We start from the raw sequence: 42,209 nt of genomic DNA, 5'->3' as shown, positions 1-42,209 counted from the left end.
GCTTAACTGACTGGCATTACCCATTCAGGGTGCTTTTTTATTGTAGTAAAAATTAGCCCGCAGCAGCGTCAACTACTGGAATCTTACCAATTTTTGCTTGCCAGATTTTAGGTGCAGTCGCGTGAATAGAAGTACCATTCACATCAACCGCTACAGATACCGGCATATCTTTTACCACAAACTTGTAAATTGCTTCCATACCCAGGTCAGCAAAAGCAACCACTTCAGCTTCCCGTATGGCTTTAGATACTAGGTAAGCAGCACCACCGACAGCCATCAGGTAAGTTGCCTGGTTGTCTTTAATGGCTTCAACGGCAGCAGGACCACGGTCCGCTTTACCGATCATGCCGAACATGCCAGTTGCTTCAAGAACTTGACGCGTAAATTTATCCATACGCGTAGCCGTTGTTGGGCCAGCAGGGCCTACAACTTCGTCGCCGACTGGATCAACAGGGCCAACGTAGTAGATAAACTTGCCTTTCAAGTCAACAGGAAGTTCTTCACCATTGTTCAGCATGTCGACCATACGTTTATGCGCAGCGTCACGGCCAGTGTAAATTGTACCGTTAAGAAGAAGTGTATCGCCTGGTTTCCAGCTATTCATTTCTTCTTGGGTAATCGTGTCGAGGTCAACACGTTTAGAAGATGAAGAATCCCAAGTCACAGCAGGGTAGTCTTCAAGTTTAGGTGCTTGAATGTGTGCAACACCCGTACCATCAAGGGTGAAGTGTGCATGACGAGTCGCAGCACAGTTCGGGATCATACCGACTGGTTTGCCCGCAGCATGACATGGGTAATCTTTGATCTTAATGTCTAGAACAGTGGTTAAACCGCCAAGACCTTGTGCACCAATACCCAAAGCATTTACTTTTTCGAAGATTTCGATACGAAGCTCTTCCATTTTGCTTTGTGGACCACGACGAAGCAATTCGTCCATGTTGATCTCTTCCATCAATGCTTCTTTGGCAAGCATCATGGCTTTTTCAGCAGTACCACCAATACCGATCCCCAGCATACCTGGTGGACACCAGCCTGCACCCATGGTCGGAACAGTTTTCAGTACCCAATCCACGATTGAATCAGACGGGTTTAACATCGCCAGTTTAGATTTGTTTTCTGAACCGCCACCTTTGGCTGCCACAGTGATATCTACTTTATTACCAGGCACAAGCTTGTGGTAAATCACGGCAGGGGTGTTGTCCTTGGTGTTCTTACGACCAAATGCAGGATCTGCCAGAACTGATGCACGAAGCACGTTCGAGTTTTCTAAATAACCCTGACGTACACCTTCATTGATTGCATCATCCAGGCTCATGGTTAAATCGAATTTAACGTCCATGCCCACTTCAACAAATACGTTGACGATACCGGTATCTTGACAGATTGGGCGGTGGCCTTCTGCACACATGCGTGAGTTAATTAAGATTTGTGCGATCGCATCTTTAGCAGCTTTGTTCTCTTCACGATCATACGCACGGCTCATCGCTTGGATAAAGTCTTGTGGGTGATAGTAAGAAATGAACTGAAGCGCATCTTTAACTGATGTGATCAAGTCATCTTGCTTGATAATAGTTGTCATACAAATATCTCTTGAGCGGGCTGATAGCTAGCGGGCTAAATTATAAGACAAAAGAATCGGGTTGTGGGCATTTTGGGCGAGCATTGGCCGAAAGTTTATAGTTTAAGCAATCGGATTAGGGGCTTTAGCTATTCAATGGGTCAAATATGACAGCAAGTTGTCATATTCGGTGTCATATTTCAGATAAAAAATATGCATAATTTTGATGATTTTTTTTAAGTGATTGAATTTAATTATTTATTTAAAAATTAACAAAAAATCAGATTGTCATATAACTGTCATAAAACTTTTACATAATGCAGCTATTGAAACGGGAGATCCTAACAATGGTTACAGGTATTTTGATGGCGGCTGGTTTTTGTGTATATATCGCTGCAACTTGGATGTATGGCCAGAAAGAAGAGCAAGCCTAAGCTTATCTTCTTTCTCCTATTTTAAAACCTCAAAGAATTAAGCTATCTTCAAATCTTCAAATCTTCAAATCTTCAAATCTTCAAATCTTCAAATCTTCAAATCTTCAAATCTTCAGATCCAGTTCATCAAACTATAAAAACATTTGAAAACTCAAATTTAAAAAGTATCTTTCCTATAGCTTACTCAAGCCATGTTGACCATTTACATTTTTAACCCAGAAAAACTCAAAGCCTGAAAACCCTTACACATGCGGCATTTTTTATTGCTTAGACTGTTTCTCTCAACTTCTAGAAACAGGCAAGTAGAATGAACAATTTTAATGCAAGTGATATTAAAGAACATGCTTCAGTCATTGCTTCATGTGGTACTCAAGTCGGGAAAGTAGACCATTTAGAAGGTCAGGATTCAATTAAATTAACAAGAAGTGATGATGAAAATAATGAGCATCATCTGATTCCCTTGAGTTGGGTAAGCGAAATCAAAGACGATAGTGTGGTGCTCAATAAAACGGCGGAAGACGTGCATAAAGAGTGGACCACCTTATAAAAAATTAAAGTCAGTGGACTGAAAAGCAGGGCTGCCTCAGCTCAATTTTTTATGTCACAGACTTTATGGGTAATCGTTGAAAATGCCAGTTCGAAAGACTGGCATTTTTATTGTGTATTAAAACGAGATAATGATCGCGTGCTGAATTTATTGAAGCTATGAGTGTTTTTTTATAAAAAAACCACCTGATTTTTCAATCAGATGGTTTGGAAAACTTAAATTCAAGAAGTATTAAGCTTCTTGCTGCTCGGCCTGAATCGCGGTTAAGGCAATGGTAAACACGATGTCATCGACCAAGGCACCACGCGACAGGTCATTGACCGGCTTATTCAAGCCTTGCAGCATTGGTCCAACACTGACTACATTGGCAGCACGTTGTACCGCTTTATAGGTCGTGTTACCGGTATTCAGATCCGGGAAGATAAATACATTGGCACGTCCAGCCACTTGTGAATCAGGTGCCTTTTGGCGCCCCACGCTTTCCACCGATGCTGCATCATATTGTAATGGCCCATCAATCAACAGGTCAGGACGACGTTCTTTGGCAATGCGTGTAGCTTCCGCGACTTTTTCCACATCAGCGCCAGTACCCGAAGTTCCTGTCGAATAGGAAATCATGGCAATGCGTGGATCTATACCAAAGGCTTTGGCAGAATCGGCGGACTGGATTGCAATTTCGGCCAGCTGTTCTGCATCAGGGTCCGGATTGATCGCACAGTCACCATACACATAGACTTCATCTGGCAACAGCATAAAGAATACGGAAGATACCAGTGAGTAATCCGGAGCAGTCTTAATCAGCTGGAAAGCAGGACGTACCGTATTCGCCGTGGTATGCACTGCACCCGACACCAAACCGTCAACCTGATCCAGCGCCAGCATCATGGTGCCAAGTACTACTGTATCTTGCAGTTGTTCACGGGCCTGTAGTTCGTTGAGCTTGCCTTTACGCAGCTCCACCATCTTGTCGATGTAGTTTTCACGCACCAGATCCGGATCAAGAATTTCCAGATCTTCAGGCAATTCAATACCGCGAGCTTTGGCTACTTCTAGCACAGCTTCAGGTTTGGCCAACAAAATACATTGGGCAATTCCACGGGACTGACAGATCGCTGCCGCCTGTACAGTGCGCGGTTCATCACCCTCTGGCAGTACAATACGTTTTTTCGCAGCAATCGATTTCTGTACCAGTTCATGACGGAAAGCGGAAGGTGACAGACGTGGCTTATAAGAACCATTCAACATTTGATTCAGCCATTCCGGATTGATATGGCTTGAAACAAAACGTGTCACCTGATCTGCACGTTCAGTATCATCCACTGGAATTTCATTGCTGAGATTTGCCAGTTTTTGTGCGGTTTCAAACGTGCTGAGTGGCGTGTGTAGGATTGGTAAACCTTGCTTGATGGCAGTCTGACAAAACTCTAATACATGATCATTTGGCTGTTGATGTTCAGTCAGTACCAGACCGGCCAAAGGAATCCCGTTACTACTGGCCAGACTACTTGCCAGTAATACATCAATTCGGTCGGAGGCACTAATAATTAATTCGCCAGCCACGAATTTATGCAATTCATGTTCAATATTGGCTGAAATCAGGCTACTGTGTTGCACACGGCGCTGTTTGGCTTCGCCTTCGTTGATCCAGTAGGCAGAAATATGGGCTGCCAGATCAGACATACGCGGCACACTTAAGGTTTTACTGAAAGGCACCAAGCCAATCACTGGCAATTTTTCAGAGCCAATATGCGGATGCGTCTGCCGAATGGCGGTGATAAATTCTGCGGTTTCAGCTTTAAGGCGTAAATCCGGATTCAGCGTGACAGGAATCTGCGCAGATTCTTCAGGTAGACCCTTGGTGCGCATCAACATGATACCTGCCAGACGGGTAGAGCTGGCGCCACCAAAATTACGCAGCTGATGTTCAACTTTATCTGCGGTTTGGCTTGGCTGCTGAATATTGGCATTGCTGACGACAATAACTTTGGCATCCAGTGCTTGTGCCAGTGAAGCATTCAAATCATCGGCAAAACTGTCCTGAGTATTTGGCAACAAACCTTCGACAATAATCAGGTCATGCTGTTTGGCAATTTGACGATGCAAACGTACCGCTTCTTCAAGCAATTCATCTTGTTCACCCAGATTGATCTGCTGCAAGACTTTGCTATAACGGATGGGTTCCACCGTTTCACTTTGAGAAATATGACGATACAAAGCCGTGGTGCGGTCTTCGATTTCATTCAATTCCTGAGCAAAAGGTTTCAGGAAACCAGCTTTTACCCCTTGGCATTCCAGTGCATAAATCAGGCCCAAACATGCAGAAGTTAAGCCTACGCCTTCCCCAGTGGGAACCAATAAAATTGTTTTCATAAGTTATGTCAGTCGCAGAATAATAAAAATCAGTTAAAAAGTGGCTAAGCCTGCTTATGCAGGCGTTACCTCAGCTTTAGACTTTTTTGCAGTATTTCGCTCCACTTCAAGCTCAACCACACTTTGAACTTCCTGAGCAATACGGCCTTCTTCATCTGTTGGCACTACCCAGATTTGTGGGCCTGTACCTGAATCGATCCGGCCTTCGGTACCGCGTTTCAACTCATTATTGGCATTTTTATCCAGATTAAAGCCGAAGTGTGGCAGGTAAGTCATGGTTTTTTCGCGGATATACGCTGAATTTTCGCCAATGCCGCCAGTGAAGAACAGACCATCAAGACGTGGCAGACCACAGCTTAGAGCGGCCAAGGACTTGGCTAAACGGTAGCAGAATACTTCAATCGCAAGGCTGGCATCTTCATTGCCTTGTTCTGATGCTTCAATCAGGGTACGCATGTCATTGGACAGATCAGACAAGCCCAAAAGACCACTTTGGCTATTCAGCATCTTGTCAATTTTATAAATGTCCCAACCCAGGTTTTTCGCCAGAAAGCTATGCAGGCTTGGATCAACATCACCACTGCGTGTGCCCATAACAATGCCTTCAAGCGGGGTTAAGCCCATTGAAGTATCTACACTTTGCCCATTCCAAACGGCACAGGTCGAGCTACCATTGCCTAAATGCGCTGTTAACCAGCCACCTTGTTTAAAACTGCCTGCCAGTTCAGAACCACGCTCTGAAACATAAGCATGACTGGTGCCGTGGAAACCATAGCGGCGCACACCATGTGATGTGTACAGAAATTTTGGCAGGGCATAGCGATATGCATGTGCTGGCATAGTTTGGTGGAAGGCGGTGTCAAATACCGCAATCTGTGGTAATTCCGGGAATAAACGTTTGGTGGCTTCGATGCCAATCAGATGAGCCGGATTGTGTAATGGCGCAAGCGGCGTTGCTTCACGAATTTTTTCAATAATCTCGTCATTGATCAGTTCAGCCTTGGTCAGGCTGCCACCATGTACCACACGGTGACCGATGGCATCTGGACGGTAGTTGGCCAGACGTTCCAGACCGACTTCGAGTGCTTTTTTGTGGTCAGCAAATGGAATGTGGATATCGACCGGCTCATTGCCAACCGTCACGCCTTTAATGCGAGCATTCTCTGTGCCTAAGTTCTCAGCTAAACCATGAATACGGAAATTCTGCTCCTCAAGAAGTAATGCAAACTTGATTGAAGAAGAGCCACAATTAATAACTAATACTGATTTAGACACGATTGATTACCCAATTTTTAATTAAAATTCTCGTCCATTTGCTTGACCCAATTGCGGACAATGAAGCAGCAATCCAGATCAATGAATATGTTTTAACATTTGTTTTTTTTCTGTCCTAGATAGACTTTAGCAGATTAGACTTAAGCATTATCGACCGATTTAACAATAATAACTAAAATTTATCAGTTCATAGTTTTCATTTATAAATAAAATGATGCTGAAAATATAATCAATAAAATGCTAAATCCTGCTTAAAGTTTATTTTGCAACAGATTGGTTTTTAGTTTAGCCTCTGAAAAGGCAAATATTGTTTCTAAATACAATTCTATAAAGAGATTTATCAATAAAATGACCCGAAGGTTCTGATCTATCTATTTCAGTGTGAATTTATCTGCCCATTTAAAACCGCCTCATAAATGAGGCGGTTTTAAATGAGCGATCTGAATACTTATTGGCGAATCTGACCATCACCAAAGACAATCCATTTCTGGGAAGTCAGGCCTTCAAGACCGACTGGGCCACGAGCATGGATTTTATCGGTCGAAATCCCGATTTCTGCGCCTAAGCCATATTCAAAACCATCTGCAAAACGAGTAGAGGCATTGATCATGACCGAACTTGAATCTACACCCGCCAGAAACTCGCGAGCCAGACTGTAGTTTTCTGTAATGATGGAATCGGTATGATGCGAGCCATATTGGTTGATGTGCTCAATGGCTTCTTCTATGCCAGAGACCACTTTGATCGCCAGAATTGGACCCAGATACTCGGTATACCAGTCTTCTTCAGTGGCCGTAATAACTGCATCTCCAAGAATACGCTGGGTTTCCCGGCAACCACGCAGTTCGACTTGTTTCTCTTGGTAAAGCTCTGCGATGCGTGGCAAGAATTCTTCAGCGACTTTTTCATCGACCAACAGGGTTTCCATAGCATTACATACGCCATAGCGATGGGTTTTGGCATTGAGCGCAATCGGCAATGCTTTCAACAAGTCCGCTTGGGCTTCCACATAGACATGACAATTGCCATCTAAATGTTTAATGACCGGTACGCGTGCTTCCTCGGTAATCCGTTCGATCAGGCTCTTGCCGCCACGAGGCACAATCACATCCACATATTCAGTCATGGTAATCAACTGGCCCACTGCAGCGCGGTCAGTCGTATTCACGACCTGTACGGCAGCCTCAGGCAGGCCTGCGACTTTCAGACCATGCTGAATCGAAGTTGCAATTGCCTGATTCGATTCCAGCGCTTCTGAGCCGCCCCGTAAAATAATGGCATTGCCTGATTTGAGTGCCAGTGATGCCGCTTCCAGCGTGACGTTAGGACGTGATTCGTAGATCATGCCGACCACACCCAAAGGCACACGCATCTTGCCCAGTTGAATCCCGGATGGGCGATAAGCCATATCACTAATTTCACCAATCGGATCTTTCAGGCCAATGACATCTTTTAAGCCCTGTAACATACCTTTAAAGCGTGCGGGGTTGAGTTCTAAGCGATCAAGCAGGGCTGGGTCCAGATTGTTGTTATGCGCCTTGGTCATATCTTTCTGGTTAGCAGCCAAAATAGCAGTTTGGCTATTTTCCAAAGCCGTATAAATAGCGGATAGTGCATTGTTTTTGGTTTGGGTGGACGCGCGAGCCAAAATGCGAGACGCCTGGCGTGCCTGCTGTCCTACCGTTTGCATATATTGTTCAATAAACTCTTGCATAGCGGTTTGATCACTTAGAAATTTCATTTCGATATTAACAGCCTGCTGCTGCACAATGAAGCCCATCTGTTAAAAATCATCCGTTTTCGCTGACTTCTAAACATTTTGAAATTGTTTTCTGTTTAAAAGCAGATAAGTGGTCACTGAAGCGGTTGCTTGTGAAAAGCAGCTCTGTATAGAATGAAACACGCGACATTGATGTCATTTATAATTATTAAAGAGCAGGATGCGTGTTCAGGCACACCGGAATGCGCCTGAAATATAAGATCTGTTAATCATGACTTGCACAATAAAAATAAGGCAAGGACGGAGGAAAAGGAATATGAATTCCATTATCCACATGGACGCCCATGTATTGGAACAACATAGCCACGATGGTTTTTTTGATCTTTATGATAAGCACAGTTTTAAGCAGCCGCCACGCACCACCTGGATGGATGGCTGGAAAATAGAATATATGGCGATCGCCCGTCCAGATACCTTACATTTAAGACCCATGGTGATCATTGGGGGCGCTTTCCAGAATTTTAATTCCTACAAATACTGTGTAGAACAGCTTTTTGATGCAGGTCCCATCATTTTGATAGATCTGCCGTCCATGGGGGCCAACCAGCAGATTAGTAATGTCGACACAGGTCTTTCTGCAGGAATACTGGAGCTTGAAGACCTTGCGGCGATGCTAGGGCGCTGGCTGGAGCAGATGCAGCTACCGCAAGTGGCAATTTTAGGCATGTCCTTAGGATCAGTGGTAGCTTCCTGTCTGGCAGATCAGCGTCCTGAACTGGTCGAGCGGATGATCCTGATGGGGGTGATGCAGAAAACCCGTAAAAGCTGGCGGATGCTGCTGGAAGAATCCCTACACCTGATGAAAGAACAGCGTATGGATGAATTTGGTCAGGCCGTGATTTTGTATCTGGTGAATCATGCACGTTTGACAGAAACCCGGATGTCACCGACTGCAAAGCGTTTGTTCTTCAAGCAGATGTCAGAATTCACTGCGACTGAACAGGATCGTTATGATATCAATTGCAACCGTTTATTGCGTCTGACCAATGTGCCGATTCCGCAGTGCAAAGTGCTGGTGGCATGTGGGCAATATGACAGTTTTACCTTGCCACATGAAAATGCGAATTTTGCCCTGCAATGCCCGGATATGCAGTACGTGCAAATTGCAGGCGCCGATCATGTACCACAGCTGCAACGTCGTAAAGAAACCATGCATCTGTTTGCAACTTTCTTGCGTGATGAGGCTGTTGATCAACTGGATGGCATTATTCCATTCACTCGCGAACAGATACAGCAGCTTGAACGTCGCGGTGAAGAGCGGATTCAGGTGCAAGACTCACAGCGCTTCCTCAGTCATCGTCATTCTGATCTCATTTTAAAAGCAGAGATCGTGGACATGAATTTCTTTGGGGTATTACTAGAGCTAGATGTAGAATGGGCAGTATGTGCGGCAACTTATCCTCGTGACTTGGCCTTGCATCTGGAAGATGAAGCAGGGGAATTTCAGATTGAATGCCTAATCTTTGAACAGGATGATACCCAGCTGCGTGCTTTATTTAAACATGGCAGTTTTGAAGTCGCAGAACGCTTATTGCACTTCATACAAATGCAAAAAATGCTGTCACAAGCTGAAGTATTTGATGCGGCAATTTAAAAAAACATCATCATAAAAAACAGCGTACTTAAACGCTGTTTTTTTTCACTGCATGAATCATCCACACCAGATCACCTAAATGTTCATCTTGTTCTGGTGTCGGGTTTGGCTGACGAGGCTCGGCAAAATAACGTTGGGGTTGTTGTACCTCAATCTGGTCAAATCCTGCATCTTGAAAAAAGTGTTGCAGTTCTTGGGAAGATTTAAAATGAAAGGTAAACGCACTGCGAGACATGAATTTAAGCAGACGGCTACTGCTCCAGATAAAACTTGCCAATTTATTTTTGACCGGTTCAGGATAAATATCACTGAGATAATGGATTTCGCTAAATTGCTGTCCATATTCCGTGACGCCTTTTAATAAGGTAAACAGCATGTGCTGAGCAAAATAATTAATCAGTCCTTCACTAATGACGACCAAGGGTTGGTTGCGGTCAAACATTTGAAAAATACAGTCCAACTCTTTACTAAAAATATCGGCAGTCAGGACTTCGGGTGCATGCTGATCAATTTGCTGTAAAGCCTGGGTCTTGATCTTGGCCATATCGGGCAGATCCAGTTCACGATAATTAATCTCGGAAAATTTCTGTCTAAAATTCCAACTGCGTGGAGATAGTCCGCAGGCAATTTCAAGAACCTGAAGTTGTGGGTGTTGCTCAATTAGTTGACACAGATGCTCATCAATCATCTGATGGCGCTGCTTAAGTGTCGTACGCATGCTACCGCCAACATGGCGTTCCGCCCAGGATTCAAGTGGATGCAACAGTTTGGCCAGAAACTTGCCTTTGGATGTAGCAAAGGCTGGATGTGAGATCCCCATTTGATACCAGATATAGCCGGTATAGTGCGCCGTAAAAGAAATATGGCGATGTTGCGAAAGTGAGTCTGTCATATAGTTCTGACCTTATTGTTATTTTTAAGTTGATTAAATAAAAGTGTAAACTTTTCATTACTATAATAAAAAAGGAACACCTTGTCGTGCCCCTTTTTCATATTGATTGGATTTAAAAAGTTTTAGCTGGACTGCTGTTTAAATGCCAGTATTTCATCACGAATCTCGCGCCATTCTTGACCCAGATCCAGTTCGTCACCAATCTGAATGTTCGGGATGTTGCCGCGCATACGTTCCAGGCGTTGCTGGTTCGGGAGGGGCAAATCAACAATCCCTTCCAGTGCAATACATTGTGCTGTACGATCATTGCAGACTAGCCCCATATCACAACCCGCTTTGAGTGCGGCCTGAATTCGGGCATCGGCACCGCCTGCGACACATGCGGCCTGCATGCTTAAATCATCTGAGAACAGGACACCGTCAAAACCAAGTTCCTGACGTAAAACTTTCTGAATCCAGAATTCAGAGAATCCGGCTGGATTGGGATCGACCTGACTATAGATGACATGAGCCGGCATCAGCGCATCCAGTTGTGGTTGCAGTTGGATAAATGTTTGCATATCTTTTTGCTGGATTTCTGCATAGGAGCGCGTATCAATTGCTGCAGCAACATGTGAATCCGCTTTGACCGAGCCATGACCGGGGAAATGTTTACCAGTTGAAGCCATACCGGCACGTTTCATACCTTTTAGAAATGCACTGGCGAGTGGAATAATGTCCTGAATATTTTGGGCAAAGCTACGATCACCGATCACATCACTGATGTCATTCAAGTCCAATACCGGTGCAAAGCTGAAATCAATGCCAACAGCGAGAACTTCAGTTGCCATCAGCCAGCCGCATTTTTCAGCCAGTTCAAGGGCACGCTGTGGATCGCTCGTATAAAGTTCGCCAAATTTCCCCATGGCAGGCAGCAAGGTAAAGCCTTGTCTTAAACGCTGGACACGACCGCCTTCCTGATCGACTGCAATTAAAATATCAGGACGCACCTGACGCATATGATCGGTCAAAGCACGGACTTGGGCCGGAGATTCGATATTGCGACCAAATAAAATCACTCCACCGACTTGCGGCGCACTTAATAGTTCAATATCTTCTTGAGTGAGGGTTGTGCCTGCGATGTCGAGCATCAATGCGCCAATCATATGCGGAATCCGTTTTAGAGTTTTTCGGAGAAAACAATACCTGAATTCTGCAATGATTTGCTACACTTTGTCAGCACAGAATATGATAAAACTACACGACATAAACATATTAAGTTGTTTAAGATGCTGAATACGTTAAATTCTGGTCGAAAAGCAACACGGTCAAATTGGTCTCTAGGCCAAGGAAGTACGAATTATTTATGAAATTTCAAACTATAGCTTGCGCAGTTGCGATTGCGACAGGTGGATTCTTTTTTACCCATGTAGTGAATGATGCGATTGCGGCCAATAGTAATGAAGTGGTCAGTAAAGCAATTCAGCCATCTCAAGAGCAGGCGCTGGTGTCACGTCAGCTGGCAACCCTGGTTGACCGTCAGCATTATTTAAATATGCGTCTGGATGCCCAGACTTCGCAGCGTATTTTTGATTTCTATATTGATAGTCTTGATCCGGAACACAGTCTGTTTCTGGCTCCAGAAGTTGAAAACTATAAGAAACGCTATGGTGCCAATTTTGGTGCCAATCTGAAAGCCGGCAATTTGTCTGGCCCTTATGAAATGCATGCGCAATATCAACAGCGATTGCAGCAGTTCTACACCTATATGTTGAATGAACTGAAAAAACCGCAAAATCTGAATCAGCCGAATGTTTATATCGAAACGGATCGTGAAAAAGCGCCGTTCTTTAAAACTGAGGCTGAACAGCGCGCGCATTGGTCGAAAATGCTGGTGTCTCAGCTGATCAATTTGACCATCAGTAAAGAAGAGGAATTGGCCAAGCAGAAAGCCCTGAAAGCCAATCCGGAACTGGCGAATGGACAAGACCTGACGGGTCCTGAAGATCTGACGCCTGCGCAAACCTTAACCAAGCGTTATACCCGTCAGCTGGAACGTCTCAGCCGCATCAAGAGCGATGATGTGCTCGACAAGACACTGAACGCGATGATGCTGACTTATGATCCGCACAGTAATTACTTCCCGCCTGTGGATGCGATGGAGCTGAATCGTCAGACCACTTTACAGCTGGAAGGCGTCGGCGTATCGATTCGTCCGGAGCGTGGCAATGAAGATTATACCAAGATTGAAACCATCGTTGAAGGTGGTCCGGCCAGCAAATCCGGTCAAGTTAAATCAGGTGATCGTATCATTGGTGTAGCCCAAGACGGCGAGCAAATGGTAGATGTCATTGGCTGGCCAAGTAATGAAATTGTCGGTCTGATTCGTGGTAAACGTGGCACGAAAGTCACTCTACGCTTGCTCGGTGCGGGTGCTGCCATGGGGCAGGCACGTAATGTGACTATTACCCGTGACGTGATTCAGGAAGAAGATGCTGGTGTACGTACACGTGTAGTCGACATTCAACGTGACGGTAAAAAATATCAATATGGTGTGATCGAAATTCCGTCGTTCTACCTGAACTATCGCGCACGCCGTGCCGGTACCGATTATCGTTCGGTGTCTGAAGATACCAACAAAGCCTTGAAAGAGCTGGCAGCGAAGAATGTTGCCGGAATTATTGTCGATTTGCGGAATAACCCGGGCGGTTCACTGGAAGAAGTGGCACGTATGTTGGGGCAGGTAATCAAGTCTGGTCCAGTGGTACAGATCCGTGATGGCAATGGCAATGTCAGCGTCTTTGAGGATGATGATGGTGGTGCACAAACTTATGCGGGTCCATTGGCAGTGATGGTGAATCTGGCCTCTGCATCGGCCAGTGAAATTTACTCTGCTGCGATTCAGGATTATGAACGCGGGATTGTGATTGGTAGTACCACCACCGGTAAAGGTACAGCACAGGTGCAACTGGATAGTTTGGCGCATGGTCAGGCGACGCTGACGCAGCGTAAATTCTATCGTGTGACCGGTGGTAGTACCCAGAATAAAGGGGTTGTTCCGGACATTAAACTGGTCGATATTTATAACGAAGAGTTTGGTGAGCGTAAGGCTAAAAATGCCTTGCAGTGGGATACTATTCCAACGGCACCATTTAAACGTGAAGGGGCTGTACAGAAATACGTTCCTGAATTAGCTAAACTTTCTCAGCAACGGGTCACACTGGATTCTCAGTTCAAGTATTTAGAACAGCGTAAAGCCGTGATGAAGAAAGCCGAAGAAGAGAAACGTCAGGTACTGGACTTGCAACAGCGTAAAGCTGAGTTGATTGCCATGGAGCAAAAAACGCTGGATGCAGAAAACACGCGCCGTGCTGCAACAGGTCTGAAACCTTATCCAAACTGGGAAAGTTATCAGGCTTCACTGGATGCCTTGATTGAAACACGTGCCAAGATGAAGGCCAAAGAACGTCCGGCTCTGCCTGAAGAAGAAGCGTTTGTGATTGAAGCGGCAAATGTGTTACTGGACTATGCCAAATTACAGAAAAAATCCTAAGATTTAACTTTATTTATCATTCATTAAAATAGCCTGTTTCGACAGGCTATTTTTTTATTTTGCAAATCTGCACAAAAGACCAAATAAAATTTTGCTATGAAGTGCCATCTGTCTAAATAAAAAGAAAAAAATTGTGATGGTGATCGAATAAATGAGCTAAAAAAATGAAGCTAAATATTTGCTTAAATTTGAAACACTTCTAATATATAAGTCATATTTTATTTTTCTGTTGAGTCTTATTTTTGGGGCAATTCTCAACCTTGAATGAAAGAAATATAAATTCTAAATTTTAGTTAAGACTGATGCTGTTGCAGATCAATTGGCTTGCATGGATGGTCAGTCTTGAGATTTTACTGAGTTCAAATTTGACCGGGTGAAAATGGAAATATCAGTGCAGAGCATAATAAAAATGATCACCGATGGGGAACATTTTATATGATTGATATTCAGCATGATATTGGTTTGGTCATCAGCTCCGTTCTTTCTGCATTGGTCGCTTGCTATCTCATCGCACGGATTAAAAAATTTACTTCAGGCACTTCGCAGTCAAACTTTAAAACCTTCAGTTTAATGCTAACCGCCATGCTATTGGGCCTATTGATCTGGTTGATCCATTTTATTGGGCTGACAGCAGGTTTTGTGCTGAATAAATATGAGATGAATTTGGGCTTGATGCTTCTGTCTGTTCTGGTGATATGTATTACCTCTATGTTTACCCTCTGGTTAAGTACCAGAAGTACTTGGTCATTTTTCCGGGCAGTTCTCGTAGCAGGTGTGATCGCACTCGGCATCTTTGGCATGCACTCTATTAGCATGATGGCATTCAATTTTACTTCCGCCCATGTGCAACAGTCACCGGAATTGGTTCAGGCTCATGATCAGCTGTTTCTGGCCATGGTACTGATGAGTGGATTGCTGCTAGTAACGTTGATTTGTATCGTCGTGTCCGAACTGCGTGTAGGATTACGCAACCGTCAGCTTGCATGGGCCAATCAACAAATTGAAAATCAGACCATTCAGGATAATCTGACCAAATTACCTAACCGTTTGTATCTGGCTGAATATGCAAATCTGCTGTTTTCAGGTCAGTCCGAACAGCAGCATGAAATAGCCTTTTTATACATTGATCTGGACCGTTTTAAGGCGGTCAATGATGTGTTTGGTCATCTGGTCGGCGATCAGTTGCTGATTCAATTGACCACGCGGATTCATCTGTTATTAGGTCATCATTCCAAGCTGCTCAGAATCGGCGGAGATGAATTTCTGCTGGTGCTGGAAAATACCTCAGTCGCCAAAGCTGCAAAAATGTCAGAACAGATTCTTGAACTGATTCAGGAAAGTTTCCTGATTGAGGGCAAGAGTATTCATATCTCGGGCAGTATTGGCATTGCCATGTATCCGGAACACGGCAAGAATTTACAGGATCTGCTGGTCAATGCCGATGCTGCCATGCTGAGTTCAAAATATCAGGGACGCAATACCTATTCAGTCTTTAATTATTCTACCGACCAGGATGAAAGCAAAAGCCAGAGTACTCTGATTAATGATCTGTACAAAGCGGTGGAAGAACAACAGTTTGTATTGTTCTATCAGCCCAAGTTTCGGACCAAGGATCGTAGCTTGTGTGGGGTAGAGGCATTAATTCGCTGGAATCATCCCCAGTTTGGTTTGCTCGGCCCGAATCTGTTTATCAATGCGGCTGAAAAAACTGGATTGATTATTCAAATGGGCTATTGGGCATTGGAACTGGCTTGTCAGCAGATTCAAAAATGGCAACGGACACATACTGAATTTTTCCCTATCGCGGTCAATTTGTCTGCGGTACAATTTGAACATAAGCATCTGTTTAGTACTTTAGAAAAGTTATTTGCACAATATAAAATCAGTCCTCAGCATTTAATGATCGAGATTACTGAATCGACTGCCATGCATCATATTGATGTGAGTATGCGCAGCTTTAAGCGCTTAAGACAAATGGGCATCCGTCTAGCCATTGATGATTTTGGTACAGGGCATTCCAGTTTTCTCTATTTAAAGAATTTCGCCGTAGATGAGTTAAAAATTGACCGGGAATTTATCAAAAATCTGGCAGTCGGCTCCAAAGAAGAAATGATTCTGGAAAGCATTATTCAGCTGGCCATAAAACTGGGCTTGGTGGTGACCGCCGAAGGTGTTGAAACAGAAGCGCAAGCAGAAATTTTAACCCGGCTCGGTTGTGAACAGTTACAAGGCTTTTTGCTGGGCTTGCCGGGAGATGAACAACGACTAGAAAACTTACAATTCCATGAATAGCGCTCTAATTCATTGAGCGTCAGGATAGATAGACAACATGGCTCACGGAACTCCACCCTGAAACTCTGCTACAATATCGCCAATTTTTTTCATATTGATCGAATTTGATCTCGAATGCTGTGCATTGAGCAGTAGGTGTATTTCATGAGCTTTAAGCAAGAACTGGCGGCACAAGTCGCCCAGCGACGTACGTTCGCTATTATTTCCCACCCCGATGCCGGTAAAACTACCATGACAGAAAAATTGCTGTTATGGGGTCAGGCCATTCAGGTGGCCGGGATGGTAAAAAGCCGTAAATCTGACCGGGCCGCAACATCGGACTGGATGGAAATGGAAAAAGAGCGTGGTATTTCGATTACCACCTCAGTGATGCAATTTCCTTTTAAAGACAAGATGATTAATCTTCTGGACACTCCGGGACATGAAGACTTCTCGGAAGATACCTACCGTACCCTAACCGCGGTAGACTCGGCGCTGATGGTGATTGACGGGGCAAAAGGTGTCGAAGACCGAACCATTAAACTGATGGAAGTGTGTCGGATGCGCGATACCCCGATCATTTCATTCGTCAATAAAATGGACCGTGAAATCCGTGAGCCGCTTGAGCTTCTGGATGAAATCGAAAACGTTCTGAAAATTAAATGTGTCCCGATCACCTGGCCACTCGGTACAGGCCGTGATTTTGCCGGTGTATTTAATTTAATCGAAGAAAAATTCTACGTGTATAAAGCCGGTTTCGGTTCAGTGATTACTGAGATCGAAGTGCGTGATGGTTATGACTATCCTGATCTTCGTGAGAAAGTGGGTGAACTGGCTTGGGCGGCATTTGAAGAATCGCTTGAACTGGTACAAATGGCCAATGAGCCTTTAGACCGCGAAGAATTTCTGGCGGGTCGTCAAACGCCTGTGTTGTTCGGTACAGCCTTGGGTAATTTTGGTGTCGACCATGTTCTGGATGCTTTCAGTCAATATGCGCCATCTCCTAAAGCCCATCCGACCCAAGATCGTGTTGTGGAAGCGGATGAAGAAGGCTTTACCGGTTTCGTCTTCAAGATTCAGGCCAATATGGATCCGAAGCACCGTGACCGTATTGCTTTCATGCGGATCTGTTCAGGCAAGTATGAAAAAGGCTTGAAGATGAAACACGTACGTCTGGATAAAGATGTGCGCATCAGCGATGCCTTAACTTTCCTTGCTGGCGATCGTCAGCATCTGGAAGAAGCCTGGCCGGGTGATATTATTGGTCTGCATAACCATGGCACCATTCAGATCGGTGATACATTTACCTCGGGTGAGAAACTTCAGTTTACCGGTATTCCACACTTTGCGCCTGAAATGTTCCGCCGTGTCCGCTTGAAAGATCCACTAAAATCCAAGCAATTGCAAAAAGGTCTGAAAGAGCTTTCTGAAGAAGGGGCAACCCAGGTATTCATGCCACAGAATAACAACGACCTGATCGTGGGTGCTGTAGGTGTGCTACAGTTTGAAGTGGTGGCTTACCGTCTGAAAGAAGAATACAAGGTCGACTGTGTTTACGAACCGGTCAGCATCAACACAGTACGTTGGGTGTCTTGCGATGATGAGAAGAAATTCAACGAATTCAAGAAAAAAGCTCATGACCAGTTGTCTGTCGATGGTGGTGGTCATTTGACATATCTTGCACCAAGCCGCGTGAATTTGCAGCTCATGCAAGAACGTTATCCGGACATCGTGTTCCACAATACGCGTGAACACTAAAATTTCAGGCTTCGCAGCTAAAGTTTAAAAATATCAAACAGCTTCTCCGGAAGCTGTTTTATTTTATGCTACATTTAAGCAATTAATAACTCGATAGATATAGCAAAGAGAATGAAGCTCAGCAAGGAAGTCGTCCTCGGTTCTGTGATTGGTTTAAGTCTTGTCCTGAGTGGCTGTGATCAAAGCGAAAAAGAGCCTGTTAATACTCCGCAAAATGAGAAAATGACCGCAGCTCAGCAGACCGCAGATGTTTTGCCTTATCTGAATATTCAAGAGCAGCCGGCTAAAATTGCCTTGCCATTTTGTGAAAATAAAAACTGTATCAATCTGGATATTCAGACCTTGCATACGGTTGATCCATGGATGAACCAATGGATTGAAAAGCAGCAGGCCAAAGTGATTCAGGATCAAATCGGCTTGAAACAGGACATGAATTTACAGCAGGCGATCAATGCCTATGTAAAAAAATCGGATGCGTGGCAGGCGCAGCTCAATCTGAACAAGGCTTATGAGTTATCGCTATATACCCGTATTCCTTACCAGCGCAACCAATATGTGTTGATGCAGATTGGGGTCGATACCAAACAGGAAAATGTCAGCGTGCATGAGCGCTATTATTTTTTTGTGGCTGATCGTCGCCAGCAGAAAATGCTAACCCCACTGGATATTGTCGATCCTAAGCAACAGTTAGTAATGGATCAGATTATTCAGCAAGCCTATGATACATGGCTCAAAGAAAACGATCAGCAAGTTCAGCAGAAAGCGCCGAAAAAACTGTATTGGGGACAGGCTGACTGGTTCTTTGATCAGGAAGGCATTGGGCTGCATTTTCGCAGCCATGAAATTAGCAAAGACGCCAAACAACTGGATATTTATTTAACAAAACAACAAACACAACAGGTCTTGAAAGCTGATATCTATCAGCATATGTTTTAAAGCTCACGATCCTGCAAGCGTACAGGTTCCAAAAAGGTGAATGAATGCCAAAATACAAGAATATCTTTTGTCTATCCGTCCTGGCATCAGCAATCTTGCTGAGTGCCTGCCAGCCGAAGGGTAATGAGCCGGAAGACTCAGGTGCTTCCGAGGCGCTACAAGCCGAAGCACTTAAACTCAGCGGCGATACCGAAAAGCTCAAGTTGGCGATTCCAGAGTGTGAAGACAAAAGCTGTCCGGAAATCTCAATTGAACGTCTGAACAGTAATCAGGGCTTTATTGATGAATGGATCGACCAGCAGATTCTGCAACAGTTGAAAAATATCCTGTCTGTTGATGCGATTGAACCGGCAAAAGTGAGCGCTGCCAGCGAAGCAGAAGCGGCTGCCTCTGAACCCAAAGCGGCTTTGGCCACAGTGACCACACCGAAACAGCAGCTTGAGCAGCAAACCCAACCCTATATGCAGACTTTTTTAAATCTGGATAAGGAGCTTAAAGCTCTGAGCGCCAGTCATAGTATTAGCCTGATGATTAAGCCCAAGATTTTGAATTCAGGAGATCCGTTGGCGACAGTGGTTCTGAACAGCAGTTATTATCTGGGAGGAGCACACGGCGCATCTGCACAGACTTATTATAATTTTGATCTTGAGCAGAAGAAACTGGTCAAGCTGGATGACATTATTGCGGCCAAACAGAAAGCCCAACTGGAAGCGCGTGCTTATGATGCGTTTAAAAACTGGGTGGTAGAATCCAAGCTGGCCAAAGATGTAGCTGAATATGAGCAGGCCTGGAAGTTCAAACTCACCGATAATTTCTATCTGGCTCAACAAGGTCTGGTCTTGCAATATGCCGAATATGAAATTGGGCCATATGTGGTTGGCTTGCCACGTTTAATGATTCCTTATGAGCAGCTACAAGGTGTACTAAAACCCGAATATCTGCCTCAAACTGAAAAAGCTGCCTCTGAGGCACAGCCAGCACCTGTTGCAAAAGCCAAATGACCTTAAAATTGTTTGATACGCATACCCATTTTGATGTTCCCGATTTTGATCCTGATCGGGAACAGTTGGCGTATGCGGCCAAAGCGGCAGGTGTCGAGCATCTGGTTTTAATTGGTTTTTTGCAAAACCGTTTTGCGGATCTGTTAAGAACCCATCAATTTATCAATGACCTGGAAAATGCACCGCAAAGTCATTTAGCGCCGGGCCTGCATCCGTTTTATATTGAACAGCACCAGACTGATCATTTACAGGAGCTGGAGCAGCTGCTTAAAAATGAGCATTGTATTGCCATTGGCGAAATCGGTCTGGATACCTTTTTAAAACAGCACAAACAGGCTGAAATTTTCCAGAAACAAAAAGATTTTTTTGCTGCACAACTGGAGCTGGCACAGCAATTCGATAAGCCGGTTTTGCTGCATATCCGCAAATCACATGCGGAGGTTTTGCAGATTTTAAAACAACAGCAGTTTAAACAGGGCGGCATTGCGCATGCCTTTGGTGGTGGGATTGAGGAAGCCAAGGCCTTTATCAAATTAGGATTCAAACTGGGCATCACCGGGCAAATCACCAATCTAAATGCCAAAAAACTTCATCAAGTGGTGCAGTATGTCGGACCAGAACATCTGGTATTGGAAACTGACTGTCCGGATATGACGCCACTCTGTTGTCAAAGCTCGACCGAGCAACGTACCCGAAATACACCTGCAAATTTACCTTATGTGCTGCAAGGACTGGCAAAGAGTCTACATATGCACAAAGATGAACTGGCTGAACAGCTCTGGCAAAATACTCATCAGGCCCTGCATTTGACCATTTAATTGAACGCTCTTAACTCAGTCTTAAATTCCCAGTTCATCATAAAAAGAAAAAAAGGTGCATTATGCAATTTCTAAAACGCTCCAGACTTGGCATCATGCTATATACATTCTTTTAGGTGAGATTCACATGGCACAAGGACTTTTGGCGGGTAAGCGCTTCTTGATCGCGGGCATTGCGAGTAAATTATCGATTGCTTTTGGTATTGCTCAGGCATTGCATCGTGAAGGTGCTGAATTGGCTTTTACTTATCCAAATGAAAAGCTGAAAAAGCGGGTAGATGACTTTGCTGAACAGTTTGGTTCGAAACTGGTTTTTCCTTGTGATGTGGCAGTCGATGCTGAAATTGACCATGCATTTGCCGAACTGGCTAAACACTGGGATGGTCTGGACGGCGTAGTGCATTCTATCGGTTTTGCACCGGCACATACGCTAGATGGTGACTTCACCGAGATCACGGATCGTGAAGGCTTTAATATTGCACATGACATCAGTGCTTATAGCTTTATTGCAATGGCACGTGCGGCAAAACCTTTGCTGCAAGTCCGTCAAGGCTGTTTGCTGACATTGACCTATCAAGGTTCTGAGCGTGTAATGCCAAACTATAACGTGATGGGTATGGCCAAAGCCTCTTTAGAAGCAGGCGTACGTTATTTGGCGTCTAGCTTGGGTCAGGAAGGTATTCGTGTGAACGCGATCTCTGCGGGTCCAATCCGTACCTTGGCAGCTTCAGGTATTAAATCATTCCGTAAAATGCTTGACCTGAATGAGAAAGTTGCTCCATTAAAACGTAATGTGACGATTGAAGATGTCGGTAATGCTGCATTGTTCCTGTGCTCGCCATGGGCTAACGGGATTACTGGTGAAATCCTGTATGTTGATGCTGGTTTTAATACTGTTGGTATGAGCGCTGATTTGATGGCGGATGCGGAATAAATCCTATAAGTCCTCTCTCCCTCAGGGAAAGAGTTAGAGAGAGGGGAATGACTTCTTCCTCTGAATGAGGAAATGATTAAAATCCCCCTCATTCCCCCTTTGATAAAGGGGGAGGCCACTCAAGGCAATAAAAAAGACCGCATAAGCGGTCTTTTTTAGATTTGAAGGATAGCGATTAAGCTTGACCATCCACAGCAGCGGCTTGCGCACGTTGCATATTGGCTTCAAATTCAGCATCGAAGTTGATTGGTGTAAGTAGCAACTGTGGGAAGCTGCCTTTAGTCACCATATCATTCACTGCTTCACGTAGGAACGGGAACAGGATGTTCGGACAGTATGCACCCAGGATATATGGAAGACGCTCTTCTTCAACGCCATCCACCAAGAAAATACCAGCTTGAGTCACATCAACGATAAACGCGGTATCACCTTCGTTGGTTGCTTGAACCACGACTTTCAAAGCTACTTCAAAATGAGTTTCATCAATTTTTTCTGCAGAAGAAGAAAGATTGATGTTTAACTCAGGTTGCCATTGCTTGGTAAAAACTTGTGCCCCAGGAACTTCAAAAGAAATATCTTTGGTGTAAATACGCTCTAATGCCAATTGTGGTTGAGCTTGTTGTTCTTCACTCATTTTTTGATCCTTAATATGAAGTGATAATTTTAGTAAGGTTAAGCCAGCAATTCATCAAGTTTGCCTTCACGCTCTAAAGCATAAAGTTGGTCAAAACCACCGATGAACTGATCATTAATAAAAATTTGTGGCACGGTACGGTGATTGGTACGCTGCATCAATTCAAGACGTACTTCAGGCGCTTCTTGAGACAAGTTAATCTCTTTATATGCCACACCCTTACGTTCCAGTAGCTGTTTTGCACGCACGCAATAAGGACACACTGTCGTCGAGTAAATAGTAACTTCAGCCATGATCAATCTCCTGTTCGTGGATTATTTGCTTTTCACCAAAGGTAAACCTTGAGCTTTCCAGTTGCTGACGCCGCCATCAAGACGGTAGGCATCGGCATGACCAACCTGCTGTAATGCAGTACCAGCCACCTGTCCAAGGTTACAAATGAACACCAAAGGGCGATCAGATGCTTTCAGCTCTTCAACATGTTTTGTAATCTGGCTATATGGAATATTACGGCTGCCGCTGATATGACCTTCACGGAAGTCTTTGGCATCACGTAAATCAATCAGCATGGCATTTTTTGCTTTGACTAAAATTCCCAGCGATTGCGGAGAAATTTTGCGACCGTTACGTTGACCTTCGATAATGAAGAACAAAACCACTAATACCGCGAGTGTTCCAAATAAGAAGGGGTGATTCCCCATAAACTCGAACCAACGTTCCACAATTCACCTAATTACAATTTTAAAATTGCCAAGAGTATAGCTCATAAATATGGTGATCAAAATCACCGCTTCAAGGGCCAAGGGTTAAGAAAATTAATTTTTTTGCTGTGCTTCAGTGATTTCGTCGATTAAACGTAAATAGCTGTCCAGTCGGCGCGGTAAAATTTCACCTGCGGCAGCAGCCTGACGCAAAGCACATTGTTTTTCATGCTTATGGGTACAGTTACGGAACTGACAATGGCCGAGCAGGTTTTCAATTTCAGGAAAGCCGCTTTGTACCTTATCTAAAGTCAGATGCCACAGGCCAAATTCACGAATTCCCGGAGAGTCAATCAGGGCGGCACCTTCACCAAAACCGATCAAGCGCGTTGATGTCGTAGTGTGCTGACCAAGTGCCGAGTTTTCCGAAATAATATTGGTTTTCTGTGCGGCATCCGGCACGATCGCATTAATCAGCGTGCTTTTACCCACACCAGATTGACCGACGAAAGCCACCGTTTCATTTTCCAGACGATTAGACAGTGCAGTCAGGTCGCCATCGGATTGGGTCTGCATCACTTCATAACCGAGATCTTGATATTCTTGCAGCAGAGTCAGAATCGGATCGTTTTCTTTTAACAAATCGGCTTTATTCATCACCAGCAATGCAGGAATATCGGCATCGGCACAGGCCACCAGATAACGGTCGATCAGGCCCGGCGCTGGCTCAGGCAATGGTGCAAACACGATCACAATCAGTGAAATGTTGGCCGCTACCGGTTTAACCTTGTGATAGCGGTCGGGGCGTGTCAATAAGGATTTTCGGGGATGAATCGCGGTGATAATTCCTAAACCGGTATTCGGATCGGCTTGCCATTTGACCCGGTCACCCGTGACCAATAAATCCAGATTGGTTCGAGTATGACAGCGCCAGACGCTGTCCAGTTCAATCTCTTTCCAGAAGGGTTCAGGCTCACCATCGGCGACCACAGGTTTTTCAGGGTGAATGTCAGGGCGAGACAAAGCTTGCACTTCAAGTTGGCGGCCATAATGTTGCACCACTAAACCTTCAAGATCACTGGAGGTATCGAGATCTTCTTGACGTGTTTTCTGTTGTTTCTGAATGCGGCGCTGTTGTTGCTCTGTCAGACGACGCTTACGTATTAAGGCCATTCATATCCTAAAAAACCGGGTAAATCAGATGGCAAAAATAGCATGAAGCAGCCCCCGAATGACACCCAAGATGTAATTAATTTGCTACTATAGTTGTTTTTAAACCCAATAAGATTGCGCATTTATGAGCAGCACCGCTGATACCCGCCTGATTTGGATTGACCTTGAAATGACAGGTCTAGACACAGACAATGATCAAATTATTGAAATTGCAACAATTGTAACCGATGACAATTTGAATATTTTGGCAGAAGGTCCTGTGCTTGCGGTACATCAGCCTGCACGTCTGTTAAATGCCATGGATGAGTGGAACACTCGCCAGCATGGCCAGTCTGGTCTGATTGAACGTGTACGTCGCAGTAAACTGACCGCTCAGGATGCCGAACAGCAAACTATTGAATTCCTGAAAAAATGGGTCAATCCAAAATCTTCACCGATGTGTGGTAACTCGATCTGTCAGGATCGCCGTTTCTTGCACCGCCTGATGCCTGAACTGGAGCAGTATTTCCATTATCGCAATCTGGATGTCTCTTCAGTGAAAGAGCTGGCCAAACGCTGGCGCCCGGAAATCATGAGTGGCCTCAAGAAAAATGCCTCGCATCTGGCGATGGATGACATTCGCGATTCGATTGCGGAACTGAAATACTATCGTCAATATTTCTTTATCATGAATAAAGACTAATTCCGATAGATGAAAAAGAGGCGCAAGCCTCTTTTTTATTTTACTGAACTGGATTTTTTTCTAGCGTAAAACTGCTCCATGCTTTCAAAGGCTACCCACAAGAGCAATAACACGATCAGATGATTCTGTGTTTCATAACGATCGAAAATAACCAAGCCAAATAATCCTAATGTCATTAAACGAATGAGAATGCTGAGATAATAATTTTTGTTCTTTTGGCTGATCAGAACATAAAAATAAAGCCCGATACAAAGCATGTTCAAACCTAAAAGGGTGTTAAATAGCATGACATTCCACTCCTTTTGGCCAAATGACATAGAATTAATTTGTTGATATTTTAATCAATTACGAGTGCGTTGTCGCTCTCATCCGATCTGAATGTCATTTAAATCGATCAAAAATTTAGTGGCGGTAAAGAAAAGCGGATTTTGCTAAAATGATCCGGTATTTTTATTGCTATAGATGACCTATGACCGACCTGCTTCAAGATGATGAATATGACCGCCGTTTTGCTGGTGTTGCCAAAATTTATGGAGAAGACAGCTTTAACCATTATGAAAAAAGTCATGTGATGGTGATTGGTATCGGTGGTGTCGGTTCATGGGCGGTAGAAGCACTGGCACGTAGTGGTGTGGGCGAGCTGACCTTGGTCGATATGGATGTGGTGGCCGCGTCTAATATTAACCGTCAATTGCCTGCCATGAGTACGACATTAGGTCACGAAAAAATTGAAGTTATGGCCGAGCGTTGCCGTGCAATTAATCCGCGGATTAAAATCAATCTGGTTGATGATTACCTGACGCCTGAAAATATCAAAGAAACTTTAGCAGGTGATCCAGATTTAATCCTCGACTGTATTGACGATGTCAAAGCCAAATTCGCCTTGATGCTACATTGCCGTTTTAACAAGATTCCTTTAATTGTATCGGGCGGGGCAGGGGGTAAACTGGATCCGCTGAAAATTCGTGTTGCAGATTTATCTAAAACCGAACAGGACCCGATGCTGGCCAAATTGCGTGCCCAATTACGCGGCAAAGGCATCTGCAAAAAGCCTAAAGAAAAATTTGGAATTACCTGTGTCTATTCCATTGATAATCCGTTTTCGAGTGCCGATGTCTGTGCCAGTGCCGGCTTGCGCTGTGGTGGTTATGGCTCTGCCGTGGTGGTGACTTCGAGCTTCGCCATGGTCGCCGTGGCAGAGGGTTTGAAAAAGCTGGACAGTAAAAGAGCAAAAGCCTGATTTAAAAAATAAAAAGCACAATCTATGTGCTTTTTTTAAACTGACGTTTAGAATGAAAGGATTCATTCGCAGAACAAAAATAATGTTTTGGAGCAGCTATGTGGTTCTTGCTGGTACTGATTTTGGGGATAGGGGCGTTGGCGATCTGGATGTGGAAACGTCCGGATCCGGTGAAACGTGATCAGGCGAAGGCTGTACAACATGATTTATGGATTGAGCAGATTGATGCTCAACTGAAACATGCAGCACGTTTGAGTTCAGATCAGGAACATCCGAATTATGAACGTGCCTATCAGATTTATCAGGGACTGGCTCAGCAACAGGAAATCCCACAAGCTTATGTAGGCATGGGATTGATGCATCTGCAAGGTTTGGGACATGAGCAGAATACCGAAAAGGCGATTAGTTATCTAGACAAAGCCTTTCGTCTGGGCAGTGATGAAGCCGCCTATCATTTGGGGCAGATACATGAAGGGGAGGTGTATCAACAGGCTGACCCGGAAAAAGCCTTGTACTGGTACCGACATGCGGTAGCACGGGGCAATTTGGATGCCCTGTACCGCGTCACTGAACTTTCTTCTACCGAAGGCCAGCCTCAAAACGAGATGACTGCAGAAAAACAGCGTCTGGCATTATTAATTCAAAATGCCGGGCAGGGTCATGCCAATTCGCAGTATCAGTTGGCTCAGTATTATTTGGCAGATTCAACAACCCAAGATTTAGTGCAAGGAATTCATTATCTGTTTCTGGCGGCACAACAAGATCATTTGGCCGCTAATCAGCAGATCGCCGATGATTATGCTCATGGACAGATTCTCCCCCAAGACCTAACACAATCGCTGCAATTTATTAAACGTTGTATCAGTCTAGGTGACCAGAAAGGTCTGTATGATTATTATGCCGGTGTGTTACAAGGCCGTATCGATAACGACCAGCGTCAGCGCGTATTCCAGCATTTATTGCAGCAGTCCAAAGAACACGCCGATGCACACGCCAAGACCTTAATCGGACGGGCTTATTTTCATGGCTGGTATGTTGATAAAAATGAAACCATGGCATTTCGTTACTGGTCGGAAGCGGCCAACAGTCAGCATGCGCCTGCATTATGCATGATTGCTGCGCTGTATTTTGAGCAGCACCTGGTGGCCACCGAACCGCAAAAAGCATTTGAGTTATATCAGGCTGCCTATCAGCTTAGTCCTGACGATGTGTCTGCACGGATGGGGCTGGCACTGTGTTATTTAAACGGTATAGGCACAGTTAAAGATACGGGTAAAGCCACACAAATGATTCAGACTGCGGCACAGCAGTATTGGCAGATTGTGGCTCAGTCTGAAGCGGATTTAATTTATATCGTCGGCCGGTTTTATAGTCTGGCTGAATATCCATTGCCGACACGTGATAAAGCTGTACAGTACCTGAATCAGGCGGTTGCGAAAGATTCGAAAGAGGCAGCATGGTTCCTGTACCAAGCTCTGTCAGGCATTTATCCTGTGTTTATCAATAATGCAGAGCTGGCCAATCGTTATCTGCATCAGGCTGCGCAATTGGGTCATGCCCAGGCACAAGCAGAATTGGGCTTGAAGTATCTTAAAGGGCAACAGATTGCGCAGGATATTACCTTAGGTTTGAGCTATCTGCAAAAAGCAGCCGCTCAGCAGAATGGTGTGGCGCTAAATGCTCTGGGTGAAGCCTATGAGCAAGGTCAAGGTGTTGAGAGTAATATTGAGCAAGCCGTACAGTATTATCAGCAGGCGGCAGCGCAGGTGAATGCAGATGCCTATAGTCATCTTGGGCGTTTATATACCAAAGGCATTGGCGTGGAGCGTGATATTGGGATTGCACGGGACTGGCTGGAAAAAGGCAGTTTGCTCGGGCATGAGCGATCAACTGAATTATTGAAAAATGTGCATGCCTATTTGCAAATGAAGTAATTTTTATTGACATCACGCAATATAAAAAACCGCTGTTAGACAGCGGTTTTTTTATGGTTCAAGCTTTGTTTAAGGTAATTGCTGGATTGGACTGCCACCTAATGCCTGCATTAAAGTCACATAGGCATTGTACTGGTTCTGTCGGGTTTGCACCAAAGACAGCCGCGCATTGCGCGTAGTTTCCTGTGCATCCAGCAGGTTCTTTAAAGCGACTGCACCATTACGATAACGCACTTCAGTCAAGCGTTCAGTTCTTTCTGCTAGCTCAACATTGCGTTGCTGCAAAGCCACCTGCTTAGTGAGCTCAGTCCGATTCGACAAGGCATTTTCCACATCGGCAAAGGCTTCATACATGGTCTGGCGATACTGGATAATGGCTTTTTCATATTCCAGCTCATTGACTTGCAGATCACGTTTCATGTCATTCCATTGCAGGAAAGGCAAGGTCAGACCGGCACCTAAAGTTGCAACCGGATTTTTCAGTGCATTCGAGAGGGACGTACTGCTGCCAATACCGGTGGTCAGATTGCCGGTCAAACTAATGGATGGATAGTAGCTGGCTTTGTTGGCATCTTTATTAGCTAGTGCCTTACGCAAGCGCAGTTCAGTCGCTCGAAGGTCAGGACGACGTGACAATAAACTCGCCGGTAAGTCAGCCTGAATACTCGGCAATTGAATATTCGGTAAACGGCTTGGCTCTTGAATCGCGAGCTGTTGAACCGGCATGTGCAGCAATACCGCGAGTCCGGTACGTGTTTCCACACGTTGTTGTTCAATCTGGCTTAAGGTTGCCTGTTGGCTTTGAATCGCCTGTTCCGCCTGGGTTAAATCCAGACCGGATACTGCGCCGGCACGATATTGCACTCGCACCAGATCATAGGTTTTTTGCGCGGTCGCCAGATTTTGCTGTACCACGCTATAACGTTCATTCAGATAAGCCAGTTGCCAATAGAGTTGCGCTGTGGTGCCGATCAGGCTCTGAGCAGTTGCCTGCAAGTCTTCTTCAGAGGCTAAGGCCTCCCAGCGAGCGGCTTCGGTTTGATTGGCCAGTTTGCCAAACAGATCCAGTTCATAGCTTAAGCCCGGATAACCCAGAGAAATACCGGTCGAAGAATCGCCACCACCATCTAGGCTAAAACGATGGCCCGTTGAAATTCTTGCATCACCGACACGAACGCCTTGCTGGCTTTGAGCCTGTCTGGCTTGAATGCGGGCCTGTTGTAAACTAATGCCAGCCACTGCCAGGTCGGTATTCTGCGCCAATACTTCATTCACCAAATTATTTAATTGCGGATCTTTAAATAAAGTCCACCATTGATCTGCCAGAATATCGGCATGAATCTGCTGACTAAGCACCTTATTGTTTTGAAAGCTGCCCGGCATATTAAGCGCAGGCTGTTCATACGGTGTTTTTACCACTGCGGCACAACCGACCAGCGAGCTTCCCAGCAAAAGGGCACTGGCAAGCTTGGTTAAATTCATTTGCATATCAGGTTCCTTATTCGCGAGAAAGTGCATCGACTGGATTCAGACGAGCAGCGTTACGTGCCGGGATAAAGCCAAACACAATCCCGATCAGGCTTGAGCAGACAAAGGCAGCCACAATCGAAGTGGTTGAGTATGCCATCTGGAAAGTGCCGCCGGCAAAATGGGTAATCAATTGGCCAATTCCGAGGGAAAGCAGTACACCCAAAATACCCCCCAAGATACAGACTAAAACGGCTTCAATCAGGAACTGCTGTAAAATATCACTTTGACGTGCCCCCACCGCCATACGTACCCCAATTTCCTGAGTACGTTCAGTCACTGAGACCAGCATGATATTCATTACCCCAATCCCGCCGACCACCAGTGAAATCACCGCAATCGCTGAAATCAGCAAAGTCATGGTCGCTGTGGTTTGCTGAATGGTTTCACGGATACTGTCGGCATTCTGGGTAAATACATCCTGCGCACCATGTCGCTGTACCAGCAGATTCAGAATCGCATTTTCAGCCGCTGCACTTGGGTATTCATCCTTAATCCGCACAATGATGCTACGCACATTGGATTGCCCCAGCATACGGCTCATCACGGTGGAATAAGGCAGATAGACATTCAGGCTGTCATTATTGCCCATCATGCCTTTTTGCGCGTCGATCACCCCGATAATTCGGCTCGGTACGCTTCCGAGTAAAATCACCTGACCCACCGGATTGGTGCCATCCTTAAAGAAGGTATTTTTGGTATTGGTGTCAATGACGACATCTTGCGCCTGTTGCATGACGCTACTGCGATCAAAGGGCTGACCGGACTGGAAGGTCATACCACGCACGTAGAAGAAATCTTCACTGACGCCGTTGACCGTGGTTGAAGCTTCGATTTCTTTATAACGGCCGGTGACACTGCTATTCACCGATGGGCTGACGCCATCGACATACGGTTGTTCAGCCAGCGCATCGGCATCGGCCGGAATCAGGGTTTTGGACTGTGAAGATCTGGAATTGTCCCCAAAGCCTCGACCCTGAAATACGGTAATGGTATTGGTCCCCAGACTACTGATATTTTCCAGAATCTGTTTTTGTGAGCCATTGCCCAGCGCGACCACCGAGACCACCGAAGCGATACCGATAATGATTCCGAGCATGGTCAGGAAAGTCCGCATGCGATGTGCATTCATGGCCAGCAAGGCCATACGAAAGGCTTCACCTAGACGGTCAACTGCAGAACGCCATGAAGAAATCTTCTTTTGTTCACTGCGGATTAGCGGCTGTTTTTCCAGATGCTCTTCGACTTCAGGAACATTGGGCTGATCAGAAATAATATTGCCGTCCGAGATCTCGATAATCCGCGTCGCATTTTTCGCTACATTATGATCATGTGTGACCAGAATGATGGTATGACCTTTAGCATTCAGTTCACGCAAAATGCGCATCACTTCAATACCGCTGTTCTTGTCCAATGCACCGGTCGGTTCATCGGCCAGAATCACGTCACCGCCATTCATTAACGCACGGGCAATCGAAACACGTTGCTGCTGACCACCAGAGAGCTGGCTCGGACGATTCTGGGTTTTTTCACCCAGACCCAGATCGGTCAGAATCTTGACGGCTCGCGCATGCCGTTCAGATGAATCCGCACCGGCATAAATCGCAGGGACTTCGACATTGCCTGCTGCATTTAAATCGCCCAGCAGATGATAACGCTGAAAAATAAAGCCGAAATATTCACGGCGTAATTGCGCCAGTTCATCCGCTTCCAGTTCCCGGGTTTCACGGCCTTTGACCTTGTAGCTACCCGTGGTCGGTTTGTCCAGACAACCCAGAATGTTCATCAGGGTCGATTTACCGGAACCGGACTGGCCGACAATCGCTACCAGTTCACCCGGATAAATCTCCAGATTCACCCCTTTTAAAATCTGGACCGTACTTTCACCCGCAGGGAATTCACGAACCAGATTTTTCACCTCGAGGAGAGGCTGTTGTTGTGAATTCATGCTTACATTCTCATTGGGCCACGGCTATTGCCACCGCGTTTTGCCGCATCATTGGAGGTATCAGAACCATCGGCAATCACCACCTGATCACCACGTTTTAAACCTTTCAGCACTTGCGCAGTGGCACGGTTATTCAAGCCGATTAATACAGGGGTTGGTTTCGCAGTACCATCGGCTTGCAAGACACGAACCACGCCACGCTGTGCTTTACCTTGCTCAATCAGCGCAAGTTCTGCTTCAGACAGGTTTAGACGCGCTGGACGTTCACCGGCAGGGCGGTTACCTTGAGCCGAATCGCCTTCAGGACGTGATGCCGAGCCGCCTTCACCGAGAGAACCCTCACCACGCGCTTCACCACGATTGGCACGTGGAGGACGGTTTGAACCTTGAATGGCCGCAGCAGGAATGGTCAGCACATTTTTAGCTTCATCCAGTACGATATAAACTTGCGCAGTCATATCAATACGCAATTTTCCATCTTCATTCGGGACATCGAACAATGCGTTGTAATACACCGCAGAACTTGACGATGAGCTTGAGGTATTGCCATCGGTATTAATTGAATTGGGTGCAGGCTCAACCTGACGCAGTTTGGCGTAAATCTTTTTCTCGTTATTGCCTAAGGTAGTGAAATAAACCGTCTGACCTTCTTCAACTTTCATGACATCCGCTTCAGAAATTTCAGCTTTAATGGTCATGGTGTCGAGTTTGGCCAGTTTAACAATGGTCGGCGCACTCTGGTTGGCATTCACGGTTTGACCTTCTTCAGTCACAATCGCCACAATCGTGCCATCCATCGGGGCTACAATCTGGGTATAGCCAAGATCTTCTTTGGCAGTCGCCAGCGTCAAACGCGACTGTTCAATCTGTGCATTGATAGCGGTGATATCCGCTTGCGCCGTTTTATAGTTCGCAAATGCCGATTCCAGCTCTGAGCGAGAAGTGGCATCCTGTGCATACATGGCTTTCTGACGGTTGTATTCAGCTTCAACTTTGGCCAAATTCGCCTGTCTTACTGCAAGTTGTGCCATCTGATTTTTAATGCTGGCTTCAGCGGTTTTTAAATCATTTTCCTGACGAACGGAGTCAATCCGCGCAATCAGCTGACCTTGCTTGACCTGATCGCCCAGTTCTACATACATTTTTCTGACCTGACCCGAAACCTGCGCCCCTACGCTGACCATCTTGGTCGCTTCCAGAATACCAGTCGCCAGTACAGAGCTTTCGATATCGCCTTGGGTGACTTCAGCCGTAATATATTGCGGAGGCTGTTCTTTGGGTTTGAGGAAGTACCACCCCGCAGCGATGAGCGCAATGGCAATCACGGCGGCCATAATCAATTTCGTCGGTTTTATTTTTGGCATGATCAATATCGGTTCAAAATCAGAGAATTGTGAACGATTATAAAAGCGAAATTAGGATAAATCGTGTATTTTTTTAAACTAATAGGAATGATTATTATTTTATTTTTCGAATTTTGACAAAGACTTAGTGAAATAGGGGCTTGCCACAGATACTGGAAATCGCCTGTAGTACCAAATGCTCCGGATTTTCATGTCCGAGTCCTTTAATTGAGGCATCAATTCTTAATAATAACCCCGGCCAGGCCAGAAAAGTCTGTGGGCTGAGACGGCGCAAGGCTTGTTGATATAAGCCGACTTTGGTTTTCCAGATCCCGATTTGCAAGGCATTTTGCGGTTGTTCAAACAGCTGCATCAACAGACGCATTTCCTTGCTGAGACTCCATAAAATCAGGCTCATCGGTTCACCTGAAACGACTAGATACTGAAAAATTTTGATCGACTGGGAAAGATTACCTTGTAGCAGGGCATCGCTCAAATCATAGGTGCTATAACGTGACTGATCTTGTAAACATGCATATAAATGATCAACCTGAATGATATCGACTTCAGCAAAGGTATCGCTAACCCGCATCAGGCTGTTCTTTGCTGCAAGCAGGTTGTGCTCATGATGTTGTTCCAGCCATTGCCAGGCATCATTGGCTAAACGAATGCCGAGTTTTTCAGCTTCAATACCCAGAATCTGCTGCCGGTCTTTTGGATAATTGGCCACCAGCGAAACATTCACACCATTGGCATCAATCAGCTGAAAGAAACTGGATTTCAGGCTATTACTATCCTGTTTGGGCATCACCACCAACAGCAGGTTTTGTTCATTATGCTGCAAATAGTTTTTCAGTAACTTGATTGCGCTGGCATCCGGTTTGATATTGCCATGTACTTCAATCGCCAACTGGGTTGAAAACAGCGACAAGCTGTTCAAGGCATTAAAGACGGTTTTCCAGTCGGCGACCGAACTAATGTCATAGCGTTGACGTTCAATGTCCTGCTTTTGCCAGCTGGCCCGAAAGGCATCAATTAAATTCTGTTCCAGCAAAGGCTCTTGACCATGCAAGACCCAAGCACCGCGAGCTTCATCGACACGTTTCAGGGCTTGCAGATAATCAAGTTTCATAAAGAGGTCTTATTGAGCAGGTTGCGCTGAGGTATTTTGTTTGGCTAAGGGTAAGCGGTTCGATGAAATCTGACGCGCGATCTGCTGCGCCACATCATCAATAATGACCTGATTCAGATATTTTTGTTCCTGGTCATCGGTGTTGACCGTTTCAATATCATATTGATACGTACGTGTTGCCACGACAGTGCGTGGTTCAGTGATCGGATTGCCTTGTGCATCTTCAATCCGGAAAGTCACGTTTAAACGTAACAAGGTTTCAACTAGTTTACCGTTCAGTTCCAGACGGCGAGGGGTGTAATCCAGGACACGTAACACATAAGCATTGGGTGCATTACTCAGCTGTACGCCTGCAGCACCGAGGTAAACTGCCAGTTTCTCTTGCAGTTCTTCAGTATTGGGCGGTAAAGACAGGCTCATGACAGAGTAAGCAACAGGGGCGGAGCTCGGATTGGTTCCTTTCAGATGAAAGCCACAGCCGACTAAGCCTGCACTCAGACCACAAGTTAAAACAATTGCTGCTAAATGTTTGCCCAAATGCATGTGTTGCCCTCTATGCTTCCCGAAGGGGAATATTTGAAATCCTGAACTGGATTGTAAAGTCAAAGCCCGTTGGCTGGCAACGGGCTTTGTTTGGGAATTGTGAAATCCTTCAGAAAGTTCCTTCTCCCTCTGGGAGAAGGTTAGGATGAGGGGTTATATATTTACCTCTCCCTAGCCCTCTCCTGAGAGGAGAGGGAACTTAAGGATTTAAACCACCAAATTCACTAATTTATTCGGTACCACAATTTCTTTCTTGGTTGGACCCGTCAAGAATTGCTGAACTTCAGGCAATGCTTTGGCTTGAGCCAAGATGTCATCTTTAGAGGCATCTACAGATACTTCTAACTTGCCACGGAGTTTACCGTTGACTTGAACCACGATGGTTTGCGTATTACGTGTCAGCGCAGACTCATCTACCGCAGGGAACAAAGTTGAATTCAATTCAATCCCAAATTCAGCCAATAAAGTCTGGCTTAAATGCGGTGCAAATGGTGCAACTAAAGTTAACAGCGTGGTAATTGATTCACGTGCAACAGCAACGTCATTGTCATCTTGGGCTTCAAACTTGTTGTTGGCGTTTAGAAGTTCCATCAATGCAGCAATGGCGGTGTTAAATGCATGACGACGTTCGATGTCATCACCGACTTTTTGGATGGTTTCGTGTGTCTTACGACGTAGGTCTTGCGCAGCCGTAGACAGTGCCGATTTGTCGATGTTTGCAGCAGTATTCGCTTTTTCAAGGAAACCTGTTGCTAAACGCCATACACGTTTCAGGAAGCGGTTTGCACCTTCAACACCGGCATCAGACCATTCCAGTGATTGATCAGGTGGTGCAGCAAACATCATGAATACACGTGCCGTATCTGCGCCGTACTGGTCAATAATCGATTGTGGGTCGATACCGTTATTTTTCGATTTCGACATTTTTTCCTGACCACCAACCACAACTTCCTGGCCATCTTCTTTATATTTTGCAGAAAGCACACGGCCTTTTTCGTCTTTTTCAAGTTCGATATCTGCCGGGTTAAACCAGGTTTTCTTGCCAGATTCAGCTTCACGATAGAAGGTATCTGCAAGCACCATCCCTTGCGTTAACAAGTTAGTGAATGGTTCATTGCCTTGTACCACGCCTTCATCACGCATCAATTTGTGGAAGAAGCGTGCATAAAGCAAATGCAGAATCGCGTGTTCAACACCACCGATGTATTGGTTGACAGGTAACCAAGTTTGACCCGCTTCAGGTTTTACCATGCCATCAGTAAAGTCTGGAGATGCATAACGTGCATAGTACCAAGATGATTCCACGAAGGTATCTAGCGTATCTGTTTCACGACGAGCATCGCCACCACAGCTTGGGCATGACGTTTCGTAGAATTCAGGCATTTTGTTCAACGGGTTACCCGAGCCATCAGGTACGACATCAGTCGGTAAGACCACTGGAAGTTGCTCTTCAGGTACAGGAACCTGACCACATTTTTCACAGTTGATCATTGGAATTGGGCAACCCCAATAACGCTGACGAGATACACCCCAGTCACGTAAACGGAATTGAACTTTAGAACTTGCCAGACCTGTTGCTTCTAATTTGGCAAGGAATGCATCGTATGCATTCTGGAAATCTAGACCGTCAAATTCGCCTGAATTGACCAGTTTACCTTCTTTCGAGCCATACCATTCTTGCCATTGAGTCGCATCAAAGTCAGCATCATCTGCGCCTTTGGCATCAATCACTTGCTTGATGGTCAAGCCATATTTATTGGCAAATTCGAAGTCACGTTCATCGTGTGATGGAACCGCCATCACTGCACCTGAACCATAAGACATCAGTACGTAGTTGGCGATCCAAACCGGAACTTCTTCGCCAGTCACAGGATGCTTCACAGAAAGACCGGTTGCCATGCCTTTTTTCTCGGCAGTGGCAAGATCCGCTTCTGCCACAGAACCCATACGGCATTCTTCAATGAATGCAGCCAATTCTGGGTTTGTTTCAGCCGCTTTCAGCGCCATCGGGTGCTCTGCTGCAACTGCAACATACGTTACGCCCATCAAGGTATCGGCACGGGTAGTAAATACCGTTAAACCATCTGCATACACGTCAGGATTTGCTGAAGGGAAAGTGATGTCCATCCCTTGTGAGCGGCCAATCCAGTTACGCTGCATGGTCAACACTTGTTGTGGCCAGCCATCTTTAAGCGTGTCTAAATCGTCAAGTAACTCTTGCGCATAATCAGTGATGCGGAAGTAGTACATTGGAATATCACGCTTTTCTACCAATGCACCTGAACGCCAGCCACGACCATTTTCAACCTGTTCGTTGGCAAGAACAGTCTGATCGACCGGATCCCAATTCACGGTTGAAAGCTTACGGTAGATCAAGCCTTTTTTATAAAGCTGAACAAATAGCCATTGTTCCCAACGATAGTATTCAGGGGTACAGGTCGCAAATTCACGATCCCAATCTACGGCTAGACCGAGTTTTTTCAACTGGTCACGCATGTAAGCAATATTTTCAAATGTCCATTTTGCCGGTGCAACCTGGTGTGCAATCGCTGCGTTTTCAGCAGGCAGACCAAAAGCATCCCAACCCATCGGTTGCAGGACAGTTTCACCTTTTAAGCGATGGAAACGGCTGATCACGTCACCAATCGTATAGTTACGCACATGACCCATATGTAGCTTGCCACTTGGGTAAGGGAACATCGAGAGAATATAACGACGTGGACCTTCTACTTTGTCGGCAACTTTAAAGGCTTTGCGAGATTCCCAATCCTGTTGGACTTGAGGCTCAATCGCACTGGCTTGATATTCGGAATCAATGTGAGTAGTCATAAACGTATCAGTGAATTACGGTGAAAAAAGTCTGTTGCACAGCATAGCGCAAAATGTACCTAAAAGTGAATTTTGCGCCGGCATTTCCCGAAGAAAAAACACGCTGTTCTATATAGAGGTGTCTTATAAAGCAACTGCACGATTTTTAGATTGCTGCAAGGCTTCGTTGGCTTCACGTTGTTGCTGGTCCTGATTCGCAGGAACTTGAGGGGCTTGTTGCTGTTGTTCTTGAGGTGTGTTCTCGGTTTGAACTTCAGTTTCAGTAGTTCTAGATGATGCTGGTGCTGAATTTTTCCAGCCATAGGTATCCACTGTGGTGGCTTTTTTCGCAGATTTCGGTGGTGGTGTTTTCGTATAGTGCGTGGTGCCCTTGGTATCGACCCATTTATAATACTGGATTGCTGAAGCACTGCTGCTACAGATGCCTAGAGAAATTGCACAACTCAGACTTAAGGCAGTTAAAAAAGATATTTTCATTGTTTTTGAGCCTCTGTGTTCTAGCCATAAAATACTACAAAACATTGTAGTGATTTTCACAGTAAAAATAATGATTTTTTTATCCGCTCTATTCATGATTAAGAGTCGAACAGCTTCTGCATCTCGTTTGTAGAAGTGGTGAGCAAATTTTCAGACACAAAATTTATTGATAAACAACTTCACTTGATTTAATAAAAATTCATTCATTTTTTTTATATAAGACATACTAAAAATTTATAAAATTAAATATATAAGTTTATGAATTTTATTGGATTAAATATTATTAGATTAATTCTTTATTACTGTCTTTGCTCTAGATCGCTGTTAAAAACAGCAAATCAGGTGTTTTTAAGCGCATATTGCCTGTTTTTTAAACTTGACTTTAAAGCCTGAAAACACAAGAATGCTGCAATAGTTTTATATGCCTTAATCGATCACCCTTCGACTAAGTGTCATTTCATGCAGTGGGCGATTTCTCTAGCCGAGAAATTGAACAAAGCTAAGCAAAATATGTTTATCCCAACATGTTTTAGGTCTTGTATTGCTCGAACAGCCAAGAGATCAGATTTTTTTCCTATTGCTATGAAAACTATGAAATTTGTGTGCTATAACAGTGCAGACAGTTAACAAATGAAACACTGCAAATGCCTCCCATTTGTGCAGTGTCATAATATTAGGGTGAATCACGTTGGAACTTCTATCTGGTGGTGAAATGCTTGTTCGCGCATTAGCGGACGAAGGCGTTGAACATGTTTTTGGATACCCAGGCGGCGCAGTTCTTCATATTTATGATGCGCTATTTCAACAAGACAGAATCAATCATTATCTCGTACGTCACGAACAGGCTGCCGGTCACATGGCCGATGCTTACTCACGCGTGACAGGCAAGACCGGTGTTGTGCTAGTGACTTCAGGTCCGGGTGCAACCAACACGGTAACGCCAATTGCAACGGCCTATATGGACTCAATCCCGATGGTGATTTTGTCAGGTCAGGTTGCGAGTCATCTGATTGGTGAAGATGCATTCCAGGAAACCGATATGGTCGGTATTTCACGTCCAATCGTGAAACATAGTTTCCAGGTGCGTCATGCCAGCGAAATTCCTGCAATTATCAAAAAAGCCTTCTATATTGCGTCTTCAGGTCGTCCAGGTCCTGTAGTGATCGATATTCCAAAGGATGCGACCAATCCTGCAGAGAAATTTGCTTACGAATACCCAGAAAAAGTGAAGATGCGTTCGTATCAGCCACCATTTCGTGGTCATTCAGGTCAAATTCGTAAAGCAATTGAAGAATTAATCAACGCTAAACGCCCAGTGATTTACTCAGGCGGTGGTGTAGTTCAAGGCAATGCTTCAGCACAATTGACAGAACTGGCGCATTTATTGGGTTATCCAGTGACCAATACCTTGATGGGTCTTGGCGCATTCCCGGGTAATGATGAACAGTTCATCGGTATGTTGGGGATGCACGGTACTTACGAAGCCAACATGACCATGCACAATGCAGATGTAATTCTGTGTGTGGGTGCGCGTTTCGATGACCGTGTTACTAATAACCCTGCGAAATTCTGTCCGAATGCAAAAGTCATTCATATTGATATCGACCCAGCGACGATTTCAAAAACCATTATGGCGCACATTCCAATTGTCGGTGCTGTAGAGCCTGTACTGAATGAGATGTTGAACCAGTTAAAACAGCTTAATGTTTCTAAGCCAAATCCTGAAGCGATTGCGGCATGGTGGAAACAGATCAATGAATGGCGCAAGGTTCATGGTGGTCGTTTTGAGGCGGGTGTTGATGGTGTAATGAAGCCACAACAAGTGGTTCAGGCATTGGACAAAGTGACCAATGGCGAAGCGATCATTACTTCTGACGTCGGTCAGCATCAAATGTTTGGTGCGATGTATTACAAATACAAACGTCCACGTCAATGGATCAACTCAGGTGGTCTAGGCACCATGGGTGTAGGCTTGCCGTATGCAATGGCTGCGAAGCTTGCATACCCAGAACAGCAAGTAGTGTGTATCACTGGTGAAGCATCGATTCAGATGTGTATCCAGGAACTGTCGACCTGTAAGCAATATGGCCTGAATGTAAAAATCCTGTGCCTGAATAACCAGTCTTTAGGGATGGTAAAACAATGGCAAGATATGAACTATGAAGGACGTCATTCAAGTTCTTATGTAGATTCATTGCCTGATTTTGCCAAACTGATGGAAGCCTATGGTCATGTCGGTATTCAGATTAATCATGCCGATGAGCTAGAGTCGAAGCTTGCAGAAGCGATGGCGATTAACGACAAGTGCGTATTTATTAACGTTATGGTAGATCGTACCGAGCACGTTTATCCGATGTTGATTGCGGGTCAGTCGATGCAGGATATGTGGTTGGCTAAAGGGGAGCGCACGAAATGAGACATATTATCTCTGTACTCGTAGAAAACGAATCAGGCGCGCTTTCTCGTTTAGTGGGTTTGTTTTCACAGCGTGGCTACAATATCGAAACATTGAATGTTGCTCCGACTGAAGATCCAACGCTTTCACGTTTGACATTGACCACTTATGGTGATGATCACAAGATTGAGCAAATTACCAAACAGCTTAACAAGTTGGTTGAAGTGGTGAAAGTGGTTGACCTGTCTGAAGGTGCACATATTGAGCGTGAATTGATGCTGATTAAAGTCAAAGCATTGGGTTCATCGCGTGACGAAATCAAACGTACTGCGGATATTTTCCGTGGTCAGATTGTCGATGTAACACCAACGACCTATACCATTCAAATCGCGGGTACAACTGAAAAAGTGGATGCGTTTATTGATGCACTTGCTGAACACACGATTTTAGAAGTCGTACGTTCAGGTGTATCAGGTATCGCACGCGGCGAAAAAGTACTCACCATCTAATTTAAATATTTCCTCATCCTAATAAGAAGGGGGTATCAGGCAATGTAAATTTAAGGGTCATTGCCTGATTTAACGGACAAACAAGCATTTAAGCGGAGACAGCAATGCAAATTTTTTACGATAAAGACTGTGACTTATCTATCATCCAATCTAAGAAAGTAGCGATCATTGGTTACGGTTCACAAGGCCACGCGCATGCGCTTAACCTGAAAGATTCTGGTGTTGACGTAACTGTAGGTTTACGTGCGAACTCTGCTTCTTGGAAGAAAGCTGAAAATTCAGGTCTTAAAGTTGCTGAAGTTCCTGCTGCTGTAGCACAAGCTGACGTAGTGATGATTTTGACTCCAGATGAGTTCCAATCTCAACTTTACCGTGACGTAATTGAGCCAAACATCAAGCAAGGCGCTACTTTAGCATTTGCTCATGGTTTCTCGATTCTTTATAACCAAGTTGTTCCACGTGCTGACTTAGACGTAATCATGGTTGCACCTAAAGCTCCTGGTCACACCGTACGTTCTGAATACCAACGTGGTTCAGGTGTTCCTGACCTTATCGCGATTCACCAAGATGCTTCTGGTAATGCGCGTAACGTTGCTCTTTCTTACGCTTCAGGCGTAGGTGGCGGCCGTACAGGTATCATCGAAACTTCATTCCGTGAAGAAACTGAAACTGACCTTTTCGGTGAGCAAGCAGTTCTTTGTGGTGGTGCTGTTGAATTGGTTAAAATGGGCTTCGAAACTCTGGTTGAAGCTGGTTATGCACCAGAAATGGCGTATTTCGAATGTCTACACGAACTTAAATTGATCGTTGACTTAATGTTCGAAGGCGGTATCGCGGACATGAACTACTCAGTGTCAAACAACGCTGAATACGGCGAATATGTAACGGGTACTGAAGTAATCAACGAACAGTCTCGTGAAGCAATGCGTAATGCGCTTAAACGTATTCAATCTGGCGAATACGCGAAGATGTTTATTCAAGAAGGTGCGTTGAACTACCCATCTATGACTGCCCGTCGTCGTCAAAATGCTGCTCATGGTATCGAAGTTACTGGTAACAAGTTACGTGCGATGATGCCTTGGATTCAAGCGAACAAAATCGTAGATAAAGAAAAGAACTAAGGTTTCGTGCCTTAAAAAGAGGAAAGCAGCGCTTGCCTCTTTTTTCGTACCTTGGATCCAAGCAAACAAAATCGTAGATAAAGAGAAAAACTAATTTCTCGAATCAATTGATTTGAATGCGAAAACCCACTTAATTTGAGTGGGTTTTTTATTTCTATGTTTACGTGCCTTAAAAAATGGGGAAAGCAGTGCTTTCCCCATTTTTTAATATCTTGGAGCCAAGCAAACAAAATCGTTGATAAATAGAAAAACTAATCTCTTAATTGGCTGATTTTTATGCTATAAAAGCCCTGCCAAAGCGGTAATGCCAGTCAGTTAAGC

The 42,209-nt window shown here is 44.9% G+C and carries 33 protein-coding genes; 15 read left to right on the top strand and 18 right to left on the bottom strand.

The window, feature by feature from the left end:
* Positions 1–52: 52 nt before the first annotated feature.
* On the bottom strand, positions 53–1,579 hold the full coding sequence (locus tag BFN00_RS10720; protein WP_071851599.1) for a fumarate hydratase: 1,527 nt from the start codon (positions 1,577–1,579) through the stop codon (positions 53–55).
* A gap of 720 nt (positions 1,580–2,299) precedes the next feature.
* On the opposite strand from BFN00_RS10720, the gene BFN00_RS10715 reads away from it, so the two are divergent.
* Positions 2,300–2,539: a DUF2171 domain-containing protein gene (locus BFN00_RS10715; RefSeq protein ID WP_005107915.1), complete on the top strand. Its 240-nt coding sequence runs from the start codon at positions 2,300–2,302 to the stop codon at positions 2,537–2,539.
* Between the two features lie 231 nt (positions 2,540–2,770).
* On the opposite strand, the gene pta is transcribed toward BFN00_RS10715, so the two are convergent.
* The 3 genes from pta to BFN00_RS10700 all read right to left on the bottom strand — a co-directional run bounded on the left by pta (position 2,771) and on the right by BFN00_RS10700 (position 7,898).
* Positions 2,771–4,909 carry a phosphate acetyltransferase gene (gene pta, locus BFN00_RS10710; protein ID WP_071851597.1) on the bottom strand — a complete coding sequence of 713 codons (2,139 nt, stop codon included), beginning with the start codon at positions 4,907–4,909 and terminating at the stop codon, positions 2,771–2,773.
* Positions 4,910–4,963: 54 nt separating this feature from the next.
* Positions 4,964–6,184, bottom strand: coding sequence for an acetate/propionate family kinase (locus tag BFN00_RS10705; RefSeq protein ID WP_071851596.1), 1,221 nt, complete (start codon positions 6,182–6,184; stop codon positions 4,964–4,966).
* 448 nt (positions 6,185–6,632) lie between these two features.
* On the bottom strand, positions 6,633–7,898 hold the full coding sequence (locus BFN00_RS10700; RefSeq protein ID WP_071851601.1) for a glutamate-5-semialdehyde dehydrogenase: 1,266 nt from the start codon (positions 7,896–7,898) through the stop codon (positions 6,633–6,635).
* 322 nt (positions 7,899–8,220) lie between these two features.
* Here BFN00_RS10700 and BFN00_RS10695 point away from each other — a divergent pair, with 322 nt between their 5' ends.
* Positions 8,221–9,558, top strand: a complete 1,338-nt coding sequence (locus tag BFN00_RS10695; RefSeq protein WP_071851593.1) for an alpha/beta fold hydrolase — start codon at positions 8,221–8,223, stop codon at positions 9,556–9,558.
* Between the two features lie 28 nt (positions 9,559–9,586).
* Here the strand turns inward: BFN00_RS10695 and BFN00_RS10690 are convergent, their stop codons facing one another.
* Positions 9,587–10,450, bottom strand: coding sequence for a class I SAM-dependent methyltransferase (locus BFN00_RS10690; protein WP_071851590.1), 864 nt, complete (start codon positions 10,448–10,450; stop codon positions 9,587–9,589).
* A 122-nt stretch (positions 10,451–10,572) separates the two neighbouring features.
* Positions 10,573–11,595 (bottom strand): beta-N-acetylhexosaminidase, encoded by a 1,023-nt coding sequence (gene nagZ, locus BFN00_RS10685; RefSeq protein WP_071851588.1) that lies wholly within the window; start codon positions 11,593–11,595, stop codon positions 10,573–10,575.
* A 200-nt stretch (positions 11,596–11,795) separates the two neighbouring features.
* On the opposite strand from nagZ, the gene BFN00_RS10680 reads away from it, so the two are divergent.
* From BFN00_RS10680 to BFN00_RS10650, 7 genes are all read left to right on the top strand, one after another.
* A complete protein-coding gene (locus tag BFN00_RS10680; protein ID WP_071851586.1) occupies positions 11,796–13,982 on the top strand; it encodes a carboxy terminal-processing peptidase in 2,187 nt (728 codons plus the stop codon).
* 435 nt (positions 13,983–14,417) lie between these two features.
* Positions 14,418–16,274: an EAL domain-containing protein gene (locus BFN00_RS10675; RefSeq protein WP_071851585.1), complete on the top strand. Its 1,857-nt coding sequence runs from the start codon at positions 14,418–14,420 to the stop codon at positions 16,272–16,274.
* A gap of 144 nt (positions 16,275–16,418) precedes the next feature.
* Positions 16,419–18,011: a peptide chain release factor 3 gene (locus tag BFN00_RS10670; protein ID WP_004647433.1), complete on the top strand. Its 1,593-nt coding sequence runs from the start codon at positions 16,419–16,421 to the stop codon at positions 18,009–18,011.
* Between the two features lie 111 nt (positions 18,012–18,122).
* Complete coding sequence (locus BFN00_RS10665) at positions 18,123–18,947, top strand: hypothetical protein (protein ID WP_005250706.1); 825 nt, start codon at positions 18,123–18,125, stop codon at positions 18,945–18,947.
* Between the two features lie 44 nt (positions 18,948–18,991).
* Positions 18,992–19,948, top strand: coding sequence for an RsiV family protein (locus tag BFN00_RS10660; RefSeq protein WP_071851583.1), 957 nt, complete (start codon positions 18,992–18,994; stop codon positions 19,946–19,948).
* Positions 19,945–20,766, top strand: a complete 822-nt coding sequence (locus BFN00_RS10655) for a TatD family hydrolase (protein ID WP_071851581.1) — start codon at positions 19,945–19,947, stop codon at positions 20,764–20,766. The genes BFN00_RS10660 and BFN00_RS10655 overlap by 4 nt, the downstream gene beginning before the upstream one ends.
* Before the next feature lie 127 nt (positions 20,767–20,893).
* Positions 20,894–21,700: an enoyl-ACP reductase FabI gene (locus tag BFN00_RS10650; protein ID WP_004647438.1), complete on the top strand. Its 807-nt coding sequence runs from the start codon at positions 20,894–20,896 to the stop codon at positions 21,698–21,700.
* Positions 21,701–21,875: 175 nt separating this feature from the next.
* Here the strand turns inward: BFN00_RS10650 and secB are convergent, their stop codons facing one another.
* The 4 genes from secB to rsgA form a co-directional block, all read right to left on the bottom strand.
* Positions 21,876–22,334: a protein-export chaperone SecB gene (secB, locus tag BFN00_RS10645; protein WP_004647439.1), complete on the bottom strand. Its 459-nt coding sequence runs from the start codon at positions 22,332–22,334 to the stop codon at positions 21,876–21,878.
* 38 nt (positions 22,335–22,372) lie between these two features.
* Complete coding sequence (grxC, locus tag BFN00_RS10640) at positions 22,373–22,627, bottom strand: glutaredoxin 3 (protein WP_004278388.1); 255 nt, start codon at positions 22,625–22,627, stop codon at positions 22,373–22,375.
* A gap of 21 nt (positions 22,628–22,648) precedes the next feature.
* Positions 22,649–23,056, bottom strand: coding sequence for a rhodanese-like domain-containing protein (locus BFN00_RS10635; RefSeq protein ID WP_004278386.1), 408 nt, complete (start codon positions 23,054–23,056; stop codon positions 22,649–22,651).
* Positions 23,057–23,149: 93 nt separating this feature from the next.
* Positions 23,150–24,208 (bottom strand): ribosome small subunit-dependent GTPase A, encoded by a 1,059-nt coding sequence (gene rsgA, locus BFN00_RS10630; RefSeq protein ID WP_005103207.1) that lies wholly within the window; start codon positions 24,206–24,208, stop codon positions 23,150–23,152.
* A gap of 124 nt (positions 24,209–24,332) precedes the next feature.
* Here rsgA and orn point away from each other — a divergent pair, with 124 nt between their 5' ends.
* Positions 24,333–24,890: an oligoribonuclease gene (orn, locus tag BFN00_RS10625; protein ID WP_004278381.1), complete on the top strand. Its 558-nt coding sequence runs from the start codon at positions 24,333–24,335 to the stop codon at positions 24,888–24,890.
* A gap of 35 nt (positions 24,891–24,925) precedes the next feature.
* Here orn and BFN00_RS10620 read toward each other — a convergent pair whose 3' ends face one another.
* Positions 24,926–25,177 carry a hypothetical protein gene (locus tag BFN00_RS10620; RefSeq protein WP_071851579.1) on the bottom strand — a complete coding sequence of 84 codons (252 nt, stop codon included), beginning with the start codon at positions 25,175–25,177 and terminating at the stop codon, positions 24,926–24,928.
* 182 nt (positions 25,178–25,359) lie between these two features.
* Here BFN00_RS10620 and BFN00_RS10615 point away from each other — a divergent pair, with 182 nt between their 5' ends.
* Positions 25,360–26,130: a tRNA threonylcarbamoyladenosine dehydratase gene (locus BFN00_RS10615; RefSeq protein ID WP_071851577.1), complete on the top strand. Its 771-nt coding sequence runs from the start codon at positions 25,360–25,362 to the stop codon at positions 26,128–26,130.
* Between the two features lie 98 nt (positions 26,131–26,228).
* Positions 26,229–28,064, top strand: coding sequence for a tetratricopeptide repeat protein (locus BFN00_RS10610; RefSeq protein ID WP_071851575.1), 1,836 nt, complete (start codon positions 26,229–26,231; stop codon positions 28,062–28,064).
* Between the two features lie 69 nt (positions 28,065–28,133).
* Here BFN00_RS10610 and BFN00_RS10605 read toward each other — a convergent pair whose 3' ends face one another.
* From BFN00_RS10605 to BFN00_RS10575, 7 genes are all read right to left on the bottom strand, one after another.
* Positions 28,134–29,552, bottom strand: a complete 1,419-nt coding sequence (locus BFN00_RS10605; protein WP_071851573.1) for an efflux transporter outer membrane subunit — start codon at positions 29,550–29,552, stop codon at positions 28,134–28,136.
* Between the two features lie 10 nt (positions 29,553–29,562).
* Positions 29,563–31,539, bottom strand: coding sequence for a MacB family efflux pump subunit (locus BFN00_RS10600; protein WP_044109938.1), 1,977 nt, complete (start codon positions 31,537–31,539; stop codon positions 29,563–29,565).
* Between the two features lie 2 nt (positions 31,540–31,541).
* Positions 31,542–32,903 carry a MacA family efflux pump subunit gene (locus BFN00_RS10595; protein WP_044109941.1) on the bottom strand — a complete coding sequence of 454 codons (1,362 nt, stop codon included), beginning with the start codon at positions 32,901–32,903 and terminating at the stop codon, positions 31,542–31,544.
* Positions 32,904–33,027: 124 nt separating this feature from the next.
* Positions 33,028–34,014 (bottom strand): DNA polymerase III subunit delta, encoded by a 987-nt coding sequence (gene holA, locus BFN00_RS10590; protein WP_004733070.1) that lies wholly within the window; start codon positions 34,012–34,014, stop codon positions 33,028–33,030.
* A 9-nt stretch (positions 34,015–34,023) separates the two neighbouring features.
* A complete protein-coding gene (locus BFN00_RS10585; protein WP_005103222.1) occupies positions 34,024–34,557 on the bottom strand; it encodes an LPS-assembly lipoprotein LptE in 534 nt (177 codons plus the stop codon).
* Between the two features lie 207 nt (positions 34,558–34,764).
* On the bottom strand, positions 34,765–37,386 hold the full coding sequence (gene leuS / locus BFN00_RS10580) for a leucine--tRNA ligase (RefSeq protein WP_071851570.1): 2,622 nt from the start codon (positions 37,384–37,386) through the stop codon (positions 34,765–34,767).
* Between the two features lie 123 nt (positions 37,387–37,509).
* Positions 37,510–37,863, bottom strand: a complete 354-nt coding sequence (locus tag BFN00_RS10575) for a DUF4124 domain-containing protein (RefSeq protein WP_004647450.1) — start codon at positions 37,861–37,863, stop codon at positions 37,510–37,512.
* A gap of 688 nt (positions 37,864–38,551) precedes the next feature.
* Between BFN00_RS10575 and BFN00_RS10570 the strand changes: the two genes are divergently transcribed.
* The 3 genes from BFN00_RS10570 to ilvC all read left to right on the top strand — a co-directional run bounded on the left by BFN00_RS10570 (position 38,552) and on the right by ilvC (position 41,888).
* Positions 38,552–40,279 (top strand): acetolactate synthase 3 large subunit, encoded by a 1,728-nt coding sequence (locus BFN00_RS10570; protein WP_071851568.1) that lies wholly within the window; start codon positions 38,552–38,554, stop codon positions 40,277–40,279.
* Positions 40,276–40,767, top strand: coding sequence for an acetolactate synthase small subunit (ilvN, locus tag BFN00_RS10565; RefSeq protein ID WP_004278369.1), 492 nt, complete (start codon positions 40,276–40,278; stop codon positions 40,765–40,767). The genes BFN00_RS10570 and ilvN overlap by 4 nt, the downstream gene beginning before the upstream one ends.
* 104 nt (positions 40,768–40,871) lie before the next feature.
* Positions 40,872–41,888: a ketol-acid reductoisomerase gene (ilvC, locus tag BFN00_RS10560; RefSeq protein ID WP_004278368.1), complete on the top strand. Its 1,017-nt coding sequence runs from the start codon at positions 40,872–40,874 to the stop codon at positions 41,886–41,888.
* The last annotated feature ends 321 nt before the right edge of the window (positions 41,889–42,209 follow it).

This window comes from Acinetobacter sp. AR2-3 (genome assembly GCF_001878775.1).
Classification (GTDB): Bacteria; Pseudomonadota; Gammaproteobacteria; order Pseudomonadales; family Moraxellaceae; genus Acinetobacter; species Acinetobacter lwoffii_D.
This window is presented reverse-complemented; position numbering and strand designations above follow the sequence as displayed.

Coding starts and splice junctions, on each gene's coding strand:
- BFN00_RS10720 (WP_071851599.1), bottom strand. CDS start 1,579: ATGACAACTATTATCAAGCAAGATGACTTGATCACATCAGTTAAAGAT.
- BFN00_RS10715 (WP_005107915.1), top strand. CDS start 2,300: ATGAACAATTTTAATGCAAGTGATATTAAAGAACATGCTTCAGTCATT.
- pta (WP_071851597.1), bottom strand. CDS start 4,909: ATGAAAACAATTTTATTGGTTCCCACTGGGGAAGGCGTAGGCTTAACT.
- BFN00_RS10700 (WP_071851601.1), bottom strand. CDS start 7,898: ATGCAAGAGTTTATTGAACAATATATGCAAACGGTAGGACAGCAGGCA.
- BFN00_RS10695 (WP_071851593.1), top strand. CDS start 8,221: ATGAATTCCATTATCCACATGGACGCCCATGTATTGGAACAACATAGC.
- BFN00_RS10690 (WP_071851590.1), bottom strand. CDS start 10,450: ATGACAGACTCACTTTCGCAACATCGCCATATTTCTTTTACGGCGCAC.
- nagZ (WP_071851588.1), bottom strand. CDS start 11,595: ATGATTGGCGCATTGATGCTCGACATCGCAGGCACAACCCTCACTCAA.
- BFN00_RS10680 (WP_071851586.1), top strand. CDS start 11,796: ATGAAATTTCAAACTATAGCTTGCGCAGTTGCGATTGCGACAGGTGGA.
- BFN00_RS10675 (WP_071851585.1), top strand. CDS start 14,418: ATGATTGATATTCAGCATGATATTGGTTTGGTCATCAGCTCCGTTCTT.
- BFN00_RS10670 (WP_004647433.1), top strand. CDS start 16,419: ATGAGCTTTAAGCAAGAACTGGCGGCACAAGTCGCCCAGCGACGTACG.
- BFN00_RS10665 (WP_005250706.1), top strand. CDS start 18,123: ATGAAGCTCAGCAAGGAAGTCGTCCTCGGTTCTGTGATTGGTTTAAGT.
- BFN00_RS10660 (WP_071851583.1), top strand. CDS start 18,992: ATGCCAAAATACAAGAATATCTTTTGTCTATCCGTCCTGGCATCAGCA.
- BFN00_RS10655 (WP_071851581.1), top strand. CDS start 19,945: ATGACCTTAAAATTGTTTGATACGCATACCCATTTTGATGTTCCCGAT.
- BFN00_RS10650 (WP_004647438.1), top strand. CDS start 20,894: ATGGCACAAGGACTTTTGGCGGGTAAGCGCTTCTTGATCGCGGGCATT.
- secB (WP_004647439.1), bottom strand. CDS start 22,334: ATGAGTGAAGAACAACAAGCTCAACCACAATTGGCATTAGAGCGTATT.
- grxC (WP_004278388.1), bottom strand. CDS start 22,627: ATGGCTGAAGTTACTATTTACTCGACGACAGTGTGTCCTTATTGCGTG.
- rsgA (WP_005103207.1), bottom strand. CDS start 24,208: ATGGCCTTAATACGTAAGCGTCGTCTGACAGAGCAACAACAGCGCCGC.
- orn (WP_004278381.1), top strand. CDS start 24,333: ATGAGCAGCACCGCTGATACCCGCCTGATTTGGATTGACCTTGAAATG.
- BFN00_RS10620 (WP_071851579.1), bottom strand. CDS start 25,177: ATGCTATTTAACACCCTTTTAGGTTTGAACATGCTTTGTATCGGGCTT.
- BFN00_RS10615 (WP_071851577.1), top strand. CDS start 25,360: ATGACCGACCTGCTTCAAGATGATGAATATGACCGCCGTTTTGCTGGT.
- BFN00_RS10610 (WP_071851575.1), top strand. CDS start 26,229: ATGTGGTTCTTGCTGGTACTGATTTTGGGGATAGGGGCGTTGGCGATC.
- BFN00_RS10605 (WP_071851573.1), bottom strand. CDS start 29,552: ATGCAAATGAATTTAACCAAGCTTGCCAGTGCCCTTTTGCTGGGAAGC.
- BFN00_RS10600 (WP_044109938.1), bottom strand. CDS start 31,539: ATGAATTCACAACAACAGCCTCTCCTCGAGGTGAAAAATCTGGTTCGT.
- BFN00_RS10595 (WP_044109941.1), bottom strand. CDS start 32,903: ATGCCAAAAATAAAACCGACGAAATTGATTATGGCCGCCGTGATTGCC.
- holA (WP_004733070.1), bottom strand. CDS start 34,014: ATGAAACTTGATTATCTGCAAGCCCTGAAACGTGTCGATGAAGCTCGC.
- BFN00_RS10585 (WP_005103222.1), bottom strand. CDS start 34,557: ATGCATTTGGGCAAACATTTAGCAGCAATTGTTTTAACTTGTGGTCTG.
- leuS (WP_071851570.1), bottom strand. CDS start 37,386: ATGACTACTCACATTGATTCCGAATATCAAGCCAGTGCGATTGAGCCT.
- BFN00_RS10575 (WP_004647450.1), bottom strand. CDS start 37,863: ATGAAAATATCTTTTTTAACTGCCTTAAGTCTGAGTTGTGCAATTTCT.
- ilvN (WP_004278369.1), top strand. CDS start 40,276: ATGAGACATATTATCTCTGTACTCGTAGAAAACGAATCAGGCGCGCTT.
- ilvC (WP_004278368.1), top strand. CDS start 40,872: ATGCAAATTTTTTACGATAAAGACTGTGACTTATCTATCATCCAATCT.